Here is a 57,671-nt window from a genome sequence, read left to right as displayed (position 1 = left end):
AATAGCAGGAATTGGTACAACTTTAACTGCAATAAATTTTTTAGTTACTATTTTAAAATTACGAACTAAAACTATGGACATGTTTAAAATGCCCGTTTTTACTTGGACTGCTTTATGTTCTAATATTTTAATATTAGCTTCTTTTCCAATTTTAACTGGAACATTAATTTTATTAACTTTAGATCGTTATTTAGGATTTCATATATTTACAAATACCATGGAAGGAAATCCTATGATGTATGTTAATTTAATTTGGATTTGGGGTCATCCTGAAGTGTATATATTAATATTACCAGCTTTTGGAATATTTTCAGAAGTAGTTTCTACATTTTCTAGAAAAGCATTGTTTGGATATACATCTCTTGTTTGGGCTACATTATCAATTACTGTATTATCATTTTTAGTATGGTTACATCATTTTTTTACCATGGGTGCAGGTTCTAATGTAAATTCTTTTTTTGGTATAGCTACTATGATTATTGCAATACCAACAGGAGTAAAAATATTTAATTGGATTTTCACTATGTATCAAGGAAGAATAACACTGCATTCTTCTATGCTTTGGGCTATTGGATTTATAATTACTTTTTCTATTGGTGGGATGACAGGAGTACTTTTATCTTTACCTCCTGCTGATTTTGTATTACATAATAGTTTGTTTCTTGTTGCTCATTTTCATAATGTCATTATTGGTGGTGTAGTATTTGGTTGTTTTTCTGGAATAACATATTGGTTTCCAAAAATTTTTGGTTTTAAATTGGATGAAAAATGGGGAAAGATATCTTTTTGGTTTTGGATAATTGGTTTTTTTGTTACTTTTATTCCTTTATATTTTTTAGGATTAATGGGAATGACTCGTCGTATTAGTCAAAATATTGATTCAGAATATCATCCTCTTTTAACTATTTCTATTTTTGGAACTTTTTTAATAACTAGTGGTATTATTTCACAGTTAATTCAATTTTTTGTTTCGATTCGTGATTTGAAAAAAAAATTAGACATTTCTGGAGATCCTTGGGATGGAAGAACTTTAGAATGGTCAACATCATCTCCACCTCCAATATATAATTTTTCTCATATGCCCAATGTAACTTCCAAAGATTCTTTTTGGTATAATAAAAAAAATATAAATAAAAAAAATATTTTTTCTGATAAAAAAATTTTTTCGGATTTAAAAATTCCTAAAAATAATTCATTAGGTTTTTTTATTGGTTTATTAAGTACGATAATCGGATTTTCTGCTGTTTGGCATATATGGTGGTTATTTGTTCTTGCTAATACTGCTGTTGTAATATGTTTATTTATTTTTAGTATACAAGATAATGATTTTTATATATTAAAAGCATCAAAAATAAAAACTATTACAAGTAATTTTGAGAATAAAGGAATCGTTAAAAATGACTAAAAAAATTATTTTCGCTTATAAAAAAGAAAAAGAAAATAGTTCTAAAATTAATTTAGAAAGCAAAAAAATATTAGGATTTTGGTTATATTTAATGAGTGATTGTATTATTTTTGCATCTTTTTTTTCTGTTTATTTTGTAATAAAAAGTAGTTCTATGCATTTTTTTTTAAATAAAAATACAATAAGTTTAAAAACTGTGTTTTTAGAAACATTGGTTTTATTATTCAGTTCTTTTTCTTGTGGAATTTCTTTTTTACATTTTCAAAAAAGAAAAATAAAAAAAATGTATTATTGGTTATTTTTAACTTTAATATTGGGATTATTATTTTTATGTATAGAAGTTTTTGAAATGTATAATTTCATTAAACATGGTTTTTCTCCACAAAAAAATGGTTTATTATCAAGCATTTTTACATTGTTATCTGTTCATGCTATACACATTTTTTCAGGATTAATTTGGATTATATTTATAATATCTCAAACTTATTTATCTGGAATTAATAAAAAAAATTATACTAATTTTTTTTGTTTTAGTTTATTTTGGCATTTTTTGGATATAATTTGGTTGTTTTTATATAGTTTTATTTACTTAATAGGATTACTTTAATGTTTAATTTTATTAAAAAAAATTTATTTTTTTCGAAAAAATCTAATTTATATTTTTTAGGATTATTATATTCTTTAATATTGACTTGTTTGTCTTTTTTTATAACTTTTTATACTATTTTTTCTAATAAAAAAACTTATATTATTTTAATATTGTTTTTAACAATCCAATTTATGGTTCATATATTATATTTTTTGCATATTAAAAAAATTAAAAATTTAAAATGGAATTTAATTATTTCCATTTTTTCTTTATTAATCATAGTTATTATTATTTTTGGTTCTATCTGGATTATGTATAATTTACATAGTAATTTACTACAATCATGAAAAATTTTTTTAAGTTTAAAAAATATTTAAATTTAATTAAACCTGGTATTGTTTTTGGAAATTATTTTTCTTTTTTAGGCGGTTTTTTTTTAGCTTCTAAAGAAAATATAAATTTATTTTTATTATATATATCATCGATTGGTGTTATTTTAATTATTATTTCAGGTTGTATATTTAATAATATAATTGATTCTGATATTGATCGAATGATTACTCGAACTAAAAATAGAGTATTAGTAAAAAAAATTATTACTATAAAATCTGCTTATATTTTTGCTTTTTTTACTGGTTGTATAGGGTTATTTTTATTATTTTATTATGTTAATAACATATCTTTTTTTTTAGGATGTATTGGATTATTTTTTTATGTTATTGTTTATAGTTTTTTCATGAAGAGAAATTCAGTACATTCTACTTTAATAGGAAGTATTTCTGGTTCTATTCCTGTATCTATAGGATATTCTTCAGTTTCTAACAAAATTGATTTATGTTTTTTAATATTATTTTTAATATTAGTATTTTGGCAATTAGCTCATTTTTATTCTATTTCTTTGTTTAGACTTAATGATTATAAAATTATAAAAATACCAATTTTTCCAATAGTATATGGTATAAAGTGTACCCGTATTTGTATTATTATTAGTATTTTTTTATTTTTGTTATTTTTATTTTTTTTATATATAAATAATTTTATTAATTTATTTTGTTTTTTCACGTGTTTTATTTTTGGAATATTATGGTTAATGATTTCTTTTTTTGAATTTTTTGATTTTTATTTACGTTCATATTCTCGTTTAATTTTTATTTTTTCTATTTTTATTATATTAATTTTTAATTTAACTATTATAATTAGTTTTTAATTTTTTTATTTTTAATAAAAAATATTAATTTTTTATATGCATTGATTAGGTTTAGGTATTCCTGCAATTTTACTAGATTGTAATATTGGATTTTTAGGAAATAAATTAAATAAATCGCAACTATTTATTTTTCTTTTAATTTTTTTTTTTAAAGATTGAGATAGTATTCTAAGAGGAGGAACAATATTAAATTCAATGTAAAAATTTCTTATAAAATATATTATTTCCCAATGATTTGAATTTAATAAAATATTTTCTTCTCTTGCGATTTGTTTAGCTATAGATTCATTCCAATCTAAATAATTTATTAAATATCCGAAATTATCTTTTTTAATTTTAACTTTTTTATTTATATTTTTCATATTATTTTATTTTTTTATAGAGAAACGTATTTTTAATGCAGCTTGGTCTAATACTCCATTAATAAATTTGTGACTATCTTCTGCTCCAAAAGATTTTGCTAATTCGATTCCTTCATTAATAGATACTTTATATGGAATATCTAAACGTTTTGATAATTCATAAAAAGATATACGTAATATTGCTTTTTCTATTTGTCCTAATTTATTTAAAGATCGAGATAAATAAGGTTTCATTAGTTTATCTAGATAAATATGATATTTAAATATACCCATGAGTACATCTTGAAAATATAATAAATCAGCTTGATTTTTTTTTATTTTATTTAAAAATTGTATTTTGATATCTTGAATATAATTATCAGAAATTTGCCAAGCATAAATTGCTTGTAAAACATATTCTCTAGCTTTTCTTCTAGAACCCTTTTTTAACATTATTATTTCTCTTAAATAATTTCTTTATTATGTTAAGTATGTTAAATTTTTTATTTTTAATATTTTTATATTTTTTCAATAAAAAATTTTTTATTTTTTTTGTTCATAAAAATTTATTAAAATATATTAAAAAATTATTTAAATATTTATATTTTTATTGAAAATAAAAATTTTTATTTATAAAATATATATTGATAAATTTATAAAAAAATAATATTTAATTTAATTATTTAATAATACCACGTTATTTTATTTTTTTAATTTATTTTTTTTAATTAAATTAATATTTTTTATATAAAAATTATTATTGACGTTATTGTATATAAAATTATATTTAAAAATAAATAGTTTGACGATAAACATTAAATGTGTTATTATTTTAATTTAAAATAAAAGAAGCGGGGTGGAGCAGTCTGGTAGCTCGTCGGGCTCATAACCCGAAGGTCGTTGGTTCAAATCCAGCCCCCGCAACCAAATTATATAAAATAAATTTATAAATATAGTTAATTCAAAAATATTAAGTTTATATAAAGTAAATATTTTTGAATTAACTATATTTATAAATTTTTTTATTGTTTACTGGACAAATATTATGAAATCGAATTTTATTCAGAAATTACGATATCTTTTACCTTATTTAAATACATGTAAAGATAAAAAATTTGTAATTATGTTCACATCAAAAATATTTTATGATTTAAATTTTTTTGAAATTATACAAGATATAATTTTATTACATAGTTTAGGAATAAAAATAGTAATAATATATGATATTTCTCACCAGGTAAATTCTGCAATTAAAAAAAAAAAGATTCTTTATTTATCTCATAAACAAATTCAAATTACTAATATTGAAATTTTAAAAATTATAAAAGAAATATCAGGAAAAATACAAATAGATATTATCTCTGGGTTTTCTGCAAATTTAGATAATTATTTTTTAAAAAAAAAATTTTTTAATATCATATCTGGAAGTAATTTTATTACAGCACAACCTTTAAGAAATTTAGATAGAGTTGATTATTTATATACTGGTAAAATACGAAGTATTAATACAGAATTAATAAATTTTCAATTGAATAATAATTCAATTATTTTAATTAGTCCTATAGCTCATTCTGTAACTGGAGAATGTTTTTATATTTCATATCAAGATATTTTATCTTATATATCAATTGAAATAAAAGCAGATAAGATATTAATATTTTTAGATAAAAAAGGTATTATAGATTTTAATACGAACAAAATTATTTCAGAATTTTCTATTAAAAGTTTAAAAAAATACATTTATTATATTCAAAAAAATAAATTTTATGTAGAAAAAAAAATAATTTATTTTTTAAAAAATGCAATAAATATTTGTAATAGTGGAATTTCGAAAATTCATTTTATTAGTTATAAAGAAAAAGATACATTATTGAGAGAAGTTTTTAATATTAAAAGAACAGGAACACAAATAGTAATAAAACCTTCAGAAAAAATACAAAAAGCATCAATATTTGATATTAATGGAATATTAAAATTAATTAATTTAACAAATAATAAAAAAAATTATAATGATAAATATAAGAATAAAATAGAAAATGAAATTGATAATTTTATTGTTATAAAAAAAGAAAAATTGGTAATTGCTTGTGTTGCGCTAAATTCTTTTTTAAAAGATCGAATTGGAGAAATATCATTTTTTTCTATTCATCCTGATTATAATAACTTATATAAGGAAGATTTATTATTATGTGAAATTAAATCTAGAGCAAAAAAAATTAATTTAAAAAAAATATTTATTTTTACAAAAAATAAAGTATCATGGTTTCAAAAAAAAGGATTTTTATTAACGAGAATTGATTTTTTACCAGATAATGTACAAAGTATTTATTTTAAAAAAAATGATTATAAAATACTTATTTTAGATATTATAAAAAAATAATGCTTTTTCTAGAATATTCATTTTGTATAGATTTATAAATTATTTTTTTCTTCGATAATATATAAATATTTTTTTTTGCTCTTGTGATAGCAGTATAAATTAATTGATTATTTAAAGAATGAATATATTTATTTGGAAAAATTAAAAAAATATTATCAAATTCTGAACCTTGAGATTTGTGAACAGTAGTACACCATGCTGATTGATAATCATGAATTATTTGAGGATTAATTTTTTTAAATTTATTTTCTTGAGATAAAAAAAATATTTTAATTTTATTTTTTTTATCTAACAAAAATATTCCTATTTCTCCATTAAAAATATTTAATATTTTATTATTTTTTGTAATTTGTATTACTTTTCCTACAAATTCTTTTTTATTATTTTTATTAAAAAATAATTTTTTATGATATTTATTGAACATTAATTTATCTAAATATTCATTAATAAATTTTACTCCAAAAATTCCTTCATTTATAACACATAATATTCGAAATTTATTGAAATTTTCAAATATTTCCATTATTTTGTTATTTTTAATAACACTGATCCAATATGTATTAAAATTTTTTGACATTTTTCTCAATAGTAAAAAATATTTATCTATATTTTTAAAATTAAAATAATGTATTTCATTCATTTTGTTTTTTAAAATATTTTTTATTAAAATCATGTTTTTTTCTATTATCCATGTAGAAAAATTATGTATATTTGATTTTCTTGAAAATCTGTAATTTTTTTTTAAAATACAAATATTATTTTTAATATTTAAGTATTTTTTTTGTGTAACACAAACTTTTTCTTGTATTAAAAAATTAATTTTTTTTGCTGTAAATATATCGTATGTATTATCAAAATTTTTGCAAATATCTTTTAATATGGATCCGGATTGAACAGAAGGTAATTGATTATAATCTCCTAAAAATATAATTCGAGAATTTATTGGTATTAATTTTATTAATTCATACATGATATTAATATCAATCATAGAAGATTCATCTATTATTAATACATCAAAGTCTATTTTTTTATTTAAATATTTTTTTTTTTTATATTTTAATATAAAACTATGAATAGTATTTGATGATTTTGGTAATATTTTTTTTTCTTTTTTTGAAACATTGGTTTTTTTTATAGAATTATTTATGGATTCAATTAATTTAAAAGAAGCTTTACCTGTAGGAGCGCATAATTTAATTTTTATGTTTTTATGATTTTTTATTCTAATAATAGCAAGCAGTATTTTTAGTACAGTTGTTGTTTTTCCTGTTCCTGGTCCTCCTATAATAAATGTAATTTTTTTAATTAATGATAATACTATAGATATTTTTTGATATTTATCAATTTTTGTTTTGAACATTATATCAAGAATTTTTTTTGTTTTATTTAAATTTATTTTAAAATCTTTTTTTTTTTTTAAAAAATATTTTTTTATATATTCTTTTTGTTCCCATACTTTTTTTAAATATATATTGTTATCTACAATTATAATTGGAAATAAAATTGATTTTTTTTTAAACAATTTATGATTATTTAAATATTTGTTCCAATCTTTAACTTTATCTACACACTTCCAAATTTTTTTTATTATATTATTGTATTTTTTTTGATGCAAAAAAACTTTTTTTTTTTCGATTACGGAAATAGGAAGATATATATTTCCAATATTATAATAATAACTAATACAAGCGGCAATGAAAATAATTTCTACTTCATATTGATCAAATAAAATAGTAGAAAAATAAAAATCAAATAAATTTATTATTTTATTTTTTGCAGCATCTTGCAGTAATTTTTTTATTTTTATTTTCATTTTTTTAATATTTTTAATATTTAAAACAATTTATTTAATTTTTGTATGTTAATACTATCAGAACTAATAAAAAATATTCCTGTTTTTTTATAATTAGGATGTAATCCTCTTAAAAATAAATAAAAAAATCCTCCAAAATTTTTTTTAAAATTATATGTTTTAATTCTTTGCTGTAAATATCTATGTAGTCCTAAAATATAAATATTGCATTGTAGGTCATATTTGTTTAAAAATATACTTTTTTGCATATTATTGATATTATAATTTTTATATTCTTCTCCTAACCAATCAGATTTATATTCGATGATAAAATATTTATTTTTTATTTTTATAATTAAATCTATAAATCCATGTAATATACCAGATATTGGATCAAAATATAATTTAGAAATATTTTTTTTATTTTTTTCTTGTAAAAAAATATTTAAATTTTTTGCATATAATATTTTTTTTATAGGAATATAAAATTCAAATTCTTTTTGAAAATTATTTAGTAATATTTTAGATAATTTTATTTTTGTAGGATATAGTTGAGTGTTAATGATATTGTTAATCCATTTGTATAAAACATCAATATTATTTATAGGAAAATTAAATTTATTAATTATATAGAATATTTTTTTTTGTTTTATACATTCAGAAAAATTGTATATTTTCAAAATTTCATGAATAAATAAACCAAAATTTTTTCCTTTTTCAAATATATAAGATTCAATTGTATTTTCTGTTTTTACTAATTTATTTTTTTGTTTTTCATTATTTTTAATAATATAATTATTGTTAAATGAATTATATGTTAATTGAGAGTAACTGATGATTTTTTTTGTAAAAAATTTATTTTTTAATTTATTTTTTTTATAAATTTTTATATTTTTATTTTTTTTTGTATAAGTTATTAATTTATTTTCTTTATTTTTTTCTTCTTTAGATTCATATAATATATTATTATTTAATTTATTTTTAAATTTTAATTTAAATAAAATTTTTAATTTTTTGCTATTTATTTTTTTTTTATTTTGTAAAATATATCCTAATCCGGTTTTATGGATGTCTGTATTTTTAGATGAATCATATTTTTTTTTTATAGGTGCTACTGTAAAATTACATTGTAAAATAGATCGAGTCAAAGCTACGTAAATAATTCGAATTTCTTCTGATAAAGATTCTTCTTTAATCCATTTTGTTTTATTTTTTGTATTATATAAATTAAATATTGGATTAAAATTTTTTCGGCTAAAATGTATTTTTGTATTATTTTTCTGAAAGTTTATTATAAAAGGTATCCAAACAATAGGATACTCTAATCCTTTAGATTTATGTATAGTAATGATCTGAATAGATTTTTTAGATTGTATTGTTCTAATATGAAAATTTTTATTTTCGCATAAATAGGAATAATTAATTTGTTTTTTTATCCAATTAATTATAAAAAATTTATTGTATTTATTATTATATTTTTTTTGTAATATTTCTCCTATATGAAGATAATTGATAATTATTTGTTCATCATACAATTTTTTTTTCGTAATAATATTACTAACAGTAACTTTTTTTATTAAATTATAAATTCCTTTATTTTTCCAAAGTATTAAAAATTTTTCAATTTTTTCCATTATATATATTTTATTTTTTTTATTTTCGTAAAAGTTATATATATTATTTTTTTCACAACCAAGCAGAATTGTATTAAATGCTCTAATAATATATTTTTCTTTTTTATATAGTATAGCTTGTAAAAACCATAATATTTCTAAACATTCTGAAGTAGAAAAAATATTATTTTTATTTGAAGAGTAATACGAACTAATTTTTTCTTTTTTTAAATATTGTTTTATTATTTTTGCTTCATTATAGTTTCTTACTAATATAGCAATATCTTGAAAAGATAAATTTTTTTTTTTATTTTTTATGTATATTGTACTTGTTTTATTTTCTATACTATTTACTAATTTTAAAATGCCTTGTGAACATTTTTTACTACTCCATTTATAATAATCTGCTAAATTAATCTGATTTTTTAAATCAAAATAATAAATATTAAAAGCTGGTTGTAAAATTTTATTAATTTGAAAAGAGTATTTTTTATTTTTTTTAGAATATTTGATATTTTTATATTTTATTTCAGGAAAAATAAAAGGATTATTATTATAATTAAATATATTATTAATATTTTCTATTATTTTTTTAGAAGATCTCCAATTTGTTTCTAAGAAATATTTTTTATTTATTTTTTGTTTATATTTTATATACGAAAATACATTAGCTCCAGTAAAGCTAAAAATAGATTGTTTAGGATCTCCTATTAAAATTAATGCTGTATTTTTTTTTTCATATATTTTTTGAAAAAATTTATATTGTTGAAAATTAATATCTTGGCATTCATCTATTAAAGCAATAGGATATTTTTCTCGTATAAAGTTTATTAATAAAATATTTTTTTTTATTACAATACCTTCGTATAAAATATCGATTAAATCGTCAAATTCTAATTTTGAAAATGTATTTTTTTCTTTTTCTATATTTTTTTGAATTTTTACCATTGCATAAAATAAAAATATTTCTTTTAATGAAATATTTTTTTTTAAAAAAATATTAATTTTATTAAAAATTTTTAGATTATTTTTTTTTTTAAATATTTCGGTTTTTTTTTTTAAAAAAATATTCTGAATAAAATTTATTTCTTTAGGAAAAAAATAATTTTTTGTATCTGTTTTACACCATATACATATTTTTTGGATATACATAGAATATTTTTTTATCGGAAATTTTGTATTTATTTTTTTTATTTTATTTAATAAAAAAAATATTATTTCTTTTTTTTGTATCCAAAATTTTTTAAAATTATTTATTTTTAAAATATTTTTTTTATGAAAATCTAATATATGTTTTTTTGATATAGATTTTTTTTTTATGTATTTAAAATATATTTTTATCCATTTTTTTATTTCTATCAATAATTTATCTGGATTTTTCCAATATTCATAAATGATAGATATTATTTCGGAAGGTAAAGAAGAATAAATATTTTTCCAGAAATATAATAATGATTGGTAATAAATTTTCGTTTCTTCATTTAAAATAGTAGATTGGTATATATTGTTCCATAAAAAATTATTAGAGTTGATGACTTGAAAACAAAATTTATGAATTGTATATATAGATGCTTCGTGCATTTCTAATTCCGCTTTTTCTAATAATTTTATAGATTTATCAAAATTAGAAATTTTTTTAAAAATTATATTAATTTCTTTTATTCTGTTTTTTTTATTTATACATGATTTTTTTAATTTTTCTATAATATCAATTATTCTTTTTTTTATTTCTTCTAATGCTTTATTAGTATATGTGATTAATAAAATATTTTTTACAGAATAAGGTTCCATATAATTTTTTTTTGGATGAATTCCTAGTATTAATCTTATATAAATTAATACTATATTATAGGTTTTACCTGTTCCTGCTGATGCTTCTATTAATATCTTTTCTGATATAATCATAGAAAATACATTTAATTTTTCATTTTTCATATTTTTGTAAAATTTTTATAATGATTTATAAAAAATATTTATTTTTTTTCCAAGGGTTTTTAATAATTTTGTTTTTGTATATTGGAGTTAACCATATTTTTGTATTATTGCATAATATATCTATTTTTTTTTCAGTTAATTTAGGAATTAATTTTTTAATATGTAAATTTTTTTTTTCTCCTACAACAAAATTGTTTCCATTCCATATCTGCATAAACTTTTTTTTTCCTTTATTTAATTTATTTTTATTTATTTTTTTTTTTTTAGTATCATATATTGTTGTAAACCAATTAATACTGGATTTATTTATCAGAATTGGTTTTTTTAATCCATTTAAATAACCTGTTATATATTTTTTTATATATTTTTCTGCTGTTTTTTGATTAATATTATGAAAACCACAAAAAGATTTTTTTAAACCTATTAAATAGCTATTTTTTGTATTTCCGAAATAACAATATATAATATGTTGTAACCATAATTTAATTTCATCATATATATTTACTATATAAGGTTTAAATTTTAATAATCCATATTTAGTATTTTCATGAAAATCTCCTTGAAGATTATATTTTTTTATTTTTATATTTTTTTTTTTTATCTTTGAGAAATTATCAATATTATATATTTTTTTATAAAATTCTTTTATTTCATTAATTTGTTTTTCTAATAAAAATTTTTCAAAATTATTTTTTTTTACAACATTGAAAATTTTATTATGTAAATATGATTTTTTTAATTTTCTATTTTTTAATAAAATATAAAATATTTTTTTATTAATTTTATATATATCTAATTTATTTAATAAAAATAATTCTTGTGAACTATAATATTTAGGATAATTATTATAAATTAAATTAAATTTTTTTTTTAAAAAAAATACAATTGGGTTTTTCCAAAAATTAATTAGTTCAGATAAGAAAATTTTTTTTTTATATATTTTTTTCATTATTAATGTTTTTTTTTGAAAATAATTATTTTTTGATAAAAATTTTTATTTGTTTATGAAATGTACAAATATTACTTATTACATTGTTTATTGTAACAATATCATTATTTTTTTTATTATTAATATTAGTTGTTTTTTTTATGTATTCTAATAATTTTAAAATTATTTTATTGGATTTAAAAAAATTGTTTTTTTTCATATTTTCATTAATACAACTTATATAAAAATATTTTTTTGCTGATAAAATTTTATTTATAAGAATATAATTATCTGTTTTTTGTAAAACAAAATTATTTTTTTTATATTTTTCAACTAAATCAAAATTATTAGAAATTTTTTTTTGAATAAAATTATTTTTATTACATCCTATAAATGCTATTACCTTAAAAGGTATATCTTCGAAATATTTTCCATTAGAAAAAATAATAGATTCTATTAATATTTTTTTTGAAAATTTATTTTTTTTAATGTTTTGTATAAATTTATTTTTTATTATTTCAATAGGTATTTTTTTATTATTAAATACATTTTGACAGAAATATATTGTAAAATTCCATTTTTTTTGAATTAAATTTAATGTTTTTTTTATTTTTTTATTTTTTATATTGAAAAAATCTTGTAAAATTAATTCACATATAGAACTCCAAGATTTTGATGTTTTATTTATTAAAATTTTTTTTTTCCATTTTTTTAAAGTATTAATAAATTTAATTAATTTATTGAATAAATTAATAGAAAAATCTAAAAAATAATCTAAAGGGTTTATATTATCCCATGAATTATTATTGCTTTTTTTTAACGCAATACTTAATAAAATTCTTTTTATTCCATGTTCCCATGTATTTTTAAAATTATATTTTTTATAATTTAATTCACAAAGGTGTTTTTCATCTAAACCAAACTTTATTTCAGATTTTTTAATCCATTTAAATAAAATAGAAATTTCATTGGTACTACAAATAAAATCTTTTTTTAAAAATAAAAATTGAAATAATTTAAATATTTCATTTATTTTAAATTTATTTTTATTTAGTGATAAAATTTTTAAAAAAAATTGAACAATAGAATTATTTAATTTTTTTTCTGAATGATATATTGTAAAAGGTATATCGTATTTTTTAGTTTTTTTTTTAAAAACAGAATTGATATAAGGAATATATTTATTAATATTTTCACATATTATTAATATATCTTTTGGAAAATATTTTTTGTTTTTATTTAGAGTTTTTATAATAAATTGTTGTAAAAATTCTATTTCATTTTGTATTGTATGAAATACATTAATTGAAATAGAATCATCAGATTTTTTTAAAATAAAATTTATTTTTTTTATTTTTTTATTTATTTTTTTTTCTGTTATTTTTTTTTGTATAAATTCTAATAAATTTTTAGGTTTATAATTTTTTTTATTATCTAAATTTTTTATTTTAAATATTTTTTTTTTTTTTTTTAAAAAAAAAATATAATTATTGATATTTACAAATAAGAATGAATTATTTTTAATAATTGAATTTTTTTTTATTAAAATATTTTCATTTTTTTTAGTATCTAAAAAAAAATTTATATTAAAAAAAAATATTTTACAAAATTTACTTAATATATTAAATATTTTAAAATAAAATTTTGGTAAATTGTCTATTCCATATACAAATATACGATTAGGTAAAATATCTTTTTTTATTTTTATATTTTCGTAAAAAATTTCAAAAAAGTTTTTATATTTTATTTTTTTTTTATCTTGTTGTTTTTGAAATAAAATATCTATCCATAAATTTTGTTGCCATATATATTTTTTGTTTATTTCTGGAATTAAATTTCCTTGCATCCAATATTGAATCCATTCGTGATGAAAAATAAAATATTTTTTTAATAATTTAGAAATTTTTTCATAAAAAAAATATTTTTTTAATAAAGTTTCTCTTTTATGAATTAAAAAATTTTTTTTTTTATTTTTCATCATGAGTTTATAAAATATATTATTAGAATTTAATAAAAAATTTTTGTTAAAATCAGGTATTATTTTTTCAAATAGTGTAAATATGAACTTTTCTAATTTATAAAAATTATTATTTGCACATATATTTATTTTTTTTGCAATATAGAATTTTATCCAATAAGATTGAATTGGATGATTATATATCAAAAATGTTTCATTAATAAATGGATTTTTAATAGGATTATTATTTATAATATTACAATTTTTTCGAATTAATTTTTTTAATGTTGATGCATGATAAATTTTTATCATTACTGTATTCCAAAATTTTTTTGTAATATACTATTGTAAAATTTTTATAAATTAAATGAAAATATTTTTAATTTAATTCTTTATTTTTATTTAAATAAATATCTATTTGAGGAATTGGAATATTAATTTTATTTTTATCAAATGATTTTTTAAATTTCATCATTAAATCCCAATATACTGCATTTAATTCATGAGTATTACTCCAACATCTTATAATTAGAACAATTGAAGAAGAACCAAATTCACTTATTCCAATTGTGATATCTTTACTTTTAATTACTCGATCTTCTTTTAATAATACTTCTCGAATTATTTTTATTACTTCATCTAAATCAGATTGATATGACACATTAATTTTAAATTCATTACGACGAGTAGGTTCTCTAGAATAATTTATAATATTTCCAGATATAATTCTTCCATTCGGTATTACTACTATTTTTCCATCTAATGTTTTTAACATAGTATAAAATATATGAATATTTAATACATTTCCAGCAATTCCTCCTAAATCAACATATTCTCCTGATTTTAAAGGTCTCAAAGCTACTAATAATACACCTGCTGCAAAATTAGATAAAGATCCTTGTAATGCCAAACCAATAGCCATTCCAGCAGCTCCTAATATAGCAATTACAGAAGTAGTTTGCACACCAAGACATCCTAATGTAGTTACCAAAGTAAATGTAATTACAACATATTTTAGCAAAGAAGACAAGAAGTTGGAAATAGTACTATCTATTTTTCTATTTAATAAAATTTTATTTATACCACTAGAAAATATTTTTGCTATAAATGAACCTATAGTCAGTATAATAGATGCAGATACTAAATTCACAAAATAATTTGAAAATGTTTCTTGGTTATGTAAAATCCAATTTTTAGCATAGCTAATATCTTCAATTACACGTAATTCTTCCATTTTTTTTCCTATAGAATGATATTATATTATTACAATAAAATATTTTTATAACAAAAAATATAAAATTTGTTATAAAACATTATAAGAGTTAAAATCTTTAAAAGATTTTTCTAAACGTTTCACAATATATTCTTGTGATTTTCTAATCCATGTTCTTGGATCATAATATTTTTTGTTAGGTTTATTAGATCCTTCTGGATTTCCTAATTGATTTTGTAAATAATTTTTATATTCGTTATAAAAATTTAAAATTCCATTCCAAGAAGCCCATTGTATGTCAGTATCAATATTAATTTTTACTACACCATAAGAAATTGATTTTTGTATTTCTTGAATATCAGTACCAGAACTACCGTGAAATACAAAATCGATAGGTTGATTTATATTACTATTATTTTTTTTTACATACTCTTGTGATTTTTTTAAAATAATTGGTTTTAAATCGATACTACCTTTTTTATATACTCCATGTACATTTCCAAAAGATGCAGCAATAGTAAAATTAGAACTAATATCAGAAAGTTCTTTGTAAGCATAATGTACATCTTGAGGAGTAGTATATAAATATTCTTTTTTTAAATTAGAATTATTAATTCCATCTTCTTCACCGCCAGTACATCCTAATTCTATTTCTAAAAAAATATTCATAGAATCAAGTTTTTTGAAATATTTTTTACATAAAATAATATTATTTTCAATTTTTTCTTGAGATAAATCTATCATATGAGACGAAAATAAAGGATTTCCTGTTTTTTTTATAAACTTATTATTTTCAATCATTAATCCATCAATCCATGGTAATATTTCTTTATGACAATGATCAGTGTGTAAAATAACAGGTATTTTATAATATTTAGCAATAGAATGTACATATTTTGCTGCTAACGTGGATCCTAAAATTGCATTTTTAATATTTTCTTTAGAATCAATACCTTTTCCAATGAAAAAACTCGATCCTCCATATGAAAATTGAATAATTACAGGAGAACGCATTTTTTTAGCTGTTTCTAGAACAGCATTAATAGAATCAGTGTTGATACAATTGATTGCTGGTATAGCAAAGTTATTTTTTTTTGCTATAGAAAAAATTTTTTTTATATCTTTTCCAAATATTACTCCTGGTTTAATTATATCTAATATTTTATACATAATACTTTTCCTATTTTTCATTTTTAAATAATTAAAAATTTAAATTTGTTAAAATAATTGAATTATTTTATTTTTTTAAAATTTCTATAGCAGGAAGTTTTTTATTTTCTAAAAAATGTAAGAAAGAACCTCCTCCTGTTGATATATAAGATATTTTATCTTCAATATTAAATTTTTCAATTGCGGAAATTGTATCTCCACCACCTGCTATTGAGAATCCTTTATTTTTTGATATTGATTCAGCTATACATTTTGTTCCATTAGCAAATTGATTAAATTCGAATACTCCTACTGGACCATTCCAAATAATCGTATTAGATTTTTTTATAATTTTTTGTATTACTTTTTCTGTTTTTAATCCAATGTCCATTATTTCTTCATTTTTAGAAATTTTATTTACATCTTTAAGTATTGCAATAGAATCTTGATGAAAACTAGTGCTTACCCTTGAATCAACTGGAATAATTATTTTATATTTTTTTAATAAATCATATGCTTTGCTTATGTATTCTTTTTCATGCAAAGATTTTCCTATTTTATTATTTATTGCAATAAAGGTATTTGCTATTCCACCTCCTACAATTATGTAATCTGATATTTTTCCTAATGTATTTAATATTTTAAATTTTGTAGATATTTTTGATCCTCCTAATATTGATACCATTGGTCTAACAGGATTTTTAAATATTTTATTTAAAGAATTAATTTCTTTAAGTACTAATGGACCTATACATTTTTTTTTACAAAATTTTGATATACCGTATGTAGATGCATGTTTTCTATGTGCACTTCCAAACGCATCCATAATAAATATATCGCATAAATTAGAATATTTTAAAGATAATTCTAGATTATTGGTTGTTTCACCTATATTAAATCGTACATTTTCTAATAAACATAATTCTCCTGATTTTATATTTTTTGAATCTTCATATTTTGAAAAAAAATATACATTTGTTTTCAAAAATATTTTTTTTAAATATTCAAAAACAGGAAATAGAGAATATTTTGATTCATAAATTCCTTCTTTAGGTCTACCCAAATGTGACATTAAAATTACTTTTGCGTTTCTTTTTAAAATTTTTTTTATAGTTGGTATAGAAGATTTAATTCTTGCATGAGAAACAATTTTATTTTTTTCTATTGGAACATTTAAATCTAATCTAATTAAAACTCTTTTTTTGTCAAAATTTAAATCTTGTATTGTCAGCATATTAGTATTTTCTCTACTTAATATAAAATAATTATTTTCTTTTTTTAATGTAACATATTTTTTGTGTCTAAAAATATTATTTTTTTGAATATAAAGCAAGTTGAAATTTATTCTAATTTTATTCTATAAATATAATTTTTATAACAAATTTTAATTTTATAAAAAATTAACTATGAAACCATATTTTAATTCCATTTAAAAACATTTGTATAGATAACATGATTAATATTAATCCCATTAGTTTTTCTAATACGTTAACACCTTTTTTTCCTAATATTTTTAAAAATAATCCAGAAAGTAAAAGTATTATAAGAGTAAATAACCAAGATATTATTAAAGAAATAATTAAACATATTATATTTTTTGAATATTGATGAGATAATAACATTAACGTAGCTAATAAAGAAGGACCTGCAACTAATGGTATTGCTAAAGGAACTAAAAACGGTTCTTCTATATTTTTTTCTTTTATAAACATTTTATCATTATATTCAATGGGAAAAATCATTTTAATAGCTATTAAAAATAGGATTATGCCTCCAGATATTGATACTGTTTCTGTTTTTACATTTAAAGAATGTAATATTTTTTCACCTGAAAATAAAAAAATTATCATAATTATTAAAGAAAATAACATTTCTCTAATTAATATTAAACGTTGTTTTTTTGGAGAAAAATTTTTCAATAATGACATAAATAAAGGAAGGTTTCCTAAAGGATCCATAATCAATATTAGTAAAATAGAATTAGAAATTATTTCATGCATAGTTATTACCTTAATTAAAATTAATAAAATAATATCATGTGTTATATTTTTTTAAATTATTTTATATTAATTTTTTTAAAAAAATATTTTTTAATTTAAAAAATATTTTTATAATAATATTGAGTTATACAATATATTTCATGTAGTATACTACATGAAATATATTGTATAACTATATTGTTTATTTTAATTTTATGTTTTAATATTTTAAATTTTGCAAAATAAATAAATTTGAGTATAAAAATTATGAAGAATAAAATTCATTAAATATATATTATGTTAAAATTTTTATTAAAAATTTTAACATAATATATATTTAATACAATACTTAGGAAAAATAAATATGATGAATAAGGTGGGTTTCGTAGGTTGGAGGGGTATGGTAGGGTCTGTATTAATGCATAGAATGGAAAAAAAAAATGATTTTTTTACGATAAATCCTATTTTTTTTTCTACTTCTCAAATTGGTCAAGTAGGTCCAAAATTCAATAATATACAATATAGTATATTGAAAAATGCTTATGATATTGATGTTTTAAAAGAAATGGATATTATTATTAGTTGTCAAGGAAGTATATATACTAAAGATGTATATTTTTCTTTAAGAAAAAATGGATGGAAAGGATATTGGATTGATGCTGCTTCATATTTACGAATGAATCAAGATAGTGTAATAGTGTTAGATCCAATTAATAAATTATCTATTAAAAATTATATTGAAAAAGGTTATAAAACTTTTGTTGGTAGTAACTGTACAGTAAGTTTAATGTTATTAGCATTAGGAGGTTTATTTCAAAATAATTTAGTAGAATGGATTAATATTTCAACATATCAAGCTGCATCTGGAGCAGGTTCTTTATATATGTTAGAATTATTAAAACAAATGGGTTATTTATATGATTCTATATCAAATTTATTAAATGATTCAAATATATCTATATTAAAAATGGATAAAATTGTAAGTAAAAGTTTACAATCTAATTGTATACCTAAAAATTATTTTAAAACACCATTAGCTGGTAGTGTTATTCCTTGGATTGATGAGTATTTTAAAAATGGACAAACAAAAGAAGAATCTAAAATAGAAATGGAATCTAATAAAATATTAGAAAATAAAAATAAAATAAATATCGATGGAATTTGTGTTAGAGTAGGTACGATGAGATGTCATAGTCAATCCTTTACAATTAAACTAAAACAAAATATTTCTATTTCTAATATAGAAGAAATAATTACTAATAATAATAAATGGGTTAAAATTATTCCTAATACTAAAGAACTGAGTATAAAAAAATTAAATCCTGTATATACTTCAGGTACTTTAAATATTCCTATTGGTAGATTGAGAAAACTTAGTATAGGAAAAAAATATTTATCAGCATTTTCAGTTGGAGATCAATTACTATGGGGAGCTGCTGAACCATTGAGAAGAATGCTAAAAATTTTAGTAAAAAAATAAATAAAAAAATATTTTATTATTTAATATTATTTTTCTATTATATATTTATAAGGGATATGAATTGTATCTATTTCTAATAGAATATGGTTCATTATTCTACAAAAAATTTTAATTTCTCTTTTAGTTGAAAAATCATCTGTTATAACTAATATTTTTTCTTTTTTTTTTATTTTATTTATACTTTTTCTTATTTGAATAATAGGATCTGGACATTTTAATCCATTTAAATTTAATATATATTTATATTTTTTTTTGTTTTTCATATTTAGTATATTTATTTTTTTTAATATAATAATTTATTTTATAGATATTTGATTATATATTATATGTATATTAAATAATAAAAATATATATAAATTTATATTTATTGATAAATTTTTTATAAAAATAAAATAATAGATTAAAATATTTTTTTTCAAAAATAATATATATAAATTTTTATATACATTATTAATATAATTTATAAAAAAATATTTTTAATTTATTAATAAACATATGTTTTTTAACGTAATCCAAGAAAAATATTCATGATTGTTTTTAATAGATAATTCTGATATTAGTAATAGTTTTATAATTTTACATAATTTATTTAAACTATTTAGTTTTATTGTTCTCATAAACATATTTAATTTATTTTTCCATATTTTTTTTTCTTGTAAAAATTTATAAATAATTTTATTATTTGATTTTATTTGAATAAGTAATAATAAATCTTTTTGTAATAATCTAATTAAATGTATGGGATTTAATTGATTTTCTTTCAATTTATTCAGTATTTTTATACTTTCTATTTTTTTTCCAGAAAAAATAGTATTTATCCATTCAAAAGATGTGTATTTTGAATCATTAAAAATAATTTTCTTTAAATCATCTTCTGTAATTATATTTTTTTTTATGAAAGTTAATTTTATAAATTCAAACATTTTAATTAATAATAAAAAATTTCCATAATAGAATTCATATAATATTGTTTTTGCTTCTATCGTAATATATAATTTATAAAATTTTTCTTTATAATTAATCCATTGTAATGATCTTTTTTTATTTACTATATTACAATCTATTATAACTCCTTTTTTTATTTTAGTATTAAAAATTGAATTATTTTTTTTTTTAATTGAAAAATTCAAAATAACTATTATAAAAAAATTTTTTGTGATTTTTTGTATAAAAATAATTATTTTTTTATATAAAGTATCAGTATAATTTTCTTTTTTTAAAATAATAGTAATAATTTTTCTTTTATTGAATAGATCATTTTCATTACATATTATAGATATTTTTTCTAAATCTTTTTTTTTATTAATAATCAAATTAATTTTTTTATATGTTTTTTTTTTAAAGTTTTTATAAATAATTAGATTACAACAATCTTCTAATAAACATAATTCTTTTCCGAAAATTAAATAATAAAAAATATTTTTTTTTTTAAATTATATAAATTTTCATATAATATTTTTTTCATAATTTTCTCTATAATATAAATTTTTATTTTTTTATTTAAGTATAAAATTAATAACTTTATTTTTTATGTAAATTATTTTTTTAATTTTTTTATTAATTATATATTTTCTTATTTTTTCAGATTTTTTTATTTTTTCTATTATTTTAGAATATATAGTATTTTGTTTAAAATTTATTTTATCTCTTACTTTTCCATTAATTTGTATGATTAAAAAATTTTTTTTTATTATTTTTGATTTTTTATATTTTGGCCATGTAACATTTTCTATTTTAGTAAAATTATTTTTATTTAATGCATTAAATATAATGGTACTAAAATGAGGAGTAAATGGATATAACATTTTAATTATTTTATTCAAACATTTTCCTAAAATTTTATGTCCTTTTGTGGTTTGTACTGAAAATTGATTTATTTTGTTGAATAAAATCATTAATGATGAAATTGCTGTATTAAAAGATTTTCTTCTTTCTATATCATCAGACACTTTCATTATTGTTTCATGTAATTTTGATTGCAGAATTTTTTCTTCTTTTGTATATGAATTATATGTTTTTTTTAACATATTATAATTTTTATTTTCTATATATTTATACGCAAAATTCCATAATTTTTTTAGAAATTTATAAGTTCCTTTTAAACCATCTTCCTTCCATTCTAGTGTATTATTTATAGGAGCTGCAAACATTATAAAAAGTCTAGTAGCATCCGCTCCATATTTTGAAATAATAATATCAGGATCAATTCCATTATTTTTAGATTTAGACATTTTCATTAAACCAGCGTATTGAATATTTTGTCCTTTTTTAGTGACTCCGTATTGTATATTTCCTTTTATATCTTTTTTTATTTTTAATTTTTGTGCATTTACCCATACTATTTTTTTTTTTTCATTGATATAATAAAATGCATGTGATAATACCATTCCTTGGCATATTAAATTTTTAACTGGTTCATCAGAATTTATTAGTTTACAATCTCTTAATAATTTATGAAAAAATCGAAAATATAATAAATGCATATTTGCATGTTCAATTCCACCGATATATTGATCTACTGGTAACCAATATTTAGATGCGATTGGATCTACCATTCCTTTTTTAAATTCAGGATTAGTATATCTTATGTAATACCAAGAAGATTCTATAAATGTATCAAAAGTATCTGTTTCTCTGATTACTTTTTCGCCATTTAAAATAATATTTTTCCATTTTGAATTATGAAAAAGAGATGAATTTATATTGTTATCAAATTGTTTATATTTAGGTAACTTCACTGGTATTTCTTTAGTATTTAAAGGTATTATTTTTCCTTTTTTATTAGTTACGATAGGAATAGGTGTGCCCCAATATCTTTGTCTTGAAATACTCCAATCTTTTAGATGATAAAAAGTTACTTTTTTTGCTAAATTTTTTGCTAATAAAAATTTTTTAATAAATAAAGATGCTTGCTCGGATTTCATATTATTTAGTTGAATTCCAGAATTAAACAAAATACCTGTTTCTAACATTGGAATATTTTCTTGTTTATTTTTATTTTTTATATTTTGTAATATTACTGGTTTTATTTTTAAATTATATTTTTTAGCAAATATAAAATCATTATTATCATGAGCTGGAACTGACATTATTGATCCTGTTCCAAATTCTATTTTTACAAGACTAGAAATCCATATTGGAATTTTTTTTTTACTAATCGGATGTATTGCAAATTTATTAGTATTAATACCAATTATTTCTTTGTTGTTTTTGATATTATTTGTACAGATTTTTTTTTTATATTCTGTTAAAAATATTTTTACTTTTTGATTATTTTTTGATATTTCTTTAGAAAATTGATGCATAGGAGAAATGGATATAAATGTTGTTCCCATAATTAATTCTGGTTTTGTTGTGTATATATAAATGTAATTATTTAGTATTTTATCATATATTTTTATTTTTATTTGTATTCCTTTGGATTTTCCAATCCAATTTTTTTGCATGTTAATAACATCTTTAGGCCATTCTTTTAATTTATTTAAATCGGATAATAATTCTTCAGCGTAATGGGTAATTTTTAAAAACCATTGCGAAATTTTTTTTAGATGAACTACTGTTTGACATCTCCAACATTTTCCATTTATAACTTGTTCATTAGCTAGCACAGTATTATCATTCGGGCACCAATTAACGATATCTTTTTTCTTATATACTAACTTTTTTTTAAATAATTTGATAAAAAACCATTGTTCCCATTTATAGAATTGAGGGTCTGATGTATTAATCTCTCTATCCCAATCATAACTATAACCTAATGCAAGTAATTGTTTTTTCATTTTTTTAATATTATTTTCAGTCCATACTTTTGGTTCTAAATTATTTTTTTGAGCAGCTTCTTCAGCAGGTAAACCAAAAGCATCCCAACCGATAGGATGTAATACATTTTTTCCTAACATTCTTTGATAACGAGCAATTACATCTCCGATAGTATAATTTCTTACATGACCAATATGTAAATTTCCAGAAGGATATGGCAACATAGATAAGCAATAAAATTTTTCTTTGTTATAATTTATATATACTTTAAATGTTTTATTTTTTTTCCAATATTTTTGTATTTTTTTTTCTATTTTTGTGTGATTATATTTTTTATCCATATTTTTCTTATAAAAGTAAATAATGTTAACAATATTTTTTAGAGATTAATTGTATAAAATAATTATATTGATTTTTATTTATAAATTATATTATTTTGTATAATAACGACTTGAATTTTTAATATTCTTCTACTATTTACGGATAAAACTTTAAATTTAAACTGGTTTATTTGTGTTACTTCATTTTTTTTAGGAAGTTTGCCAAATTTTTTCATAATTAATCCTCCTATAGTATCTACTGTATTATCCATAAAACATGTTTTAAATGTTTTATTAAATTCTTTAATTGTTGTTAAAGCACTTATATAAAAAGTAAAATTATTAATTTTTTTGATGTTTAATTTATCTTTTTTATCATATTCATCTTCTATTTCTCCTACAATAAGTTCAAGTATATCTTCAATTGTTACTAGTCCTGAAACTGCTCCAAATTCATCAATTACAATTGCCATATGATATCTTTTTAATCTAAATTCTCTTAACATATTATCTACATGTCTACTTTCAGGTACTATTACAGGAGGTCTTAATATTTTTTCTAAATTAAAATTTGTTGATTTTTTTTGCATAAATGGTAGCAAATCTTTTGCTATTAAAAATCCTTCAACATGATCATTTTTATCGTTCATAACAGGAAATCTTGAATGAGAAGATTGAATAATGACGTCTAAACATTGATTAAGGTTATATTGTAATTTTACAGTGATCATTTGAGATAATGGAGTCATAATTTCCCTTATGTAATGTTTTGTAACACTAATAACTCCTTCTAACATGTTTCTTGTTTCTTGATTAATTAATTCATTTTGTTCAAAACTTCTTATTAGATGCAATAATTCTTCTTGATTTTTTGGCTTTTCATGAAATAATTGTTTAATAATTGATGAAAAAAAACCTATTTTTTTTTTTGATTTATTACCAGGTTTACGTAAATAATAGTCATTCATGTATTTTTAATAAATATCTCGATTAATTTAAAATTAATATGAACTTTAATAAAAAGTATTTTTTATATATTATTACAAATAAAAATCTATATAACCTAATTTTGAAAGAGATTTGTTTTCTATATCTCGCATTTTTTTAAATTCTGAATTATTATCATGTCGATAACCTAGTAAATGTAAAGCTCCATGAATACTGATTGAAGCCCAATAACTTTCTAAAGAAATTTTTTTTTTGCAAGCTTCACGATTTACGATTTCATGACAGATTACTAAATCTCCTATATAATTATAGTTATAATGGATAATATTTTTGTAAGAAAAAGATAAAATATTAGTTGGTTTATATATTTTTCTATATAAAAAATTTAATTTTTTTATTTTTGATTTTTTTACAATTTGAATTGTAATAAATATATTTTTTTTTTTTCTAAAAATGTAAGAAATCCATTTAACAAAAAATTTTTTTATAGGAATATAATTATTTAATATTTTAGTATGTATCTGTAAATCTAATTGTAAATTCATTTTTTTTTCATACATTATTTTTTTTAAATTAATATTTAAATATTATAAATAATATTTAAAATGTTTTATATATTGGTATATTATATTAATTTTCCTTGCAAATTATAACGACTAGTTTCTATTATTTTAATAGGAACAATTTTTCCAATATGTTTTTTTGATCCTTTAAAATGAACAGTTCGATTATTTTCTGTTTTTCCTGAAAGTTGCATAATATTTTTTTTAGAAGGACCATCAACTAAAACCATTTGTTTGGTATATAACATTTTTTTACTCCAAGATAAAGTTTGTTCATTAATTTTTTCTTGAAGTATGTATAAACGTTCTTTTTTTTCTTCTAAACTAACATTATCTTTCATTTTTGATGCAGGAGTTCCGGGTCTAGGTGAATATAAAAAACTAAAACTCATATCAAAATTAATTTCAGAAATTAATTTCATAGTTTTCTGAAAATCTTCTTTTGTTTCTCCAGGAAATCCTATTATAAAATCTGAACTAATTTGTATGTTATTACGATATTTTATTAATTTCGAAATTATCTCTTTATATTGATTAACATTATATCTTCTTTTCATCAATTGCAATATTTTATTAGAACCACTTTGTACAGGTAAATGTAAGAAACTAACTATTTTTGGAATATCTCTATATACTTCTATAATATCTTCAGTGAATTCACAAGGATGACTAGTAATAAATTTAATTCTTTTTATTTGACTAATTTCAGATATATATCTTAACAATTTAGAAAAATATACTTTTTTTCCATTTTTTTTTAAAAAATTGTAAGCATTTACATTTTGCCCTAATAAAGTAATTTCTTTAACTCCATTTTGTGCTAAAATCATTATTTCTGATATTATACTTTTATAATTTCTACTTATCTCTCTACCTCTTGTGTACGGTACTATACAAAAAGAACAAAATTTATTACAACCTTCCATAATAGATACAATTTCTTTTGTTTTAAAAATTTTTTTATTATCGTAAAAATTAAATTTTTCAGTTTTTAAATTGTTTATTTCTAATATAGATAATTTATTTTTAATGTATTTTTCAATTAATATAGGTAATTGATGTACATTTTGTGTTCCAAATATTATATTAATATAAGGAGCTCTATCAAAAATTTTTTTTCCTTCTTGTACTGCTACACAACCTCCTACTGCAATAATAATATTTTTATTTTTTTCTTTTATTTTTTTCCATCTTCCTAACTGATGAAATAATTTTTCTTGAGCTTTATTTCTAATAGAACATGTATTTAATACAAATATATCTGCATTTTTTTCTTTTGAAGAAATTTTATAATTATTTTTTTGCAAAATATTAGCAATAATTGAAGAGTCATATGTATTCATTTGACATCCCCATGTTTTAATAAATATTTTTTTTTTTTTCATTAATTTTTTATATTTTTAAATTAGTAAATGTATTGATAGAAATTTTTTTAATGAATGGAATTAGAATTATTTTATTAATATATATTATAAATATATTGGTATAATATAAAAATTTTTTATTAAACATATACGTATTTAAATAATTTTTTTGTACAATATTTGTAATAAATAATATAAATATTATTTATTGATAAATTTATTTTTTTTATAAATATTAATTTTAATATGAAAATAATTTTTTATTAAATAATATATTTTAAATATTTTGATATCATTTAGTATTCTTTTTAAGAATTTTTTTATTAGAATATATAAATATATATAGTCCTAATATTATCATAGGTATAGAAAAAAATTGTCCTGATGTAATTGATATATTTTTTATATATATATTATAATCTGGTTCTCTAAAAAATTCGATGAAAATTCTAAATATTCCATATATAATTAAAAAAACAGATGATAAAATTCCATGTTTTTTAGTTATTTTTTTTGTATATAATAATATAATAAATAAAATAATTCCTTCTAAAAAAAATTCATAAATTTGTGATGGATGTCTTGGTAAGTAATGAAATTTTTCTAAGAATGTTTGAAGATAGGTATTTTTTTGAACAAATTTTACGTCATAATAATACGATTTAGGAAAAAAGCAATATATTGGAAAGTTTGTTGAATATACTTTTCCCCATAATTCACCATTTATAAAATTTCCAATTCTTCCCATACCTAAACCAATAGGAATAAAAATAGAAGTAAAATCAGAAATAATAAAAAATTTTTTATTATATTTTTTACAAAAATAATATATTCCTATTATTGATCCAATTAAACCTCCATGAAAAGACATTCCTCCTTCCCATATTTTAAATATAGATATTACATGATGTATATAATATTTATAATCATATAAAATAACGTGACCAATTCTACCACCTATTAATAAACTTATAAAAATAATATTTAATAAATTTTCAAATTCATTTTTTTTAAAAAATTTATATTTAATAGATTTTTTTTTTCCAAAATACATTATGAAAAAAAATGTTATTAAATACATTAATCCATACCAATATATATGAATTTTTCCAATAGAAAATACAATAGGATTAATATTATGAATATACAAATAATTATGATTCATTTTTTTACCATATTTAATTTTTATAAAAATTTATTTTTTAAATTTTGATAATACTATTTTCTAATTTTAATAAATCATGTATTGTTTGTTTTTTTCGTATTATTTTAAAAGAATTATTTTCATATAATATTTCAGGTATGAGTGGTCTGCTATTATAAATAGAAGACATAGAAGCACCGTAAGCTCCAGTATTATGGAATATTAAATAATCTCCTATTTCAACAAGAGGTAGATCTCTTTCTTCTAAATTTCCATGTTTATTTTGTGTAAATATGTCTCCTGCTTCACATAAAGGACCTCCTATAACTACTTTTTTAGTTTCAGAATAATCTATATTTCTATTTTTTTGAGGTAGTATCGTTATTTTATGATAAGAACCATATAAAATAGGACGCATAAGATCATTAAAACCAGCATCTACTAAAATAAATGTATATTTATCTGTTTTTTTTATAGTATAAATTTTACATATTAATATTCCTGATTCTGCAACTAAAAATCTTCCTGGTTCTATTTCTAGATTTACATGATGACCAAAATAATTTTCTATTTTTTTTCTTGTTTTATTCCATAAAGAAAAATAATGGTTAATATCAACATGATTTTCATTATCTTTATATGGAATAGATATACCGCCTCCAGCTGATATTGAAGATATGTCAATATTTAAACTATATGCTTGATGTAGCATAGAATTACATACTTTTTGTAAGTGTTCATAATTTACTCCTGATCCAATATGCATATGTAATCCTATTACATTAAATCCATACTCTTTGATTATTTTTAGTATTTTTTTTGGATATAAAATACCATGTTTACTGTTATTACCTCCCGTATTTGTTTTTTTATTATGCCCATGTCCAAATCCTGGATTAATGCGTATCCATATATCATGATTTGGAGATATTTTACCTAATTGATGTAACATATCTATTGATCCAATATTTACCGGAATATTGAATTTTGCGATTTTATCTACAGTTTCTTGGTCAAATATATCTGCTGTAAAAACTATATCGTTTTCTTTTATAGAAAATCCAGATTGAATAGCTCTTTCTATTTCTCCTAACGAAACCGCGTCTATTTTAACTCCTTTTTTTTTCATTAATTTTAATATATTTATATTAGAACATGCTTTCTGTGCAAATCTAATGATATCAAAATTATTTAATAGTTTAATTTTTTTATAAATCATTTTGATATCATACAACCAGAAAGGTGTATTAATTTTTTCAATAATATTCAGAATTTTTTTTTTTTTTATAGAATTTTGAAATAAATTAAAACAATTACACATATTTTCCTTATTTTCTTATATAAAAAAATTTTTATTTTACATATTTTGTTATTTATTTTTTAGTGTGGGAAACAATATCACATCTCTTATATTAATGCTATTAGTTAAAATCATTACAATTCTATCAATTCCTATTCCTAAACCTGAAGTTGGAGGTAATCCATATTCAAGAGCTTTAATATATTCCTTATCGTACATAATATCTGTATATTTATTTTTTTTTTGTGCTATTTGTTTTTGAAATCTTTTTTTTTGGTCTTGGTAATCGTTTAGTTCGGAAAAACCATTAGCTATTTCTAAACCATTAATAAATAGTTCAAATCTATCTGTTAATTTTTTATTTAACTCATTTCTTCTGGCTAGTGGTGATTGTGATACAGGATATTCAATAATAAAAGTAGGTTGTAGAATTTTTTTTTCTGTAATTTTTTCAAATATTTCTAATTGTATTCTTTCTATTTCCCATGTTTTTTTAATTTTTATTTTATTTAATTTTGCAATTTTTTTTATTTTTTTTAAATTATTAAGACTTTCTAAATCAATTGATGAATTAAATTTAACTATTGATTCTTTTATAGTTAAAATTGTAAATTTTTTATTAAAATTAATAGTATTATTGCCACATTTTATTTCAAAACTTCCAAATATTTTTTTTGTTATTTTTTTAAATATTTTTTCTATTAAAATCATCATATCTTTATATGTTGTATATGATTGATATATTTCCATCATAGTAAATTCGGGATTATGCCGATAAGAAATACCTTCATTTCGAAAACTACGATTAATTTCAAAAATACGGGTAAAACCTCCTATGATTAGTTTTTTTAAATATAACTCAGGAGAAATTCGTAAATACATAGAATTATTTAAGGAATTATGATAAGTAGAAAAAGGTTTAGCTGATGCTCCTCCTGGTATATTTTGTAACATAGGAGTTTCAACTTCTAAAAATTTTTTTTTAATCATATATTCTCGTATACAATTTATTATATTTGATCGTTGTATGAAAATTTTAAATTGATTTTTATTACATATTAAATCCAAATATCTTTGTCTATATCGTATTTCTTTATTAATAAGTCCGTGGAATTTATCCGGTAAAGATCGTATAGATTTAGTAAGTAAAATAAGTTTTATACTTCTTATAGATAACTCATTTGTTTTAGTTTTAAATAAACAACCGATTACCCCTATTATGTCTCCTATATCCCATTTTTTAAATTCATTTTTATAAAATAAAATTGGTAAATTATCTTCTTTAACATATACTTGTATTGTATAATATTTTTCCTGTAAGGTAATAAAAGATGCTTTTCCCATAACTCTTTTATTAATTATTCTACCTGCGATATTTATATTAATATCTTTTTTTTTTAAATCTTGTATATTCAGATGATTATATTTTTTGCATAATATTTCGATAGTATTATTGATCTTAAAATTATTAGGAAAATTAAAACCTTTTTTTTGAATATTATTCAGTTTTATTTTTCTTATGTTTCTTTCTTCTTGATTTAATAAAATTTCATTTTTTTTTGATATCATTCTATTATCTCTTTATACTTCCAATTTTAAATTAGATATAATGAATTTTTCTATATTTCCATTTAATACTTCTTGTATTTTTCTTGTTTCTACACCAGTTCTTAAATCTTTTATTCTGGGATTATCAAATATATATGATCTAATTTGATTACCCCAGCAAATTTCTGATTTGTTTTTTTCATTTTCTTTTTTTTCATGTTTTTTATTTTGAATTTCTATCTGATTAATTTTATATCTTATTTGTTCTAATGCTTGAGATTTATTTTTGTGTTGAGAACGACTATTTTGTGATTGTGTTACGATACCGGTTGGAATATGTGTTATTCTTACAGCAGATTCAGTTTTATTAACATGTTGCCCCCCAGAACCAGATGATTTATACACATCTATTCTTAAATCAGAAGAATTTATTTGTATAACATCATTTTTATCTAATTTAGGATAAACAAATATTGAACAAAAAGAAGTATGTCTTTTTTTAGTAGAATTGAAAGGGCTTCTTCTTACTAACCTATGTATTCCTGTTTCAGTTCTTAACCATCCGAACGAGTAAGCACCTAATACCATTATTGTAGCAGATTTAATTCCTATATTTTCACTATTTGTTTGTTGAATAATAGAATATGTAAGTCCTTTTGACTTAATCCATTTTAAATACATACGCATTAATATTTTAGCCCAATCTTGAGCATCAATTCCACCTGATCCTGGTTGTATGTCAATGTAACAATCTAAAAAATCATTCTTTTTTGAAAACATTTTATAAAATTCAATTTTTTTAATTTTTTTTTTTACTGTATTGATTTTTTCTTGTATAAGATTTTTTGTAAATAATTTTTTTGTATTAAATTTATTTTTTATTAAAATGTCTATTTCGTTAATTTTTTTTTGTATATTATCTATTAAATCAATAATTTTTTGTAAATTTGTATATTCTATATTTTTATTTTTTATAAAATCTTTTTTTTTCCAATATATAGGATTAGATAATTCTAAATGAATTTCTTCAATTCTATTTTTTTTTTTTTCGTATTCAAAAAAATCTTTTATTAATATTTCTTTTTTTTTCAGATTTTTTATTTTTTTTTTTATTTTTTTTAAGTATATGTTCATTTTTTTTACTGAAATAATTTTTTGTTTTTATTATATTTTATTTTTTTTTATAAAAATTATAATTTTTATATTAATAAATTAAAATTTTATATTTTATTAATTTAAATAATTATAGATATTAATTTTTTTATTAATTTATATAATATTATATATTACTGGATTATTTAAATTTAGTAAATAAACTATAAATGTTATACTAATAACTATATTCGTTTTAATTAGGATTATATAATTAATTTTATATAAGAAAATATGAATTTTTCTACATTTAATAATTTAAATCAATCAATAAAAAATTTACAAAATTATTTTTTACAATTAACAGATTGGGTTTTTGTTTATGTATCGGGAAATGATGCTAAAAAATATCTACAAACAAAATTTACTATAAATATTAATAAATTTAATAATAATACTCATACAATATGTTCTCATTGTAATTCACAAGGAAAGGTGTTGAGTGTATTTTATTTTTTTGTTTTTAAAAGTGGATACGGTTACATTCAAAGAAAAAGTGTTGCACGTCAACAAATACAAGAATTAGAAAAATATTCTATATTTTCAGATATAAAAATTAGGATAAAAAAAAATTATCATATTATAGGAATGTATAATAATAAAATATTTAATTTTTTTAAAAATTATTTTTTAGATGTTTCACATAAAAATAATTCTTTGATTAAAACAAATTTTGGAACAATATTATATTTTTTTCGTCCTTATAAAAAATTTTTATTGATTGTATCCAATAAAAAATTGAATTTATTATATAAAAAATTTTTTTTAAAAAAAATACTTGTTGGAAATGAAGAATGGTTATTATCAGAAATAAAATCTGGTTTTCCAGTTATAGATTTAGAAAATTATGCTAAATTTTTTCCGCAAAATATTAATTTAAAAAAATTAAAAGCATTAGATTTTTACAAAGGGTGTTATCAAGGACAAGAAATAATATCTAGATTAGAATTTAGAGGAAAAAATAAATATTCTATATATATTTTGTATGGAAATTACACTGATAATTTAGTTATTGGAGAAAATATAGAAAAAAAAAAAAAAGATTCTTGGATACATTGTGGTTTTATTTTATCCGCAGTCAAAATTAATTCTAATGGTATATATATTCAAGCAATGTTAAGAAAGACAACAAATAAATATGATATATTACGAATTAATAATATCAAAAATATTTTTTTTTATTTAAAAAAATATTAAATATTTGTTAAAAAAAATAATTTATTATAGTATTTAATATACATTTAAAAAAAAATTTACTTACATTTAATTTATAAAATTATAAAAATGATACAATTAGGAACATTTTTTATTATTTCTGCTCCAAGTGGAACTGGAAAATCTAGTTTAATACGAAATTTTTTAAAAACTAAAACAGGAAAAAATATTAGAATATCTATATCTCATACAACTAGATTAAAGAGAAAAACAGAAAAAGAAGGAAAAGATTATTATTTTATTAATAAATCAGAATTTCATAATATGATTAAAAAAAATATTTTTTTAGAATATGCAATTATTTTAAATCAATATTATGGAACTTCAAAAAATGTAATTAAGGATTTTATTTCAAAAGGAATAGATATCTTTTTAGATATAGATTGGCAAGGCGCTCAACAAATTCGCAAAAATTTTTCTCAAGTTAAAAGTATTTTTATGTTACCTCCTTCAATAGAAGAACTATACATAAGACTAAAAAATAGAGGTCAAAATTCAGAAAAAGAAATTATACAAAGAATAAATATGTCGTTATTAGAAGTAAGTCATTGTCATGAATATGATTATTTAATTATTAATGATGATTTTAAAAAAGCATTAAATGAATTAGCAGCAATTGTTATTGCTGAAAGATTATCTATTCGTAATAAAAAAAAATACAAGAGAAATTAATTGAAAATTATTTTATATAAATAATTTTTAATAAAATTAATTATTTTATTTTTTTTATACGAATAGAAAAAATAAAATAATTTTTAATTTTTTTAATAAATAGTATTTTTAATAAAAAATTTTTTAATTTTTTTTAAAAAATTGCATTTTATTATTTAAATTAAATTATTTCACTTTTAGAAAAAGATCGAGAAAATTGTTTTCTTTCTCCTTCAGTCAAATATTTTTTTCTTAATCTAATAGATTTAGGGGTAATTTCTATTAATTCGTCATCATTGATAAATCCAATAGATTTTTCTAAATTCATTTTTATTGGATTTATCAAATTGATAGCTTCATCAGAACCCGATGCACGCATATTAGAAAGTTTTTTTCCTGTCAGACAATTTACTGTTAAATCATTATTTCTATTATGAATTCCTATTATTTGTCCTTCATATACTTTTTCTCCATGATTTAAAAACATTTTTCCTCGATTTTGTAAGTTGAATAAAGCAAAAGCAACTGTTTTTCCTGTACTATTAGAAATTAGTACCCCATTTTTTCTTTGTCCAGCATTATTAGATTTTATAGTATCATAATGACTAAAAGAAGAAAAAAATAATCCTGTTCCTGATGTTATTGTTAAAAATTGATTTCTAAAACCTATTAATGATCTACTGGAAAGAATATAATTTATTCGTACTCTACCTTTTTGTTCAGGAAAAATATTTTGTAATTCTCCTTGCTTTTCTCCAATTAACTTCATTAATGTTCCTTGATGATTTATTTGAATATCTATTGTAACTAATTCAAATGGTTCTTGTATTTTTTCTTTATTTTTTTTAAAAATTACAGTGGGTCTGGATACTTCCATTTCAAACCCTTCTCTTCTCATATTTTCGATTAATATTGATAAATGTAATTCTCCTCTACCTGATACACAAAATGTATTAGAATTTTTTGTTTCTTCAATAATTAACGAAATATTATGTTTTGCTTCATGTGTTAAACGATTTAAAATTTGACGAGATGTAACATATTTACCTTCTTTACCACAGAAAGGAGATGTATTAACGGAAAAAAACATTTTTACAGTAGGTTTATCAATCTTTAATTTTGGAATAAAAAAAATATTATTTGGATCACATATAGTATCAGATATATTTATTTTTTCAGGTCCTGAAATATTTACGATTTCTCCTGCTTTTGCTATTTTAGTTTCTATTTTTTCTAATCCTGAATATATTAATATTTTATTAATTTTACTGTTATAAATTTTTTTTTTGCTATTAACAACAGAAACTATTTGATTAACTCGAAGAATACCTTCTTTTATTTTACCTATTCCTATAATTCCTAAATATGGATCATAATCTAGTTGGGATATTTGCATTTTCAATGTCCCTTTATTATTAATTTTAGGGCTAGGTGTATATTTAATAATAGATTCAAATAAAAAATCCATATTTTTTTTCATTTTAGAATAGTGTGCTCCTGATGTTCCATTTATTGCAGAAGTATATACAACAGGAAAATCAAGTTGCGAATCAGTTGCATTTAAATTGATAAATAAATCTAATATTTGATCTAATACCCATTCTGGTCTTGCGTTTTCTCTGTCTATTTTGTTAATTACAACAATAGGAACTATATTATAGTTAAATGCTTTTTGTGTAACAAATCGAGTTTGTGGCATTGGACCATCTATTGCATCTACTATCAAAAGAACGGAATCTACCATTGACATAATTCGTTCTACTTCACCTCCAAAATCTGAATGTCCTGGAGTATCTATTATATTAATTTTATAATTTTTCCAATTTAATGAAGCATGTTTAGATAAAATAGTGATACCTCGTTCTTTTTCTAAAATATTAGAATCCATAATACGATCAGGTTTATTTTCATGTAATTGAAATGTTCCTGATTCTTCCAATAATTTATCTACTAAAGTAGTTTTCCCATGATCAACGTGCGCGATGATTGCAATATTTTTTATTTTTTTTTCCATGATATCCTTCCTTATTATGATAATAATTTATTTTATGTTTATTTAAATTTTTTATTTTTTTATAATTTTTATTTTTTATTTGATAATTTATTATATATATATATCATTATGATATATATAATAAATTTTTATTTATAACATATTTAGGAGTGTAATAATGATTAAAAACAAATATATATCAACTATTTTTTTAAAAAGTGTTAAAAAAATGATTTTATCTAAAAAAAATAATAGAATGGACGTTGCATTTTCTGGATATTCTAATTCTGGAAAATCAACTGCTATTAATCTTTTATCTAATCAAAAAAAATTAGCTAGAACTAGTAAAAAACCAGGAAGTACAAAAACTATTAATTTGTTTCAAGTAGATTTTAAAAGATATTTAATTGATTTACCAGGTTACGGTTATTCTAAAACATCAAAAAAAACTCAATTAGAGTTACGAGATATTGTTTTTTATTATCTAAAAAATTGTTTTCATTTAAAAGGTTTGATAATATTTATGGATATTAGACATCCATTAAAAAAAATAGACTATGAAATTATTAATTTAGTTAATAAGAATAATATACCTATAGCAATTTTTTTGACTAAATCTGATAAAATTTCTAAAAATTTAAAACTAAAAACTATAAAATATGTAAATAAAACGATATCTTTATCAAATAAAAATATTTTAGTATACACTTTTTCAAAATATTGTTCAGGTAGTTTATTATCTTTATTAAATGTAGTTTCGAAATGGCATCAGTTTTAATTTACAAAATTTGTTTCATAATTTTTAAAATATTTTTTTAATTCATAAGTTTCGCTCCAGTTATCACCAATTTTTATATTTACTGGTATTGGAATATCTAATACTATTATTGTTTCCATTATTTTTTGTATTTTTTTACATAAAATTTTTACTGATTCTTTTTTTATTTCAAAAATTAGTTCGTCATGTATTTGTAGAATTATTTTTGCTTTTTTTTGATATTTATTTTTAATATATTTATCAATGATAATCATAGATTTTTTAATAATATCAGATACTGTTCCTTGCATAGGTGCATTCATACATTGTCTATACGCAGTTCTTTTCAAATTATAATTTTTAGAATTAATATTTTTAATATATATCTTTCTACCAAATAAAGTAGAAACATAACCTTTTTTTATAGCTTGTAAATGTATTTTTTTTATATATCGACATATTCCTTCATATTTTTTAAAATAATTATCAATACATTTTTTTGCTTTTATGATATTAATTTTTAATTTTTTAGATAAACCAAATGCAGTCATTCCATATATCAAAGAAAAATTAATTGTTTTTGCAATTTGTCTTTGATGGTCTGTAATTTGATTAATTGGAATTTCAAAAATTTTTGATGCAGTGGAAGTGTGTATATCTTTATGTTTTTTAAATGATTTTATTAAAATATTATCTTTTGATAAATGTGCAAGAATTCTTAGTTCAATCTGAGAATAATCAGCTGTTAATATAACGGAATCAGATGGAGCAATAAAAGATTGTCTAATTTTATTACCTTCTACACTGTGTTTAGGAATATTTTGTAAATTTGGATTAGAAGATGAGAGTCTTCCTGTAATGGTAAAACATTGATTATAAGAAGTATGGATTCTTTTTGTTTTTTTATTAATCATTTTTGGTAATTTATCTATATAAGAAGATTTTAATTTACATAAACTTCTATATTGTAAAATTATTTTTGGTAATAAATTTTTTTCTGATAATTTTAATAATACTAATTCTTTGGTAGAATTTTTTCCTCCAGGAGTTTTATAAAATTTCTTAAAATTTTTTTTTTGGAATAATATATATTCTGTTTGTTTGCTTGATAACATATTAAATTTTTCACCAGCCAATAAAAAAGAAGCTTTTTCTAAAATAATCATTTTTTTAGATATATTTTTTGATTGTATTTTTAACTTTTTACAATCTAATAAAAATCCATAATTTTCTATTTTATATATTAAAGCTGAAAGAGGAAGATCTATATAATTTAAAATTATGTTTAGTTTTTTTTCTTTATTAAGAATTTTATTACATTTTAAATGTATATATATAATTATTTTATGCATTTTATTAATCAAATCTTCTTGTTTTATTTTTGATCTATTTTTATTAGATTTAAAAAAATTTTTTTCATATTGTTTATATTCGTAATTAATTTTTTCTTTAATTATTTTTTCTTGAATTAATCCTTTTGTAATGTACAATTCTAGATTAATATCTAATATATTTTTCGATATTTTTATATGAAATTTTTTAAAAATTTTATAATAATTTTGTAAATTATATGTTATTTTGAGAATATTTTTATTTTCAAAAAATGATTTTATATTTTTTAATTCTATTAAATTAGTATTTTTTTCTAATAATTTTTCAAAATTTTTAATTTTATATATATAAAGAATTTTTTTTGGATATGTAAAAAAATAAAATGTTGTGACTGTTTTTTTTTTATTAGTATTAATAAGAAAAGATACAAAAAAATATTTATTTGTATTTTTTTTCCATTTTGATACATCTATTTCTTTGATTATTTCAGTTATTACTTTTTTTTTTATAATCATTTATTTTATCATTTAATAAGTTAATTTCATTATTTCTTGTTTTTTATTTTTTTTTATTTTTTCTTGTATATATTTTGTCCATTTTTTAAATTGATAATATTGAAAAAAAAATAATAATTTTTTTTCGTTAAAAGTATTTTTTTGGAAATATTTTATTTTTTCCATTGTAATTAAATTTTTTTGAATGGTAGTTAATTTTAATGATAAAAAAGCTTGTTTTTTATTTTTTGTTAATTTTTTAAAAATATTATTACCATTTCTTATTTCTTTAATTTTTATTAAATTATTTTTTTTGTATATATTTTTGATGTATTTAAATTTATTAATTAAAATAATTGCTGTTTTTTTTCCTATTCCATATACTCCTGGTATATTATCAGATGTATCTCCAGTTAAAGCTAAAAAATCAGGAATGCATTTGGGAATAATTCCATATTTTTTTTTGATTGCATTTCTATCTAATATTTGAAATTTACTATTAATAATAAAAATGTGTTGATTAACTAATTGTGCTATGTCTTTATCATTAGTAAAAATAAATATTTTTTTTGTATTTTTTTTTTTTAACGTGTTTACAATACTTCCTATTATGTCATCTGCTTCTATTTTAGGAATCATAATAATTAAAATTCCCATATATTCTATTATTTTTTGTAATGGATGAATTTGTTGTTTAAGTATATCTGGAATCATTTTTCTATTTTGTTTATATTGTAAAAAAATTTTGTGTCTAAAATTTTTTTTTTCAGAATCAAATGCTATAATAATTTTTTTTGGAAAAATTGTATTTTTTAATTTTTTTAAAGTGTTTAAGAAACCATATATTGCTCCACAATGATCATTTTTTTTATTTTTTAATAAAGGAAATGCATAATAAGATCTATATAAGCAAAAAGTTCCATCTATTATTAAAGTTGAATTATTTATATTTTTATTTTTCATTTTTTTATTAATATTTTTTGTATCAATTTATCTTTTATAATATATTTTCTATTAGTATAAAAATTTATTATTAAATTTAAATTATTTATTCTATAAATTAATTTATGATTTACTTTTTTTTAAAAAATTATATATTTTTTATATTTATATTTTTTTTAATAAAAAATTAATTGATCGTGTTTGTTTTTCTAAAAATTTTTTTTTAGGTAATTGATATATATCATTTAATTCCAATAAATATTTTTGATTAATATATATAGTAGGTATTTTTATAATATGAAATTTTTTTATAATATCGTATTCCTGTTTTAAACGTATTTCAATTGATATACTATTCCAATACATGTCATATATTTTAGATTGAATTTTAGAATTTTTTATAAAAATATTTTTTAAAGTAGAAAAATTTTTTATATATTTTTTTTCTTGAATATTTGTATATATAGGAATTAAAACTTTGTTTTCTATATGTAGTTCCTTTGCAATAATCCATGCTTTAGATAACATTTTTTCTAAATAAGAATCGCTGATGTTTACATGATAACTATTTATTATAGATTGATTAGAATATTTATTTCTTAAAAAATAATTAAATTGATATTGATATTCTAAATTATAGCAATAAGGACAGAAAAAAGAAAAAAATTCTTCTATTTTTTTCGTATTTTTATTTATATTGATATTTTTATTAATATCATTTTTTAGAATGATATTTTTAGCAAATACTAAATTGGATAAAAAAAAATATATAATGATAGAAAATAATAATCTTTTCATTATTAAACTCTTATTTAAAGTAAATAAGTTTAATATAATATTATATTAAATTAGTAATACATAATTTAATTTTTGTGATTATGTTCTTGATAAAAAATTATCAAATACTTTATTTTAGAATATAAAATTTTTTATAAAATTATTTAAATTATAAATTCTATTTTTTTGCAATCCGTTAAATTTAAATTTAACATATATTTTTATATTCAATAATTTTTTAAAGGTAATTAAATAAAAAAATATGAAAAATGACATACAAAATAATATATTAAATCCGTTAAAAGAAGAACAAAAAAATATACTTGATAATTTAATTAATGATATTGAAAGCAATCAGTGCGCTTGGATTTCAGGTTATTTATGGGGTATTGCTCAGACAAAAAATAATAATTTTATTAAAAATAAAAAAAATGAAAAAATAATTTCACAAAATTCAAAAGTTACTATAATTTCTGCTTCACAGACAGGAAATGCTCGATCTGTTTCTGAACAATTATATCATCAATTAAAAGAAAATAACATTGATTCAAAATTATTTAATGCATATGAATATAAATTTAAAAAAATTCAAAATGAAGATGTATTGATTATTGTAATATCTACACAAGGAGAGGGTGATTTACCTGAAGAATCTTTACAAATGTTTAATTTTTTAAAATCTAAAAAAAAAATAATTTTAAATAATATTTCGTATAGCATATTTGGTTTAGGAGATTCTTCCTACGAATTTTTTTGTGAAGCTGGTAAAAAATTTGATAATATATTAAAAAAATTAGGTGCAGTTCCAATTTTAGAAAGGATAGATGCTGATTTAGATTATTCTGATTATGTTAAACCTTGGATAAAAAATATTATTAGTATAATAAAAAAAAAAAATAAAAACATTGAAGTTAAAAATTCAGAAATAGAAAATAATATATCAAAAAAATCTATTAATAATATTTTTAATAAATTAAATCCTTATATCGCTTCGATATCTGTAAATCAAAAAATAACTGGACGATATTCTAAAAAAGATGTAAGACATATTGAATTAGATATTGAAAATTCTGGAATTAATTATTGTCCAGGAGATTCTCTTGGAATTTGGTATGAAAACGATCCAGAATTAATTTTAGAAATATTGGATATATTACAAATTAAAAAAAATGAATTTTATATTTATAAAAATAAAAAAATTAATATTTTCGAATCTTTAAAAAAAATTTTTGATATTACTGTTAATTCTCCTTTTACAGTAAAAAAATATTTTATATTGAATCAAAAATTTTCTCTGAATTCTATTTTTGAAAACGAAAAGGATATTTTTTTATATAGTAAAACAACACCTTTCTTAGAAATGATTCGTAAATATCCTTGTAAAATTTCTGCAGAAAAACTATCTACTATTTTAAGATCTTTATCTCCGCGTTTTTATTCTATTTCTTCTTCGCAATTAGAAAATGAAGATGAAATTCATATTACAGTAAACTGTCTTCGTTATATGATATCGAATAAAATGCATATAGGAGGAGCTTCTGGATATCTTTCTAATCGTCTGATGGTTAATGATACTGTAAAAATTTTTGTAGAAAAAAATAATCAGTTTAAATTACCTAAAAATATAGATTCTAATATAATTATGATAGGCCCTGGAACAGGAATTGCTCCATTTCGATCTTTTATGCAAGAAAGAGATAATAATAAATCACAAGGAAAAAATTGGTTATTTTTTGGTAATCCAACTATTTCGGAAGATTTTTTATATCAAGAAGAATGGAAAAGATATTTAAAAAAAGGTTTATTAACAAATATAGATTTAGCATGGTCACAAGATCAAACAGAAAAAATATATGTACAAGATAAAATATTAGAAAAAGGAAAAGAATTATGGGATTGGATTAAACAAGGATCTTTTATATATGTATGCGGGAATGCTTCCAATATGGCAAAAGATGTGGAACAATGTTTAATTAAAATTATTTCAGAAAATTCTTTTATGAGTTTAGAAAAATCAGAAAATTTTTTAAATAAATTACGTGAAGAAAAACGATATCAAAGAGATATATATTAATGAATAATAATAAAAATAAAGACAGTAATTTTATTGTAAAAGGAATTCTTAGCGATGCTGAACGAATAAAAAAAAACAGTAATTATTTGAGAGGTACAATTCAAAAAGATTTAAAAAATAATATTACTAATGGTTTTGAAGGAGATAATTTTTTTCTTATTCGATTTCATGGAATGTATCAACAAGATGATCGAGATATTCGACAAGAAAGAATATATCAAAAATTAGAACCAAGATATACCATGATGTTGAGATGTAGAATACCAGGAGGAGTGATTACCACTAAGCAATGGCTAAAAATAGATAAATTTGCTATTTCAAATACATTTTATAAAACTATTCGATTAACAAATAGACAAACTTTTCAGTTGCATGGAATTTTTAAAAATAAACTAAAATTAACTCATAAAATGTTAAATTCTATTCAATTAGATTCTTTAGCTACTGCAAATGATGTTAATAGAAATGTTGTATGTTCTTCTAATCCTTATGAATCTTATTTACATTATGAATCATATAAATGGGCTAAAAAAATTTCAGATCATTTACTTCCTAAAACACATGCATATTCAGAAATATGGTTAGATAAAAAAAAAATTTTTTCTAATGAAAAAGAACCAATATTAAGTAAATCATATTTGCCTAGAAAATTTAAAATTAGTATAGTAATACCTCCTAATAATGATGTAGATATTCATGCAAATGATATTAGTTTAATTACAATTCCTGATTTTATTAATAAAAATAAAATTCTAGGATTTAATATATTAATCGGAGGAGGATTATCTATAGAGCATAATAATCACTCTACCTGGCCAGCGATTGCTTCTGAAATAGGTTTTGTATCTATTAAAAAAATTTTATCTGTAGTTGAGTCAATTGTTACAATACAAAGAGATTGGGGTGATAGAACAAATCGAAAGAATGCAAAAACAAGATATACTATTAAAAGAGTTGGTATTGATAATTTTAAAAAAGAAATAGAATCTAGATCAGGAATTATTTTAAAAAAGAATTATCCGTATTTTTTTTTAGAAAGAGGTGATAAATTTGGATGGGTAAAAGGTTTTAATGGTTTATGGTATTTAACTATTTTTGTTCCAAATGGTAGAATTTCTCAATATAATCATTCAAATATTAGATTGGGAATTTTAGAAATTGCAAAAGCACATACTGGTACATTTAGAATTACATCAAGTCAAAATTTAATAATATCTGGAATATCAGAAAATAATAAAAAAAAAATTAACAATATAGCTATTAAATATAATTTAATTCATAATACATCTCTTTTAAGACAAAATTCCATGGCATGTGTATCTTTTCCTACATGTCCTTTAGCAATGGCTGAAGCAGAACGAATGTTAGATGGTTTTATTAAAAAATTAGAAAAAATTTTTTTAAAAAATAATTTAATTGATGAATATATTGTTGTTCGTATTACTGGATGTCCAAATAATTGTGCAAGAGCTTTACTAGCTGAAATAGGATTAATAGGAAAATCTCCAGGTAAATACAATTTATATCTTGGAGGAAATCGAATAGGTACTAGAATTCCTAGTTTATATATTGAAAATTGTAATGAAAAAGTTATTTTAGAAAAATTATCTATTTTAATTACTTTATGGTCCATAGAAAAAAAAAATAAAGAAGGTTTTGGTGATTTTGTAATACGTAAAAAAATTGTAAAAGAAATTACTAATTCTTCTGAAGAATTTTGGAAAAAATAATTAACGTTAAGAGAAAAAATGACTAATTTATGTGAAATCATTCAATTAAAAAAACAAGAACAAAAAAATTTTTTAGATGATATTAATAATAAAATAAAAAATATGTCTATCGAAGATAGAATAATTTGGAATTTAAATAAATTACCTAAAAATCATATTCTTTCTTCTAGTTTTGGTATACAATCTTCAGTTTTATTGCATTTAGTTACTAAACATATTCCTAAAATTCCTGTTGTTTTAATTGATACTGGATATTTATTTTCTGATACATATCGTTATATTGATAAAATGGTCGCAAAATTACAATTAAATTTATATATTTTTAGATCAAAAATATCTCCAAGATGGCAAGAAGCAAGATACGGAAAACTATGGGAACAAAAATTAGATGGAATTAATTTATATAATAAAATAAATAAAATAATTCCAATGAAAAAATCTTTAAAAGTATTAAAAGTAAAAACATGGATAGCTGGATTAAGAAGACAACAATCAACAACACGTTCGAATTTGTCTTTTTTAAGTATTCAAAATAAAATATTTAAGTTTTTACCTATTTTGGATTGGGATAATAATATGATTTTTTCTTATATAAAAAAAAATAATTTGGATATGCATCCTTTATGGAAAAAAAATTATAGATCTGTAGGAGATATTCATACAACAAGAAAATGGAAAAAAGGAGAATTAGAAGAAAATACTCGATTTTTTGGATTAAAAAGAGAATGTGGTATACATTATATTAATAAATAAATATGAATTTAAATTCAATATTATTATAAATTTTTAATAAGGAGTTCAATTTGTGGAATATTTTCCTCTTTTTTTAAATTTAAAAAAAAAACGCATATTAATAATAGGCGGGGGAGAAGTTGCCAAAAGAAAAGTATTTTTGTTGTTAAGATCTGGAGCGTTAATTCAAATAATTGCAAAAAATATTTGTATGGATTTAAATAAATTAGTTTTACAAAAAAAAATAGAATGGATTAGTACTATTTTTCATGAAAAACATTTAAAAAAAGTTTTTTTAGTAATATCAGCGACAAATGATAAAGTTTTAAATTCTAAAATATCTAATTTATCAACAAAAAACTTTTTGTTTGTTAATATTGTAGATGATAAATCGAAATGTTCTTTTATATTTCCTTCTATTATTGATCGTAATCCTGTAATAATATCTTTGACATCTTCTGGATATTCTCCTGTATTATTAAAATTAATACGAGAAAAAATTGAATCTATAATACCGTTTCAAATTGGAAAAGTAGTAAATTTTGCAAAGAAATGGAGAGAAAAAATAAAATTTTATTTTAAAAAAACATATTTAGTACGAATTTTTTGGGAAAAAGTATTTAATAGTATTTTTTTAAATCAAATTTTAATAGGACAACAAGAACGTGCTTTTATTACTTTTAAGGATATAATTAAAAAATCTAAATGTCAAACAGGAGAAATATTTATTGTTGGTAGTGGACCAGGAGATCCAGGTTTATTAACATTAAGAGCTTTACAAGTTATACAACAAGCGGATATAGTTTTATATGATAGCTTAGTTGGTTATCAAGTGTTAGAATTAGCACGTCGTGATTCTAAAAAATTTTGTGTAGGAAAGAGATATTTAGGTAAAAACTTTAGTCAAAAAAAGATTAATGATTTGTTAATAAAATTTGCAAGTAAAGGAAATAAAGTTGTTCGTTTAAAAGGGGGAGATCCTTTTATTTTTGGAAGAGGTGGAGAGGAATTAGAAAAAATTGTTTCTTCTAAAATACCTTTTCAAATTATACCGGGTATTACTGCTGCAGTAGGAATTGCTGCTTATACAGGAATACCATTAACTCATAGAAAATTTTCAAAAGGGGTGATATTTATACATGGCAACGATTATGATCGTAATATTTTTTCTTTTTTAAAGTCAAAAAATATAGCATATACAATAGTAATTTATATGGTAAAAATGAATGCATTAAATATTTCTAATGATTTAATAAAAAAAAAAATTTCATTAGATATTCCTGTAGCAATAATTAGTCAAGGAACTACATCTTATCAAACAGTAAAAATTAGTTGTATAAAAAATTTTCCAGATTTTTGTAGCAGTATACATACTCCTATTTTACTTATTGTTGGAGATGTAGTAAATTTTTATAGAAAATGTAATTGGTTTAATTTAAATATGTCAAATAAAATATTTAAAAAAAATAATTCTTATTTTAGTTTATTTTACAGGAGTTAGTTATCAGAATGAAGGAAAAAGGTTTTATTCATTTATCTCAATTAGAATCTGAAAGTATTTCTATTATGCGAGAAGTAGTATCGGAATTTGAAAATCCAGTAATGTTATATTCAATAGGAAAAGATTCTTCAGTAATGTTACACCTTGCGAAAAAAGCTTTTTATCCAGGAAAAATTCCTTTTCCTTTATTGCATATAGATACAGGATGGAAATTTCGTGATATGTATAAATTTCGTGATTATATTACGAAAAAAATACAATCAGAATTAATAGTATTTATAAATAATAAAGGAAAGAATCAAAATATTAATCCTTTTTTAAAACAAAATAGTTCTAAATATACAGAAATTATGAAAACAGAAGGATTAAAAAAAGCCATTACTAATTATAAATTTGATGCTGCTTTTGGTGGAGCTAGAAGAGATGAAGAAAAATCGAGGTCAAAAGAACGTATATATTCTTTTCGGGATTCTTTGCATAAATGGGATCCTAAAAAGCAACGACCTGAATTATGGAATATTTATAATAGTCAAATTAAACCAGGTGAAAGTATTAGAGTATTTCCTTTATCGAACTGGACTGAAATTGATATTTGGAAATATATATATTTAGAAAATATTGAAATTGTTCCTTTATATTTTGCTAAAAAAAGACCTACTATAAAACGTAATAATGAATTGTTAATGGTAGATGATAATAGAATTTTATTAGATAAAAATGAAAAAATTAAAAAAAGAATGATAAGGTTTCGAACATTAGGTTGTTGGCCACTTACTTATGCAATTAAATCGACTGCAAACACTTTATTAGATGTAATTAATGAAACTTTAATACTAAATACCAGTGAACGTACTGGACGCGTAATTGATCATGATATTTCTAATTCTATGGAATTAAAAAAAAAGCAAGGTTATTTTTAAGGATAAATGATAATGATTAGTAATATTCAAAAAGAAGATAATAAATTTATAATTAAAAAATGGTTACATTCTAAATATAATAAAAATATGCTGAGATTTTTAACATGTGGAAGTGTAGATGACGGAAAAAGCACTTTAATTGGAAGATTATTACATGATTCTAAACAGATATATAGTGATCAATTAGATTCTTTGTATCATGATAGTAAAAAACATGGAACACAAGGTATAAATTTAGATTTATCATTATTAGTTGATGGTTTACAAGCTGAACGTGAACAAGGAATTACTATTGATGTAGCATATAGATATTTTTCTACTAATAAAAGAAAATTTATTATTGCAGATACTCCAGGTCATTCACAATATACCTGTAATATGGTAACTGGAGCGTCTTTATGCGAATTGTCTATTTTATTAATAGACGTACGTAAAGGTATTTTAAAACAAACTTACCGACATGCTTTTATTTCAAATTTATTGGGTATTCGATATTTAATAGTTACAATTAATAAAATGGATTTAGTAAATTATGATGAAAATAAGTTTAATGAAATTAAAAAACAATTCATACAATTTAGTAAAAAACTATCTAATGTATTAAATATATATTTTGTACCTATATCTGCATTAACAGGAGAAAATGTAGTTGTTTCAAACAAAATTATTCATTGGTATAATGGTCCAACTTTACTAGATATTTTAGAAAATATACAAATTGATTCATATTCCTGTACAGAAAACAATTTTATTTTTCCAATTCAATATATTAATAGACCGAATTTAGATTTTAGAGGATATTCTGGATCTGTTGTAAAAGGAATAATAAAAAAAAAATCATCTGTTAAGATTTTACCTTCTAATGAATATTCGAAAATTTCTGAAATTATTACTTATGATGGTAAATTGAATCAAACAAATTTGTTTGAACCAATTACTATAACTTTACAAGATAATATTGATATTAGCAGAGGAGATGTATTAGTTAATAAAAATTCAAATTTAAAAGGAATTAATAAAATTATAGTAACTGTTGTTTGGATGTCAAAGATACCTTTAATGATAAATAAAAATTATAATGTAAAAATACATTATAAACAAACTCGTTGTTATATAAAAAAAATTTTTTATAAAATTAATATTCAAAATTTAGAAAAAATTTATTCTAATGTTATTAGTTTGAATGAAATAGGAGTAATAGAAATATATTTTGATGAATTAGTGGTATGCGATACTTTTAAAAAAAATAAATTTATAGGTAGTATGATTTTTATAGATTCTATAACGAATCTTACAGTAGGTGCTGGAATGATTAAAAAAATAGACCGAGATGTATTTTTAAATACACAAATTACATATTCTAATTTGGAATTAGATTTAAATAATTTAGTTCGAAAACATTTTCCTCATTGGAATGTAAAAAATATTTCATTAGAAAAATAAAAAATTTTATGAAAAAAATTAATTTTCAGATTGAAAATAATATTTTTTGGCAAAAAAAGTTTATTAATAAAAATTTGCGAGAAAAAAAAAATAAACATGTTTCTTTAGTATTATGGTTTACTGGTTTATCAGGATCAGGAAAATCCACTATATCAAATTATTTAGAAAAAAAATTATATAATTTAAAATTTAATACTTATTTATTAGATGGAGATAATATTCGAACAGGATTATGTAAAGATTTATCTTTTTGTTCTAAAGATAGATTAGAAAATATAAGAAGAATTGCAGAAGTTTCAAAATTAATGTTAGATGCTGGGTTATTAGTATTAACCTCTGTAATTTCTCCTAATAATTCTCATAGAAATTTAGCAAAAGATATTATAGGAAGAAAAAATTTTATAGAAATATTTGTAGATACTCCTATTGAAATTTGTGAAAAAAGAGATCCTAAGAAATTATATAAAAAATATAGAATGGGAAAAATAAAAAATTTTACTGGTTTAGATTCAAAATATGAAAATCCTAAAAATCCAGACATTCATATTAATGGAACAGAAGATTTAAACAATATTATTGATAAAATAATTATTTTTTTAAAAAAAAAATTAGTTTAAAAAAAATAAATTTATAAAAATTACTATTTTTATTATTAATAAAATATTTTCACAATAATTTTGTATAAAATTAAATTTTTTATATTCTTAACTTAATATTCATGTTAAGTTAAGAAATAAAATATTTTTTTATATTTATAATAATAATTTTATTAAAACGATACATATTTTATATGTATTAAATAAAATTTTAATTTTTTGTATAAAAGATAAAATTTATGTATTTAGTACAAATTTTGTCATATGGTATTTTTATTTTAATTTTAATTCTTTTATTCTATAAAATGGAGCATTTTTACATCCTATTTTTTCTTCAATTCTAATTAATTGGTTATATTTTGATAAACGATCCGATCTGCTTAATGAACCAGTTTTTATTTGTCCTGCATTTGTTCCTACTGCTAAATCTGCGATAGTAGAATATTCTGTTTCTCCTGATCTATGGGATATAATTACAGAATAATTATTTTCTTGAGCGAGTTGAATAGTTTGTAGAGTTTCTGTGATTGTTCCTATTTGGTTAGGTTTGATTAAAATAGCGTTATTTATTTTTTTATCGATTCCTTTTTGTAATAATTTTTTATTTGTAACAAATAAATCATCTCCAACTAGTTGAGTTTTTTCTCCTAATTGTTTTGTTTGGTATAAAAAACCATCCCAATCATCTTCATCTTGTCCATCTTCTATAGAAGAAATAGGATATAATTGAGATAATTTTTTTAAATATGCAGTAAATTCTTTATTTGTAAATTTTTTATTTTCTCCTTGTAAAATATATAACTTATTTTTTTTATTGTATAATTCTGAAGCTGCGCAATCTATTGCTAGCATAAAATCTTTTTCTAAAGAAAAATTAGATTTTTCGATGGCTTCTTGAATAAGATCTAATGCTTGTTGATTAGATTTAAGATTAGGAGAAAAACCACCTTCATCTCCTACAGCAGTACTTAAATTTCTTTTTTTTAATATTGTTGATAAGGTATGGAAAACATTACATCCCATGTGAATTGATTCTTTAATATTTTTAGCTGAAATAGGTTGGATCATAAATTCTTGAATATCAATATTGTTGTTAGCATGTTTACCTCCGTTAATTATATTCATCATAGGTAAAGGCATAGAAAATTTATTAGGAGTACCATGTAATATAGATATATATTTGTATAAAGGTATTTTTTGAAATGCAGATGCTGCTTTCAATACAGCTAAAGAAACTGATAAAATAGAATTTGCACCCAATATAGATTTATTTTCAGTTCCATCTAAATTAATCATAATATTATCAATTTCATTTTGATCTAAAGAATTTTTTTTATTTAAAGCTTTTGAAATACTTTCATTAATATATTTTACAGATTTTAAAACTCCTTTTCCGTGAAAATATTCTGGATTATTATCTCTCAATTCTAAAGCTTCTTTTTTTCCAGTAGATGCTCCAGAAGGAGCTGCTGCAAATCCTATATGACCACTTTCTAGGTGTACTTCTGCTTCTACAGTAGGATATCCTCTTGAGTCAATGATTTCACGAGCAATAATTTTTTTTATTTTTGACATATTATATTTCCTGTGAAAATTTTTATATTTCATATATATTGATAAATTATTTTGTAATATTTTTATTTTTTTTTGCTGCAAGAATAAAACTAATAAATAAAGGATGACCTGTTTTAGGGTTAGAAGTAAATTCAGGATGGAACTGACATCCAATAAACCATGGATGATTTATTATTTCTATTATTTCTATTCTTTGTTTATTTTTTGAATGTCCAGATATTTGTAATCCAAAAGGTATCATTTTTTTTATTAAAATATTATTTACTTCATATTTATGTCTGTATCTTTCTTTTATGATAGAACTTTTGTATATTTTTTTTGATAAACAATTATCAGATAAAATACAAACTTTTTCTCCTAAACGCATTTTTTGATTTTTTTTATTAAAATTATTATTTTTGGAAAAATAGCATTTTTTTTTTATTAATTGAATAATCGGATATATGCATTTAGGAGCAAATTCAGTTGAATTAGCATGTTTCATACCTACTACATTTCTTGCAAATTCAATTAAAGCTATTTGCATACCTAAACAAATTCCTAAATATGGAATATTATTTTCTCTAGCATATCTTGATGCAATAATTTTTCCTTTAATACCTCTATTCCCAAAACCTCCAGGTATTAATATGGCATTTAAAAATTTTAAATTGTTAATTCCTTTTTTTTCTATATCTTGAGAACTAATTAATTTAATAGAAACAGATATTTTATTTTTTAACCCACCGTGTTTTAAAGCTTCAATAATAGATTTATAAGAATCAGGTAATGAAATATATTTTCCTATTATTCCAATAGTTATTGTTTCTACAAAGTTGTTTTCTTCAAATATTACTTTTTCCCATTCGGTAAGATTTGCTATAGGAGCTTTTATTCTAAATTTTTTACATATGTAGTTATCTACATTTTGAATTTTCAGTAAATTAGGTATTGTATATATTGAATCTACATCTTGTAAGGAAATAACTTCTTTAGGAGAAATATTACAAAATAAGGCAATTTTTTTTCTTTCTAGGAAAGGAATAATTTTTTCAGATCTGCATATGATTATATCAGGTTGGATTCCTATTGATAATAGTTTTTTTACTGAATGTTGTGTTGGTTTAGTTTTAATTTCACCTGCTGTAGTGATATAAGGAACTAGGGTAAGATGAATATAAAATACATTTTTTTTACCAACCTCAACTGCCATTTGTCGAACAGATTCTAAAAAAGGAAGTGATTCTATATCTCCTACAGTTCCTCCTATTTCTATAAACGATATATCTATATTTTTTGAACCCTTTTTAATTCTATTTTTTATAGCATCAGTAATATGTGGAATAACTTGAATAGTATCACCGGAATATTCCCCTTTTCTTTCTTTTTCTAGCACTTCTGAATAAATACTTCCAGTAGTAAAATTATTTAAATTAGTCATTTTTGTTTTTATAAATCTTTCATAATGACCTAAGTCTAAATCTGTTTCTGATCCATCTGCAGTAACAAATATTTCTCCATGTTGAATAGGACTCATATTTCCAGGATCAATATTAATATAAGGGTCTAATTTAATTATCGTTACTTTTAATTCTCTAGATTCTAATAACGAAGCTATCGATGCGGTTGTAATTCCTTTTCCTAAAGATGAAACAACTCCACCGGTTATAAAAACATATTTTGTAGCCATATTTAACCAAATATTTATATTTATTATAATTTAATTTATAAAATAAAACAATTTTTATTAATTAAATGAGTTTTTATCTTCTTTCAAACTAACAGTTTGATGGAAAACTAGTTTATTTTTATATTTTTTTAATGAAGAAATGAAAAAATATCCTTCTCTTTCGAATTGATATGGAATTTTACATAAATTATATTGTAAATCTTTTTCTACAAAACCTATCTTCGTAGTTAATGAATTTTTATTAATGAAATTTAAAAAATTTTTTTCTTTTTCAGGATTTTTTATCAAAAAAAGAGAAGAATATATTCTAAATTCTGCTTTACTTGTATTAATTTTAGAAATCCAATGTAATACTCCTGTAATTTTTTTATTTTTTGGTTTTTTGTTTAATGTATTTTTATCATATGTACAAAATATTTTATTTATTTTACCGAATTTATTTTTTTTAACATATTTTACAGTAATAGTATATGCATATCTTAATCTAACATTATTTTTAAAATTTAATCTTTTGTATTTTTTATTATTTGTTTCTTGAAAATCAGATTGATCAATATAAATTTCTTTACTAAATATTATTTTGTGAAATCCTTGATTCGTATTGTTAGGATGGTTAGGAACTATAATTTCTTCGTAATGGTATTTTGAAAGATTTAAAATAATAAGTTTAATAGGATTTAATACAGCCATTCTACGAATAGATTTCTCGTTTAAATCTTTTCTTATACATGATTCTAATAGGCTTAATTCAATTAAACTTTCTTGTTTACTAATACCTATTTTATTACAAAAATTATTCAAAGAATCAGGAGTATATCCTCTTTTTCTCAGTCCAGAAATTGTAGCAAGTCTAGGATCATCCCAATTTTGGACTATTTTTTTTTGTATTAATAATTTTAATTTTCTTTTTGAAAGAATAGTATTTTCTAATTTTAAACGAGAATATTCGTATTGTTTAGATGGGTTTTTGATTTGAATATTTTTTAATATCCAATCATATATTCTTCTATTATCTTGAAATTCAAGTGTACATAAAGAATGAGTAATTTTTTCAATTGAATCAGATATACAGTGTGAAAAATCATAAGTAGGATAAATACACCAATTATTTTTTGTGTTATGATGTTTTTCAAATATTATTCTGTATAATACAGGATCTCTTAATATCATAAATGATGAACCCATATCAATTTTAGCTCTTAAACATGCTTGTCCTTCAGCAAAATACCCTGATTTCATTTTTTTGAATAAAATTAAATTCTTTTCTATATTTTGATTTCTATAAGGACTATTTTTCCCTTTTAATAATAATGTTCCTCTATATATTTTAATTTCTTGTTTATTTAATAAATCTACATATGCTAAATTTTTTTTTATTAATTTTTTTGCATATATGTAAATTTCTTTAAAATATTGAGAAGTAAATTTACTTCTTTTATTCCACTTAAAACCTAACCATCGTATATCTTTTTTAATTGATTTTACATATTTAGTTTTTTCTTTTTTTGGATTTGTATCGTCAAACCGTAAATTACATAATCCGTTATATTTTTTTGCTAATCCAAAATTTAAAAAAATTGATTTTAAGTGACCAATATGGAGATATCCATTAGGTTCCGGAGGAAATCTTGTTTTTAAAAAAAAATTTTTTTTATTTTTAATATCTTTTTCAATTATGTTTGTTAAAAAATTATTCATAAATTTTTTCCAAAAAAAACAATATATTAATAATACAAATATAATAAATTTGTTATTTTACAAAAATATTATATAATGTTATAATTCATTTTATCACAAAAATAATTATACTTTTTATTGTATTTTAAAAAATATTTATTATTACAAATAAAATATTTTTATTTTTAATAAGGGGCTATGTAGCTCAGTTCGGTTAGAGCGCAGCACTCATAACGCTGAGGTCATGGGTTCAATTCCCATCATAGCTAAAAATTATATATATTTTATATAAAATTATAAAAAACGGGGATGGCGAAAATGGTAGACGCACCAGATTTAGGTTCTGGCACTTTCATTAGTTTGCGAGTTCGAGTCTCGCTCTCCGTAAAATACATAAAAACATAAAAATTTATTTGTATTACTAATATTTTTTTGGGGTATAGCCAAGTGGTTAAGGCATCGGTTTTTGATACCGACATCCCTGGTTCGAATCCAGGTACCCCAGAAATGATATTTTTTTTAATTAAAAAATTATATTGATGATAAATTTATCAATTTAATAATTGACAATTTTTTTAGAACAAAAAATATGAATAAATATGTAAATAAATTAAAAAAATATGCTTGTATAGAAGCAATTAATTATATTTATCCTGGTATCACAGTAGGTATTGGAACTGGTAGTACAATTAAATTATTTATAGAAGAATTAAAACAAGTAAAACACTTAATTAAAGGAGCAGTATCTAGTTCTAAAGAATCCACAAAACAATTAATTAAAAATAAAATTAAAGTTATGGATTTAAATGACATTAGTGGATTACAATTGTATATTGATAGTGCAGATGAAATTAATAAAAATAAACAAATGATTAAAGGTGGTGGTGGAGCTTTAACTGGAGAAAAAATTATTTCATCTTTTTCTGATAGTTTTATTTGTATTGTTGATGAAAATAAAATAGTAAAAGATTTAGGAAAATTTTTTCCTGTACCTGTAGAAGTAATACCAATGTCTATTAATTATGTTTGTTCTCAAATAAAAAAATTATCTGGAATACCTAAAATTAGAAAAAGTTTTATAACTGATTATGGAAACTTAATAATTGATGTGTTTAATTTGAATTTAGAAAATCCATTATATATAGAGAATAAAATTAATTCTATATCAGGAGTAGTTTCTGTTGGTTTATTTATTAAAAGAAAAGCTGATATACTTTTAGTAGGAACTAAACAAGGCGTAAAAACCTATTTTTAAATATCTCCATATTGTGATTGAATATTTGAAATTGCAGTTATCGAAGCTGTATCTGTTTTTAATATTCTAGGTCCTAAATTTAATTTTATAAATCCAAAACTAACTATTTTTTCTATATTTTCTTCTAATCCATTTTCTGGACCAATTAAAAATACTATTTTATTTATATTTTTTTTTAAATCTTTAATTTTTAAAGATGAATTTGGAGAAAATACTACTTTAGCACATTTTATATTTTTTATAAATTCACACCATTTTTCAAATTCTATAGGTTTATTTAGAATAGGAATTCTCATTCTTTCAGATTGTAAACAAGAAGAAATTATTATTTCTTTCCATCTTCTGTTTTTTTTTATAAAACTATCTAATTGATTATTTTTTTTTTTGAAGTAAATTGGTGTAATTTCATTTACTCCTAACTCTGTACTTTTTTGTATAGAAAAATCTATTTTTTTTATTTTTTTAGGTATTATTTGTGCATAATGTATATAAATAGGAGATTCATTATTAAATTTTTTTTTTGAATGTATTATTAATTCTATTTTTTTTTCTAATATATTTATTTTACAATAAAATATATATTTTGTGTTATTAAATATTTCTACATTATCAGTATTTTTAATACGTAATACATTTTTTAAATAATGATAATTTTTTTTTTCTTTTGTAATTATAATTACATCATGTAATTTAATCATTTTTGGATAAAATATTCTAATTTTTTTCATTTTTATTTTGGTATTTTTATGCATTTATTATGAACATATTGATTATGATTACCTTGTATTTTATATATTAAGTTATCTCTTTGACATTCCCATTTGTTGACTGGATATTTAGAATTCCATTTTTTGAATAAAATCATTTGTTTTTTTGGAATTTTTATTTTATATCTATAAGACATATATAAATATGTTCTGGATATTATTCCTTTTTTACTATTAGGAGGTTCTATTTTTTTATTTTTAAAATCAATTAATACGTGACAAGATCCATAAAAATTTTTTTTATGATTTTTTTTCCATTCATAAAAAGAAAAATTTGATCTATCTCCATTAATTTCTCCTATTGCAGGTTGTAAATTATGTAAATCTGATTCCATTTTTTTAAAAATTGAATTACTAGAACATTTTTTTCTACCTCCTTTTTTCCAACATTTTTTATTATGACCAAATTCCCAAGCAGGAACAATATGATCCCATTCAATTCTATTTGCACGTATTCTATTTTTTCTAATTTTATAATTACAAGATTTTAAATCAGGAATACCTTTTTTTCCATTCCAATTAATTGTACAACCACAATAAAATGATTTAGGAAATTTTTTTGATATTTTTATAGCAAATTTTTTTGCTTGATTGAAATTATTTTGACGAAATTCAGAGGAAAAAGTATATTTAAAATTTTGTATATTAAAAATTGAAAAAAATAGTATTATGAAAATAATTTTTTTTAACATATTTATTTTAGTATTAATGTTTTATTGTATTATTAGTAATAATATAATAAAAAAAAATAAAAATATATATTTATTTTAAAAAAATTTTATATTACATTTTTTCTAAAAAATTTTTTTTAAGATATGAATTTTTAGATTCTTTTAGAAAAGATTTTTTTTCTAGTAAAGAATAATTTTTGTTGATATTAGAATAATAATAATTATTAGAAATTTTTAAACCAGTTTTTTTGAAACCGTATCTTTTCATTTTTTTCAATATTCTAGAAGAATAACTTAATTCTGGATAATATAAAAAATTTTCGAAATATAAGCATGATTTTTGATATATATTTTTATTTAAAAAATTATCTAATATGTTTGCTATTTTCTTTAATTCCTGAAAAATAAATTTACAAATTTCGATAATAGGTATTTTTTTTGATGTATCATTTAAAAATAATGATTGATTTGGTTTTTTACCATATAAAGAAATAATTTCCCAATTTTTATTAATATTTTGTAATTCTGCCGTATTAATCATTTTAGATTTAGATAATGTACACCAAATTATCAATAAATCTATAAATAATAATTGTTTTTTTTCGATTCCAATATTTTGAAAAGGGTTTACATCAATTGATCTAATTTCTACATATTCAATACCATTATATTCTAAAGAATTTATTATAGATTTTTCTTTTGTTTGAATAGATTGTTTAGGTCTAATTTGAGAATATAATTCACTTTCTATTTGTATTAAATTAGTGTTTAGTTGTTTTAAACAACCTTTTTCATCTTTTTTTCCTATTTCAATAAATTTTTTATATGGTGTAT

47 protein-coding genes and 4 tRNA genes (2 of these 51 cut by a window edge) are annotated in these 57,671 nt (G+C 19.7%); 21 read left to right on the top strand and 30 right to left on the bottom strand.

The genetic code is table 11. From position 1 onward, the window contains the following. The 4 genes in view from cyoB to cyoE are tightly spaced (each overlapping or abutting the next) and all read left to right on the top strand, a layout consistent with a single transcriptional unit that may run on beyond the window. A protein-coding gene (gene cyoB, locus RJU59_RS01795; protein WP_343155085.1) for a cytochrome o ubiquinol oxidase subunit I crosses the window boundary here: on the top strand, window positions 1-1,405 show its 3' portion. It extends 587 nt beyond the left edge of the window; 1,405 of the gene's 1,992 nt are visible here — the last part of the coding sequence; its start codon lies off the left edge, out of view; the stop codon is at window positions 1,403-1,405. Beyond that, window positions 1,398-2,012, top strand: coding sequence for a cytochrome c oxidase subunit 3 (locus RJU59_RS01790; RefSeq protein WP_343155084.1), 615 nt, complete (start codon window positions 1,398-1,400; stop codon window positions 2,010-2,012). The genes cyoB and RJU59_RS01790 overlap by 8 nt, the downstream gene beginning before the upstream one ends. Beyond that, entirely contained in the window at window positions 2,012-2,341 is a 330-nt protein-coding gene (gene cyoD, locus RJU59_RS01785; RefSeq protein WP_343128499.1) for a cytochrome o ubiquinol oxidase subunit IV, read from the top strand. Before RJU59_RS01790 ends, cyoD begins: the two co-directional genes overlap by 1 nt. Further along, entirely contained in the window at window positions 2,338-3,201 is an 864-nt protein-coding gene (gene cyoE, locus RJU59_RS01780) for a heme o synthase (RefSeq protein ID WP_343155083.1), read from the top strand. Before cyoD ends, cyoE begins: the two co-directional genes overlap by 4 nt. 32 nt (window positions 3,202-3,233) lie before the next feature. Here the strand turns inward: cyoE and RJU59_RS01775 are convergent, their stop codons facing one another. Both RJU59_RS01775 and nusB read right to left on the bottom strand, forming a co-directional pair. Beyond that, window positions 3,234-3,563, bottom strand: coding sequence for a TusE/DsrC/DsvC family sulfur relay protein (locus RJU59_RS01775; protein WP_343155082.1), 330 nt, complete (start codon window positions 3,561-3,563; stop codon window positions 3,234-3,236). Window positions 3,564-3,569: 6 nt separating this feature from the next. Continuing rightward, on the bottom strand, window positions 3,570-3,995 hold the full coding sequence (nusB, locus tag RJU59_RS01770) for a transcription antitermination factor NusB (protein WP_343128496.1): 426 nt from the start codon (window positions 3,993-3,995) through the stop codon (window positions 3,570-3,572). Window positions 3,996-4,392: 397 nt separating this feature from the next. On the opposite strand from nusB, the gene RJU59_RS01765 reads away from it, so the two are divergent. After that, window positions 4,393-4,469 (top strand) — tRNA-Met (locus tag RJU59_RS01765). Window positions 4,470-4,587: 118 nt separating this feature from the next. Continuing rightward, window positions 4,588-5,922, top strand: a complete 1,335-nt coding sequence (gene argA, locus RJU59_RS01760; RefSeq protein WP_343128495.1) for an amino-acid N-acetyltransferase — start codon at window positions 4,588-4,590, stop codon at window positions 5,920-5,922. Here argA and recD read toward each other — a convergent pair. The 8 genes from recD to RJU59_RS01720 all read right to left on the bottom strand — a co-directional run bounded on the left by recD (window position 5,909) and on the right by RJU59_RS01720 (window position 18,509). Next, window positions 5,909-7,735: an exodeoxyribonuclease V subunit alpha gene (recD, locus tag RJU59_RS01755; protein ID WP_343155081.1), complete on the bottom strand. Its 1,827-nt coding sequence runs from the start codon at window positions 7,733-7,735 to the stop codon at window positions 5,909-5,911. The genes argA and recD overlap by 14 nt on opposite strands. 20 nt (window positions 7,736-7,755) lie before the next feature. Further along, window positions 7,756-11,262 (bottom strand): exodeoxyribonuclease V subunit beta, encoded by a 3,507-nt coding sequence (recB, locus tag RJU59_RS01750; protein ID WP_343155080.1) that lies wholly within the window; start codon window positions 11,260-11,262, stop codon window positions 7,756-7,758. Window positions 11,263-11,287: 25 nt separating this feature from the next. After that, window positions 11,288-12,211, bottom strand: a complete 924-nt coding sequence (locus tag RJU59_RS01745; RefSeq protein WP_343155079.1) for a hypothetical protein — start codon at window positions 12,209-12,211, stop codon at window positions 11,288-11,290. Window positions 12,212-12,236: 25 nt separating this feature from the next. Beyond that, window positions 12,237-14,459 (bottom strand): exodeoxyribonuclease V subunit gamma, encoded by a 2,223-nt coding sequence (locus RJU59_RS01740; protein ID WP_343155078.1) that lies wholly within the window; start codon window positions 14,457-14,459, stop codon window positions 12,237-12,239. A gap of 67 nt (window positions 14,460-14,526) precedes the next feature. After that, window positions 14,527-15,381 (bottom strand): small-conductance mechanosensitive channel MscS, encoded by an 855-nt coding sequence (gene mscS / locus RJU59_RS01735; protein ID WP_343128490.1) that lies wholly within the window; start codon window positions 15,379-15,381, stop codon window positions 14,527-14,529. A gap of 69 nt (window positions 15,382-15,450) precedes the next feature. Beyond that, window positions 15,451-16,530 carry a class II fructose-bisphosphate aldolase gene (gene fbaA / locus RJU59_RS01730; RefSeq protein WP_343155077.1) on the bottom strand — a complete coding sequence of 360 codons (1,080 nt, stop codon included), beginning with the start codon at window positions 16,528-16,530 and terminating at the stop codon, window positions 15,451-15,453. Window positions 16,531-16,597: 67 nt separating this feature from the next. Further along, on the bottom strand, window positions 16,598-17,740 hold the full coding sequence (locus tag RJU59_RS01725) for a phosphoglycerate kinase (RefSeq protein ID WP_343155329.1): 1,143 nt from the start codon (window positions 17,738-17,740) through the stop codon (window positions 16,598-16,600). 169 nt (window positions 17,741-17,909) lie between these two features. Continuing rightward, window positions 17,910-18,509, bottom strand: coding sequence for a YhgN family NAAT transporter (locus RJU59_RS01720; RefSeq protein ID WP_343155076.1), 600 nt, complete (start codon window positions 18,507-18,509; stop codon window positions 17,910-17,912). A 343-nt stretch (window positions 18,510-18,852) separates the two neighbouring features. On the opposite strand from RJU59_RS01720, the gene asd reads away from it, so the two are divergent. Next, window positions 18,853-19,968 (top strand): aspartate-semialdehyde dehydrogenase, encoded by a 1,116-nt coding sequence (gene asd, locus RJU59_RS01715; RefSeq protein ID WP_343155075.1) that lies wholly within the window; start codon window positions 18,853-18,855, stop codon window positions 19,966-19,968. Between the two features lie 26 nt (window positions 19,969-19,994). Here asd and tusA read toward each other — a convergent pair whose 3' ends face one another. The 10 genes from tusA to prfB form a co-directional block, all read right to left on the bottom strand. Continuing rightward, entirely contained in the window at window positions 19,995-20,231 is a 237-nt protein-coding gene (gene tusA / locus RJU59_RS01710; protein ID WP_343128486.1) for a sulfurtransferase TusA, read from the bottom strand. A 213-nt stretch (window positions 20,232-20,444) separates the two neighbouring features. Further along, window positions 20,445-21,371: a DNA polymerase III subunit delta gene (gene holA, locus RJU59_RS01705; protein ID WP_343155327.1), complete on the bottom strand. Its 927-nt coding sequence runs from the start codon at window positions 21,369-21,371 to the stop codon at window positions 20,445-20,447. Window positions 21,372-21,464: 93 nt separating this feature from the next. Continuing rightward, window positions 21,465-24,068 carry a leucine--tRNA ligase gene (leuS, locus tag RJU59_RS01700; RefSeq protein ID WP_343155074.1) on the bottom strand — a complete coding sequence of 868 codons (2,604 nt, stop codon included), beginning with the start codon at window positions 24,066-24,068 and terminating at the stop codon, window positions 21,465-21,467. 74 nt (window positions 24,069-24,142) lie between these two features. Beyond that, window positions 24,143-25,015, bottom strand: coding sequence for a CNNM family magnesium/cobalt transport protein CorC (gene corC / locus RJU59_RS01695; protein WP_343155073.1), 873 nt, complete (start codon window positions 25,013-25,015; stop codon window positions 24,143-24,145). A 72-nt stretch (window positions 25,016-25,087) separates the two neighbouring features. Beyond that, the gene (gene ybeY / locus RJU59_RS01690; protein ID WP_343155072.1) at window positions 25,088-25,540 is read right to left on the bottom strand and encodes an rRNA maturation RNase YbeY; all 453 of its coding nucleotides are present in this window, start codon (window positions 25,538-25,540) and stop codon (window positions 25,088-25,090) included. Between the two features lie 80 nt (window positions 25,541-25,620). After that, a complete protein-coding gene (gene miaB / locus RJU59_RS01685; protein WP_343155071.1) occupies window positions 25,621-26,943 on the bottom strand; it encodes a tRNA (N6-isopentenyl adenosine(37)-C2)-methylthiotransferase MiaB in 1,323 nt (440 codons plus the stop codon). A gap of 271 nt (window positions 26,944-27,214) precedes the next feature. Further along, window positions 27,215-28,087, bottom strand: a complete 873-nt coding sequence (gene lgt, locus RJU59_RS01680; RefSeq protein ID WP_343155070.1) for a prolipoprotein diacylglyceryl transferase — start codon at window positions 28,085-28,087, stop codon at window positions 27,215-27,217. A 37-nt stretch (window positions 28,088-28,124) separates the two neighbouring features. Further along, a complete protein-coding gene (lysA, locus tag RJU59_RS01675) occupies window positions 28,125-29,387 on the bottom strand; it encodes a diaminopimelate decarboxylase (protein ID WP_343155069.1) in 1,263 nt (420 codons plus the stop codon). Between the two features lie 48 nt (window positions 29,388-29,435). Next, the gene (gene lysS, locus RJU59_RS01670; protein WP_343155068.1) at window positions 29,436-30,935 is read right to left on the bottom strand and encodes a lysine--tRNA ligase; all 1,500 of its coding nucleotides are present in this window, start codon (window positions 30,933-30,935) and stop codon (window positions 29,436-29,438) included. Window positions 30,936-30,947: 12 nt separating this feature from the next. Further along, a complete protein-coding gene (prfB, locus tag RJU59_RS01665) occupies window positions 30,948-32,048 on the bottom strand; it encodes a peptide chain release factor 2 (protein ID WP_343155067.1) in 1,101 nt (366 codons plus the stop codon). Window positions 32,049-32,300: 252 nt separating this feature from the next. Here prfB and ygfZ point away from each other — a divergent pair, with 252 nt between their 5' ends. Next, the gene (gene ygfZ, locus RJU59_RS01660; protein WP_343155066.1) at window positions 32,301-33,263 is read left to right on the top strand and encodes a tRNA-modifying protein YgfZ; all 963 of its coding nucleotides are present in this window, start codon (window positions 32,301-32,303) and stop codon (window positions 33,261-33,263) included. 87 nt (window positions 33,264-33,350) lie between these two features. Then, window positions 33,351-33,953: a guanylate kinase gene (gene gmk, locus RJU59_RS01655; protein ID WP_343155065.1), complete on the top strand. Its 603-nt coding sequence runs from the start codon at window positions 33,351-33,353 to the stop codon at window positions 33,951-33,953. A gap of 160 nt (window positions 33,954-34,113) precedes the next feature. On the opposite strand, the gene typA is transcribed toward gmk, so the two are convergent. Then, a complete protein-coding gene (gene typA / locus RJU59_RS01650; protein WP_343155064.1) occupies window positions 34,114-35,946 on the bottom strand; it encodes a translational GTPase TypA in 1,833 nt (610 codons plus the stop codon). Between the two features lie 157 nt (window positions 35,947-36,103). On the opposite strand from typA, the gene yihA reads away from it, so the two are divergent. Beyond that, window positions 36,104-36,703: a ribosome biogenesis GTP-binding protein YihA/YsxC gene (yihA, locus tag RJU59_RS01645; RefSeq protein WP_343155063.1), complete on the top strand. Its 600-nt coding sequence runs from the start codon at window positions 36,104-36,106 to the stop codon at window positions 36,701-36,703. On the opposite strand, the gene RJU59_RS01640 is transcribed toward yihA, so the two are convergent. The 3 genes from RJU59_RS01640 to RJU59_RS01630 form a co-directional block, all read right to left on the bottom strand. Beyond that, on the bottom strand, window positions 36,700-38,529 hold the full coding sequence (locus tag RJU59_RS01640) for a DNA polymerase (RefSeq protein WP_343155062.1): 1,830 nt from the start codon (window positions 38,527-38,529) through the stop codon (window positions 36,700-36,702). The two genes, yihA and RJU59_RS01640, sit on opposite strands and share 4 nt — an antisense overlap. A 12-nt stretch (window positions 38,530-38,541) precedes the next feature. Beyond that, window positions 38,542-39,471: a 5'-3' exonuclease gene (locus RJU59_RS01635; protein ID WP_343128472.1), complete on the bottom strand. Its 930-nt coding sequence runs from the start codon at window positions 39,469-39,471 to the stop codon at window positions 38,542-38,544. A gap of 144 nt (window positions 39,472-39,615) precedes the next feature. Beyond that, the gene (locus tag RJU59_RS01630) at window positions 39,616-40,248 is read right to left on the bottom strand and encodes a hypothetical protein (protein ID WP_343155061.1); all 633 of its coding nucleotides are present in this window, start codon (window positions 40,246-40,248) and stop codon (window positions 39,616-39,618) included. A 241-nt stretch (window positions 40,249-40,489) separates the two neighbouring features. Between RJU59_RS01630 and RJU59_RS01625 the strand changes: the two genes are divergently transcribed. Genes RJU59_RS01625 through cysC form a run of 7 tightly spaced genes read left to right on the top strand, consistent with a single transcriptional unit; the run spans window position 40,490 to window position 49,244 of the window. Continuing rightward, window positions 40,490-42,301, top strand: a complete 1,812-nt coding sequence (locus RJU59_RS01625; protein ID WP_343155060.1) for an assimilatory sulfite reductase (NADPH) flavoprotein subunit — start codon at window positions 40,490-40,492, stop codon at window positions 42,299-42,301. Beyond that, complete coding sequence (gene cysI, locus RJU59_RS01620) at window positions 42,301-44,031, top strand: assimilatory sulfite reductase (NADPH) hemoprotein subunit (RefSeq protein WP_343155059.1); 1,731 nt, start codon at window positions 42,301-42,303, stop codon at window positions 44,029-44,031. The genes RJU59_RS01625 and cysI overlap by 1 nt, the downstream gene beginning before the upstream one ends. Window positions 44,032-44,049: 18 nt before the next feature. Next, on the top strand, window positions 44,050-44,784 hold the full coding sequence (locus RJU59_RS01615) for a phosphoadenylyl-sulfate reductase (protein WP_343155058.1): 735 nt from the start codon (window positions 44,050-44,052) through the stop codon (window positions 44,782-44,784). 52 nt (window positions 44,785-44,836) lie between these two features. After that, the gene (cysG, locus tag RJU59_RS01610) at window positions 44,837-46,264 is read left to right on the top strand and encodes a siroheme synthase CysG (RefSeq protein WP_343155057.1); all 1,428 of its coding nucleotides are present in this window, start codon (window positions 44,837-44,839) and stop codon (window positions 46,262-46,264) included. Between the two features lie 8 nt (window positions 46,265-46,272). After that, window positions 46,273-47,184 (top strand): sulfate adenylyltransferase subunit CysD, encoded by a 912-nt coding sequence (gene cysD / locus RJU59_RS01605; RefSeq protein WP_343155056.1) that lies wholly within the window; start codon window positions 46,273-46,275, stop codon window positions 47,182-47,184. A 12-nt stretch (window positions 47,185-47,196) separates the two neighbouring features. Next, the gene (cysN, locus tag RJU59_RS01600) at window positions 47,197-48,627 is read left to right on the top strand and encodes a sulfate adenylyltransferase subunit CysN (RefSeq protein ID WP_343155055.1); all 1,431 of its coding nucleotides are present in this window, start codon (window positions 47,197-47,199) and stop codon (window positions 48,625-48,627) included. Between the two features lie 17 nt (window positions 48,628-48,644). Further along, window positions 48,645-49,244, top strand: a complete 600-nt coding sequence (gene cysC, locus RJU59_RS01595) for an adenylyl-sulfate kinase (RefSeq protein WP_343155326.1) — start codon at window positions 48,645-48,647, stop codon at window positions 49,242-49,244. 252 nt (window positions 49,245-49,496) lie between these two features. Here cysC and eno read toward each other — a convergent pair whose 3' ends face one another. The 3 genes from eno to glnS are packed head-to-tail and all read right to left on the bottom strand — an operon-like array spanning window position 49,497 to window position 54,165. Continuing rightward, a complete protein-coding gene (gene eno / locus RJU59_RS01590; RefSeq protein ID WP_343155054.1) occupies window positions 49,497-50,798 on the bottom strand; it encodes a phosphopyruvate hydratase in 1,302 nt (433 codons plus the stop codon). Between the two features lie 46 nt (window positions 50,799-50,844). Then, a complete protein-coding gene (locus RJU59_RS01585; RefSeq protein WP_343155053.1) occupies window positions 50,845-52,467 on the bottom strand; it encodes a CTP synthase in 1,623 nt (540 codons plus the stop codon). Between the two features lie 57 nt (window positions 52,468-52,524). Then, window positions 52,525-54,165, bottom strand: a complete 1,641-nt coding sequence (gene glnS, locus RJU59_RS01580; RefSeq protein ID WP_343155052.1) for a glutamine--tRNA ligase — start codon at window positions 54,163-54,165, stop codon at window positions 52,525-52,527. Between the two features lie 173 nt (window positions 54,166-54,338). Here glnS and RJU59_RS01575 point away from each other — a divergent pair. The 4 genes from RJU59_RS01575 to rpiA all read left to right on the top strand — a co-directional run bounded on the left by RJU59_RS01575 (window position 54,339) and on the right by rpiA (window position 55,399). Then, a tRNA-Met gene (locus RJU59_RS01575) sits at window positions 54,339-54,413 on the top strand. A 34-nt stretch (window positions 54,414-54,447) separates the two neighbouring features. Beyond that, window positions 54,448-54,531: transfer RNA gene (locus tag RJU59_RS01570), tRNA-Leu, on the top strand. Window positions 54,532-54,577: 46 nt separating this feature from the next. Further along, window positions 54,578-54,649 (top strand) — tRNA-Gln (locus RJU59_RS01565). An 84-nt stretch (window positions 54,650-54,733) separates the two neighbouring features. Next, window positions 54,734-55,399: a ribose-5-phosphate isomerase RpiA gene (gene rpiA / locus RJU59_RS01560; RefSeq protein ID WP_343155051.1), complete on the top strand. Its 666-nt coding sequence runs from the start codon at window positions 54,734-54,736 to the stop codon at window positions 55,397-55,399. Here rpiA and RJU59_RS01555 read toward each other — a convergent pair. The 3 genes from RJU59_RS01555 to gshA all read right to left on the bottom strand — a co-directional run. Next, window positions 55,396-56,151, bottom strand: a complete 756-nt coding sequence (locus tag RJU59_RS01555) for an RsmE family RNA methyltransferase (RefSeq protein WP_343155050.1) — start codon at window positions 56,149-56,151, stop codon at window positions 55,396-55,398. The two genes, rpiA and RJU59_RS01555, sit on opposite strands and share 4 nt — an antisense overlap. Continuing rightward, a complete protein-coding gene (locus RJU59_RS01550; protein ID WP_343155049.1) occupies window positions 56,130-56,858 on the bottom strand; it encodes an endonuclease in 729 nt (242 codons plus the stop codon). The genes RJU59_RS01555 and RJU59_RS01550 overlap by 22 nt, the downstream gene beginning before the upstream one ends. 91 nt (window positions 56,859-56,949) lie before the next feature. Then, window positions 56,950-57,671, bottom strand: the end of a protein-coding gene (gene gshA / locus RJU59_RS01545) for a glutamate--cysteine ligase (protein ID WP_343155048.1). It continues 811 nt past the right edge of the window; only the last 722 of its 1,533 coding nucleotides appear in the window; the start codon falls outside the window, past its right edge; it ends in the stop codon at window positions 56,950-56,952.

This window comes from Buchnera aphidicola (Kurisakia onigurumii), from assembly GCF_039394605.1.
In the GTDB taxonomy this organism is placed as follows: Bacteria; Pseudomonadota; Gammaproteobacteria; order Enterobacterales; family Enterobacteriaceae; genus Buchnera_I; species Buchnera_I aphidicola_B.
Note: the sequence above shows the minus strand (reverse complement) of the source record. Positions and strands in the feature narration are given on the sequence as shown.

Coding starts and splice junctions, on each gene's coding strand:
- RJU59_RS01790 (WP_343155084.1), top strand. CDS start 1,398: ATGACTAAAAAAATTATTTTCGCTTATAAAAAAGAAAAAGAAAATAGT.
- cyoD (WP_343128499.1), top strand. CDS start 2,012: ATGTTTAATTTTATTAAAAAAAATTTATTTTTTTCGAAAAAATCTAAT.
- cyoE (WP_343155083.1), top strand. CDS start 2,338: ATGAAAAATTTTTTTAAGTTTAAAAAATATTTAAATTTAATTAAACCT.
- RJU59_RS01775 (WP_343155082.1), bottom strand. CDS start 3,563: ATGAAAAATATAAATAAAAAAGTTAAAATTAAAAAAGATAATTTCGGA.
- nusB (WP_343128496.1), bottom strand. CDS start 3,995: ATGTTAAAAAAGGGTTCTAGAAGAAAAGCTAGAGAATATGTTTTACAA.
- argA (WP_343128495.1), top strand. CDS start 4,588: ATGAAATCGAATTTTATTCAGAAATTACGATATCTTTTACCTTATTTA.
- recD (WP_343155081.1), bottom strand. CDS start 7,735: ATGAAAATAAAAATAAAAAAATTACTGCAAGATGCTGCAAAAAATAAA.
- recB (WP_343155080.1), bottom strand. CDS start 11,262: ATGAAAAATGAAAAATTAAATGTATTTTCTATGATTATATCAGAAAAG.
- RJU59_RS01745 (WP_343155079.1), bottom strand. CDS start 12,211: ATGAAAAAAATATATAAAAAAAAAATTTTCTTATCTGAACTAATTAAT.
- RJU59_RS01740 (WP_343155078.1), bottom strand. CDS start 14,459: ATGATAAAAATTTATCATGCATCAACATTAAAAAAATTAATTCGAAAA.
- mscS (WP_343128490.1), bottom strand. CDS start 15,381: ATGGAAGAATTACGTGTAATTGAAGATATTAGCTATGCTAAAAATTGG.
- fbaA (WP_343155077.1), bottom strand. CDS start 16,530: ATGTATAAAATATTAGATATAATTAAACCAGGAGTAATATTTGGAAAA.
- RJU59_RS01720 (WP_343155076.1), bottom strand. CDS start 18,509: ATGCATGAAATAATTTCTAATTCTATTTTACTAATATTGATTATGGAT.
- asd (WP_343155075.1), top strand. CDS start 18,853: ATGATGAATAAGGTGGGTTTCGTAGGTTGGAGGGGTATGGTAGGGTCT.
- tusA (WP_343128486.1), bottom strand. CDS start 20,231: ATGAAAAACAAAAAAAAATATAAATATATATTAAATTTAAATGGATTA.
- leuS (WP_343155074.1), bottom strand. CDS start 24,068: ATGGATAAAAAATATAATCACACAAAAATAGAAAAAAAAATACAAAAA.
- corC (WP_343155073.1), bottom strand. CDS start 25,015: ATGAATGACTATTATTTACGTAAACCTGGTAATAAATCAAAAAAAAAA.
- ybeY (WP_343155072.1), bottom strand. CDS start 25,540: ATGAATTTACAATTAGATTTACAGATACATACTAAAATATTAAATAAT.
- miaB (WP_343155071.1), bottom strand. CDS start 26,943: ATGAAAAAAAAAAAAATATTTATTAAAACATGGGGATGTCAAATGAAT.
- lgt (WP_343155070.1), bottom strand. CDS start 28,087: ATGAATCATAATTATTTGTATATTCATAATATTAATCCTATTGTATTT.
- lysA (WP_343155069.1), bottom strand. CDS start 29,387: ATGTGTAATTGTTTTAATTTATTTCAAAATTCTATAAAAAAAAAAAAA.
- lysS (WP_343155068.1), bottom strand. CDS start 30,935: ATGATATCAAAAAAAAATGAAATTTTATTAAATCAAGAAGAAAGAAAC.
- prfB (WP_343155067.1), bottom strand. CDS start 32,048: ATGAACATATACTTAAAAAAAATAAAAAAAAAAATAAAAAATCTGAAA.
- ygfZ (WP_343155066.1), top strand. CDS start 32,301: ATGAATTTTTCTACATTTAATAATTTAAATCAATCAATAAAAAATTTA.
- gmk (WP_343155065.1), top strand. CDS start 33,351: ATGATACAATTAGGAACATTTTTTATTATTTCTGCTCCAAGTGGAACT.
- typA (WP_343155064.1), bottom strand. CDS start 35,946: ATGGAAAAAAAAATAAAAAATATTGCAATCATCGCGCACGTTGATCAT.
- yihA (WP_343155063.1), top strand. CDS start 36,104: ATGATTAAAAACAAATATATATCAACTATTTTTTTAAAAAGTGTTAAA.
- RJU59_RS01640 (WP_343155062.1), bottom strand. CDS start 38,529: ATGATTATAAAAAAAAAAGTAATAACTGAAATAATCAAAGAAATAGAT.
- RJU59_RS01635 (WP_343128472.1), bottom strand. CDS start 39,471: ATGAAAAATAAAAATATAAATAATTCAACTTTAATAATAGATGGAACT.
- RJU59_RS01630 (WP_343155061.1), bottom strand. CDS start 40,248: ATGAAAAGATTATTATTTTCTATCATTATATATTTTTTTTTATCCAAT.
- RJU59_RS01625 (WP_343155060.1), top strand. CDS start 40,490: ATGAAAAATGACATACAAAATAATATATTAAATCCGTTAAAAGAAGAA.
- cysI (WP_343155059.1), top strand. CDS start 42,301: ATGAATAATAATAAAAATAAAGACAGTAATTTTATTGTAAAAGGAATT.
- RJU59_RS01615 (WP_343155058.1), top strand. CDS start 44,050: ATGACTAATTTATGTGAAATCATTCAATTAAAAAAACAAGAACAAAAA.
- cysD (WP_343155056.1), top strand. CDS start 46,273: ATGAAGGAAAAAGGTTTTATTCATTTATCTCAATTAGAATCTGAAAGT.
- cysN (WP_343155055.1), top strand. CDS start 47,197: ATGATTAGTAATATTCAAAAAGAAGATAATAAATTTATAATTAAAAAA.
- eno (WP_343155054.1), bottom strand. CDS start 50,798: ATGTCAAAAATAAAAAAAATTATTGCTCGTGAAATCATTGACTCAAGA.
- RJU59_RS01585 (WP_343155053.1), bottom strand. CDS start 52,467: ATGGCTACAAAATATGTTTTTATAACCGGTGGAGTTGTTTCATCTTTA.
- glnS (WP_343155052.1), bottom strand. CDS start 54,165: ATGAATAATTTTTTAACAAACATAATTGAAAAAGATATTAAAAATAAA.
- rpiA (WP_343155051.1), top strand. CDS start 54,734: ATGAATAAATATGTAAATAAATTAAAAAAATATGCTTGTATAGAAGCA.
- RJU59_RS01555 (WP_343155050.1), bottom strand. CDS start 56,151: ATGCATAAAAATACCAAAATAAAAATGAAAAAAATTAGAATATTTTAT.
- RJU59_RS01550 (WP_343155049.1), bottom strand. CDS start 56,858: ATGTTAAAAAAAATTATTTTCATAATACTATTTTTTTCAATTTTTAAT.